Annotated in this window: 58 protein-coding genes, 1 other RNA gene and 2 pseudogenes (1 of these 61 only partly in view); 31 read left to right on the top strand and 30 right to left on the bottom strand. The window is 71.4% G+C overall.

Features of this window, described 5'->3' with window-relative positions; translation table 11 throughout:
- Positions 1–17, top strand: the 3' portion of a protein-coding gene (locus ACH45E_RS13515) for a prenyltransferase/squalene oxidase repeat-containing protein (protein WP_361437864.1). 1,054 nt of this gene lie to the left of the window's left edge; the window shows 17 of its 1,071 coding nt (coding positions 1,055–1,071); the start codon falls outside the window, past its left edge; it ends in the stop codon at positions 15–17.
- A gap of 281 nt (positions 18–298) precedes the next feature.
- Here ACH45E_RS13515 and ACH45E_RS13510 read toward each other — a convergent pair whose 3' ends face one another.
- The 8 genes from ACH45E_RS13510 to ACH45E_RS13475 form a co-directional block, all read right to left on the bottom strand.
- Positions 299–589, bottom strand: a complete 291-nt coding sequence (locus ACH45E_RS13510) for a hypothetical protein (protein ID WP_361437862.1) — start codon at positions 587–589, stop codon at positions 299–301.
- Between the two features lie 37 nt (positions 590–626).
- Positions 627–1,637 carry an LLM class F420-dependent oxidoreductase gene (locus ACH45E_RS13505; protein ID WP_361437860.1) on the bottom strand — a complete coding sequence of 337 codons (1,011 nt, stop codon included), beginning with the start codon at positions 1,635–1,637 and terminating at the stop codon, positions 627–629.
- A gap of 99 nt (positions 1,638–1,736) precedes the next feature.
- Positions 1,737–2,561: a hypothetical protein gene (locus ACH45E_RS13500; RefSeq protein ID WP_361437858.1), complete on the bottom strand. Its 825-nt coding sequence runs from the start codon at positions 2,559–2,561 to the stop codon at positions 1,737–1,739.
- 118 nt (positions 2,562–2,679) lie between these two features.
- A complete protein-coding gene (locus ACH45E_RS13495) occupies positions 2,680–3,663 on the bottom strand; it encodes an N-acetylmuramoyl-L-alanine amidase (protein ID WP_361437856.1) in 984 nt (327 codons plus the stop codon).
- 102 nt (positions 3,664–3,765) lie between these two features.
- Positions 3,766–3,936 (bottom strand): hypothetical protein, encoded by a 171-nt coding sequence (locus ACH45E_RS13490; RefSeq protein ID WP_361437854.1) that lies wholly within the window; start codon positions 3,934–3,936, stop codon positions 3,766–3,768.
- On the bottom strand, positions 3,933–4,589 hold the full coding sequence (locus tag ACH45E_RS13485; protein WP_361437852.1) for a class I SAM-dependent methyltransferase: 657 nt from the start codon (positions 4,587–4,589) through the stop codon (positions 3,933–3,935). The genes ACH45E_RS13490 and ACH45E_RS13485 overlap by 4 nt, the downstream gene beginning before the upstream one ends.
- 113 nt (positions 4,590–4,702) lie before the next feature.
- Positions 4,703–6,445, bottom strand: coding sequence for an MFS transporter (locus ACH45E_RS13480; protein ID WP_361437850.1), 1,743 nt, complete (start codon positions 6,443–6,445; stop codon positions 4,703–4,705).
- Positions 6,446–6,723: 278 nt separating this feature from the next.
- On the bottom strand, positions 6,724–7,335 hold the full coding sequence (locus ACH45E_RS13475; RefSeq protein WP_361437848.1) for a response regulator transcription factor: 612 nt from the start codon (positions 7,333–7,335) through the stop codon (positions 6,724–6,726).
- A gap of 222 nt (positions 7,336–7,557) precedes the next feature.
- Here ACH45E_RS13475 and ACH45E_RS13470 point away from each other — a divergent pair, with 222 nt between their 5' ends.
- Complete coding sequence (locus ACH45E_RS13470; protein ID WP_361437846.1) at positions 7,558–9,126, top strand: alpha-L-arabinofuranosidase B; 1,569 nt, start codon at positions 7,558–7,560, stop codon at positions 9,124–9,126.
- On the opposite strand, the gene ACH45E_RS13465 is transcribed toward ACH45E_RS13470, so the two are convergent.
- A complete protein-coding gene (locus ACH45E_RS13465; protein ID WP_361438226.1) occupies positions 9,104–10,372 on the bottom strand; it encodes a sensor histidine kinase in 1,269 nt (422 codons plus the stop codon). The two genes, ACH45E_RS13470 and ACH45E_RS13465, sit on opposite strands and share 23 nt — an antisense overlap.
- Before the next feature lie 310 nt (positions 10,373–10,682).
- Here ACH45E_RS13465 and ACH45E_RS13460 point away from each other — a divergent pair, with 310 nt between their 5' ends.
- Genes ACH45E_RS13460 through ACH45E_RS13450 form a run of 3 tightly spaced genes read left to right on the top strand, consistent with a single transcriptional unit; the run spans position 10,683 to position 13,602 of the window.
- Positions 10,683–11,540: a MaoC/PaaZ C-terminal domain-containing protein gene (locus ACH45E_RS13460; RefSeq protein WP_361437844.1), complete on the top strand. Its 858-nt coding sequence runs from the start codon at positions 10,683–10,685 to the stop codon at positions 11,538–11,540.
- A gap of 34 nt (positions 11,541–11,574) precedes the next feature.
- Positions 11,575–12,651, top strand: coding sequence for a Zn-dependent alcohol dehydrogenase (locus ACH45E_RS13455; RefSeq protein ID WP_361437842.1), 1,077 nt, complete (start codon positions 11,575–11,577; stop codon positions 12,649–12,651).
- Positions 12,652–12,663: 12 nt separating this feature from the next.
- Positions 12,664–13,602, top strand: a complete 939-nt coding sequence (locus ACH45E_RS13450; RefSeq protein WP_361437840.1) for a 3-oxoacyl-ACP reductase — start codon at positions 12,664–12,666, stop codon at positions 13,600–13,602.
- A 103-nt stretch (positions 13,603–13,705) separates the two neighbouring features.
- On the opposite strand, the gene ACH45E_RS13445 is transcribed toward ACH45E_RS13450, so the two are convergent.
- Positions 13,706–13,861 (bottom strand): hypothetical protein, encoded by a 156-nt coding sequence (locus ACH45E_RS13445; RefSeq protein WP_361437838.1) that lies wholly within the window; start codon positions 13,859–13,861, stop codon positions 13,706–13,708.
- Between the two features lie 96 nt (positions 13,862–13,957).
- Entirely contained in the window at positions 13,958–15,145 is a 1,188-nt protein-coding gene (locus tag ACH45E_RS13440) for a hypothetical protein (RefSeq protein ID WP_361437836.1), read from the bottom strand.
- Between the two features lie 187 nt (positions 15,146–15,332).
- Here ACH45E_RS13440 and ACH45E_RS13435 point away from each other — a divergent pair, with 187 nt between their 5' ends.
- Genes ACH45E_RS13435 through ACH45E_RS13425 form a run of 3 tightly spaced genes read left to right on the top strand, consistent with a single transcriptional unit; the run spans position 15,333 to position 18,273 of the window.
- On the top strand, positions 15,333–16,190 hold the full coding sequence (locus ACH45E_RS13435) for a Nif3-like dinuclear metal center hexameric protein (protein WP_361437834.1): 858 nt from the start codon (positions 15,333–15,335) through the stop codon (positions 16,188–16,190).
- Positions 16,187–16,930 (top strand): C4-type zinc ribbon domain-containing protein, encoded by a 744-nt coding sequence (locus ACH45E_RS13430; RefSeq protein ID WP_361438224.1) that lies wholly within the window; start codon positions 16,187–16,189, stop codon positions 16,928–16,930. Before ACH45E_RS13435 ends, ACH45E_RS13430 begins: the two co-directional genes overlap by 4 nt.
- 11 nt (positions 16,931–16,941) lie before the next feature.
- Entirely contained in the window at positions 16,942–18,273 is a 1,332-nt protein-coding gene (locus ACH45E_RS13425; RefSeq protein ID WP_361437832.1) for a bifunctional RNase H/acid phosphatase, read from the top strand.
- On the opposite strand, the gene eda is transcribed toward ACH45E_RS13425, so the two are convergent.
- Together eda and yaaA are read right to left on the bottom strand one after the other, a co-directional pair.
- Positions 18,245–18,919 (bottom strand): bifunctional 4-hydroxy-2-oxoglutarate aldolase/2-dehydro-3-deoxy-phosphogluconate aldolase, encoded by a 675-nt coding sequence (eda, locus tag ACH45E_RS13420; RefSeq protein WP_361437830.1) that lies wholly within the window; start codon positions 18,917–18,919, stop codon positions 18,245–18,247. The genes ACH45E_RS13425 and eda overlap by 29 nt on opposite strands.
- 74 nt (positions 18,920–18,993) lie before the next feature.
- Positions 18,994–19,776: a peroxide stress protein YaaA gene (gene yaaA / locus ACH45E_RS13415; protein ID WP_361437828.1), complete on the bottom strand. Its 783-nt coding sequence runs from the start codon at positions 19,774–19,776 to the stop codon at positions 18,994–18,996.
- A gap of 143 nt (positions 19,777–19,919) precedes the next feature.
- Here yaaA and ACH45E_RS13410 point away from each other — a divergent pair, with 143 nt between their 5' ends.
- The 8 genes from ACH45E_RS13410 to ACH45E_RS13375 all read left to right on the top strand — a co-directional run bounded on the left by ACH45E_RS13410 (position 19,920) and on the right by ACH45E_RS13375 (position 25,180).
- Positions 19,920–20,345 (top strand): DUF4260 family protein, encoded by a 426-nt coding sequence (locus tag ACH45E_RS13410; protein ID WP_361437826.1) that lies wholly within the window; start codon positions 19,920–19,922, stop codon positions 20,343–20,345.
- Positions 20,346–20,349: 4 nt separating this feature from the next.
- Entirely contained in the window at positions 20,350–20,859 is a 510-nt protein-coding gene (locus tag ACH45E_RS13405; protein WP_361438222.1) for a TetR/AcrR family transcriptional regulator, read from the top strand.
- A 34-nt stretch (positions 20,860–20,893) separates the two neighbouring features.
- Complete coding sequence (locus ACH45E_RS13400) at positions 20,894–21,724, top strand: AraC family transcriptional regulator (protein WP_361437824.1); 831 nt, start codon at positions 20,894–20,896, stop codon at positions 21,722–21,724.
- A 20-nt stretch (positions 21,725–21,744) separates the two neighbouring features.
- A complete protein-coding gene (locus ACH45E_RS13395) occupies positions 21,745–22,674 on the top strand; it encodes a DMT family transporter (RefSeq protein ID WP_361437822.1) in 930 nt (309 codons plus the stop codon).
- 106 nt (positions 22,675–22,780) lie between these two features.
- Positions 22,781–23,356, top strand: coding sequence for a Uma2 family endonuclease (locus ACH45E_RS13390; RefSeq protein WP_361437820.1), 576 nt, complete (start codon positions 22,781–22,783; stop codon positions 23,354–23,356).
- Between the two features lie 53 nt (positions 23,357–23,409).
- Positions 23,410–23,833, top strand: an RNA gene (rnpB, locus tag ACH45E_RS13385) — RNase P RNA component class A.
- Positions 23,834–24,251: 418 nt separating this feature from the next.
- On the top strand, positions 24,252–24,662 hold the full coding sequence (locus tag ACH45E_RS13380) for a prevent-host-death protein (RefSeq protein WP_361437818.1): 411 nt from the start codon (positions 24,252–24,254) through the stop codon (positions 24,660–24,662).
- A gap of 182 nt (positions 24,663–24,844) precedes the next feature.
- On the top strand, positions 24,845–25,180 hold the full coding sequence (locus ACH45E_RS13375; protein ID WP_361437816.1) for a cytotoxic translational repressor of toxin-antitoxin stability system: 336 nt from the start codon (positions 24,845–24,847) through the stop codon (positions 25,178–25,180).
- Between the two features lie 15 nt (positions 25,181–25,195).
- On the opposite strand, the gene ACH45E_RS13370 is transcribed toward ACH45E_RS13375, so the two are convergent.
- Positions 25,196–25,534 carry a MazG-like family protein gene (locus ACH45E_RS13370; RefSeq protein ID WP_361437814.1) on the bottom strand — a complete coding sequence of 113 codons (339 nt, stop codon included), beginning with the start codon at positions 25,532–25,534 and terminating at the stop codon, positions 25,196–25,198.
- Positions 25,535–25,577: 43 nt separating this feature from the next.
- Complete coding sequence (locus ACH45E_RS13365; protein WP_361438220.1) at positions 25,578–26,123, bottom strand: DoxX family membrane protein; 546 nt, start codon at positions 26,121–26,123, stop codon at positions 25,578–25,580.
- Between the two features lie 143 nt (positions 26,124–26,266).
- Here ACH45E_RS13365 and ACH45E_RS13360 point away from each other — a divergent pair, with 143 nt between their 5' ends.
- Entirely contained in the window at positions 26,267–26,593 is a 327-nt protein-coding gene (locus tag ACH45E_RS13360) for a nuclear transport factor 2 family protein (RefSeq protein ID WP_361437812.1), read from the top strand.
- A 63-nt stretch (positions 26,594–26,656) separates the two neighbouring features.
- The gene (locus tag ACH45E_RS13355; protein ID WP_361437810.1) at positions 26,657–27,679 is read left to right on the top strand and encodes an aldo/keto reductase; all 1,023 of its coding nucleotides are present in this window, start codon (positions 26,657–26,659) and stop codon (positions 27,677–27,679) included.
- Between the two features lie 28 nt (positions 27,680–27,707).
- On the opposite strand, the gene ACH45E_RS13350 is transcribed toward ACH45E_RS13355, so the two are convergent.
- On the bottom strand, positions 27,708–28,430 hold the full coding sequence (locus ACH45E_RS13350) for an ABC transporter ATP-binding protein (protein WP_361437808.1): 723 nt from the start codon (positions 28,428–28,430) through the stop codon (positions 27,708–27,710).
- A gap of 35 nt (positions 28,431–28,465) precedes the next feature.
- On the bottom strand, positions 28,466–29,965 hold the full coding sequence (locus tag ACH45E_RS13345; protein ID WP_361437806.1) for an ABC transporter permease: 1,500 nt from the start codon (positions 29,963–29,965) through the stop codon (positions 28,466–28,468).
- A gap of 155 nt (positions 29,966–30,120) precedes the next feature.
- On the opposite strand from ACH45E_RS13345, the gene ACH45E_RS13340 reads away from it, so the two are divergent.
- Positions 30,121–31,341, top strand: a complete 1,221-nt coding sequence (locus ACH45E_RS13340) for a serine hydrolase (RefSeq protein WP_361437804.1) — start codon at positions 30,121–30,123, stop codon at positions 31,339–31,341.
- A gap of 265 nt (positions 31,342–31,606) precedes the next feature.
- Here ACH45E_RS13340 and ACH45E_RS13335 read toward each other — a convergent pair whose 3' ends face one another.
- From ACH45E_RS13335 to ACH45E_RS13325, 3 genes and pseudogenes are all read right to left on the bottom strand, one after another.
- The gene (locus ACH45E_RS13335; protein WP_361437802.1) at positions 31,607–31,792 is read right to left on the bottom strand and encodes a hypothetical protein; all 186 of its coding nucleotides are present in this window, start codon (positions 31,790–31,792) and stop codon (positions 31,607–31,609) included.
- Positions 31,793–32,053: 261 nt separating this feature from the next.
- A pseudogene (locus tag ACH45E_RS13330) lies at positions 32,054–32,718 on the bottom strand (SDR family oxidoreductase).
- Positions 32,715–33,743 (bottom strand): Gfo/Idh/MocA family oxidoreductase, encoded by a 1,029-nt coding sequence (locus ACH45E_RS13325; RefSeq protein WP_361438218.1) that lies wholly within the window; start codon positions 33,741–33,743, stop codon positions 32,715–32,717. Before ACH45E_RS13325 ends, ACH45E_RS13330 begins: the two are co-directional and overlap by 4 nt.
- Positions 33,744–33,837: 94 nt before the next feature.
- Between ACH45E_RS13325 and ACH45E_RS13320 the strand changes: the two genes are divergently transcribed.
- The 3 genes from ACH45E_RS13320 to ACH45E_RS13310 are packed head-to-tail and all read left to right on the top strand — an operon-like array spanning position 33,838 to position 37,364.
- Positions 33,838–35,235 (top strand): multidrug effflux MFS transporter, encoded by a 1,398-nt coding sequence (locus ACH45E_RS13320; RefSeq protein WP_361437800.1) that lies wholly within the window; start codon positions 33,838–33,840, stop codon positions 35,233–35,235.
- Positions 35,232–36,362, top strand: coding sequence for a serine hydrolase domain-containing protein (locus ACH45E_RS13315; RefSeq protein ID WP_361438216.1), 1,131 nt, complete (start codon positions 35,232–35,234; stop codon positions 36,360–36,362). Before ACH45E_RS13320 ends, ACH45E_RS13315 begins: the two co-directional genes overlap by 4 nt.
- 12 nt (positions 36,363–36,374) lie before the next feature.
- Entirely contained in the window at positions 36,375–37,364 is a 990-nt protein-coding gene (locus ACH45E_RS13310; protein ID WP_361437798.1) for a small ribosomal subunit Rsm22 family protein, read from the top strand.
- 15 nt (positions 37,365–37,379) lie between these two features.
- Here ACH45E_RS13310 and ACH45E_RS13305 read toward each other — a convergent pair whose 3' ends face one another.
- Positions 37,380–37,532, bottom strand: coding sequence for a DUF6243 family protein (locus ACH45E_RS13305; protein ID WP_399040689.1), 153 nt, complete (start codon positions 37,530–37,532; stop codon positions 37,380–37,382).
- A 143-nt stretch (positions 37,533–37,675) separates the two neighbouring features.
- On the opposite strand from ACH45E_RS13305, the gene ACH45E_RS13300 reads away from it, so the two are divergent.
- Positions 37,676–38,320 carry a TetR/AcrR family transcriptional regulator gene (locus tag ACH45E_RS13300; protein ID WP_361437794.1) on the top strand — a complete coding sequence of 215 codons (645 nt, stop codon included), beginning with the start codon at positions 37,676–37,678 and terminating at the stop codon, positions 38,318–38,320.
- A 122-nt stretch (positions 38,321–38,442) separates the two neighbouring features.
- Positions 38,443–39,177, top strand: coding sequence for a bifunctional DNA primase/polymerase (locus ACH45E_RS13295; protein WP_361437792.1), 735 nt, complete (start codon positions 38,443–38,445; stop codon positions 39,175–39,177).
- A 58-nt stretch (positions 39,178–39,235) separates the two neighbouring features.
- Here ACH45E_RS13295 and ACH45E_RS13290 read toward each other — a convergent pair whose 3' ends face one another.
- From ACH45E_RS13290 to efeO, 4 genes are read right to left on the bottom strand one after another with little or no spacing between them, the layout of a single operon-like run.
- On the bottom strand, positions 39,236–40,228 hold the full coding sequence (locus ACH45E_RS13290) for a hypothetical protein (RefSeq protein ID WP_361437790.1): 993 nt from the start codon (positions 40,226–40,228) through the stop codon (positions 39,236–39,238).
- Positions 40,188–41,060 (bottom strand): iron uptake transporter permease EfeU, encoded by an 873-nt coding sequence (efeU, locus tag ACH45E_RS13285; protein ID WP_361437788.1) that lies wholly within the window; start codon positions 41,058–41,060, stop codon positions 40,188–40,190. Before efeU ends, ACH45E_RS13290 begins: the two co-directional genes overlap by 41 nt.
- Before the next feature lie 3 nt (positions 41,061–41,063).
- Positions 41,064–42,326, bottom strand: coding sequence for an iron uptake transporter deferrochelatase/peroxidase subunit (gene efeB / locus ACH45E_RS13280; RefSeq protein WP_361437786.1), 1,263 nt, complete (start codon positions 42,324–42,326; stop codon positions 41,064–41,066).
- 13 nt (positions 42,327–42,339) lie between these two features.
- Positions 42,340–43,473, bottom strand: a complete 1,134-nt coding sequence (gene efeO / locus ACH45E_RS13275) for an iron uptake system protein EfeO (RefSeq protein WP_361437784.1) — start codon at positions 43,471–43,473, stop codon at positions 42,340–42,342.
- Between the two features lie 201 nt (positions 43,474–43,674).
- Here efeO and ACH45E_RS13270 point away from each other — a divergent pair, with 201 nt between their 5' ends.
- The 3 genes from ACH45E_RS13270 (at position 43,675) to ACH45E_RS13260 (ending at position 49,463) form a co-directional block, all read left to right on the top strand.
- On the top strand, positions 43,675–44,418 hold the full coding sequence (locus ACH45E_RS13270) for a hypothetical protein (protein WP_361437782.1): 744 nt from the start codon (positions 43,675–43,677) through the stop codon (positions 44,416–44,418).
- Complete coding sequence (locus ACH45E_RS13265; RefSeq protein ID WP_361437780.1) at positions 44,411–45,100, top strand: PhzF family phenazine biosynthesis protein; 690 nt, start codon at positions 44,411–44,413, stop codon at positions 45,098–45,100. Before ACH45E_RS13270 ends, ACH45E_RS13265 begins: the two co-directional genes overlap by 8 nt.
- 304 nt (positions 45,101–45,404) lie before the next feature.
- Entirely contained in the window at positions 45,405–49,463 is a 4,059-nt protein-coding gene (locus tag ACH45E_RS13260) for a GDSL-type esterase/lipase family protein (protein ID WP_361437778.1), read from the top strand.
- A gap of 51 nt (positions 49,464–49,514) precedes the next feature.
- On the opposite strand, the gene ACH45E_RS13255 is transcribed toward ACH45E_RS13260, so the two are convergent.
- Positions 49,515–49,673, bottom strand: a complete 159-nt coding sequence (locus tag ACH45E_RS13255) for a hypothetical protein (protein WP_361437776.1) — start codon at positions 49,671–49,673, stop codon at positions 49,515–49,517.
- A gap of 71 nt (positions 49,674–49,744) precedes the next feature.
- Positions 49,745–50,602 carry a type I methionyl aminopeptidase gene (map, locus tag ACH45E_RS13250; RefSeq protein WP_361437774.1) on the bottom strand — a complete coding sequence of 286 codons (858 nt, stop codon included), beginning with the start codon at positions 50,600–50,602 and terminating at the stop codon, positions 49,745–49,747.
- Between the two features lie 58 nt (positions 50,603–50,660).
- On the opposite strand from map, the gene ACH45E_RS13245 reads away from it, so the two are divergent.
- Positions 50,661–50,894, top strand: coding sequence for a hypothetical protein (locus ACH45E_RS13245; protein WP_361437772.1), 234 nt, complete (start codon positions 50,661–50,663; stop codon positions 50,892–50,894).
- A 119-nt stretch (positions 50,895–51,013) separates the two neighbouring features.
- On the opposite strand, the pseudogene ACH45E_RS13240 reads toward ACH45E_RS13245, so the two are convergent.
- Both ACH45E_RS13240 and ACH45E_RS13235 read right to left on the bottom strand, forming a co-directional pair.
- Positions 51,014–51,151 (bottom strand): annotated as a pseudogene (locus tag ACH45E_RS13240) (MFS transporter); the annotation flags it as partial.
- A gap of 56 nt (positions 51,152–51,207) precedes the next feature.
- Positions 51,208–51,804, bottom strand: coding sequence for a hypothetical protein (locus tag ACH45E_RS13235; RefSeq protein ID WP_361437770.1), 597 nt, complete (start codon positions 51,802–51,804; stop codon positions 51,208–51,210).
- A 172-nt stretch (positions 51,805–51,976) separates the two neighbouring features.
- Between ACH45E_RS13235 and npdG the strand changes: the two genes are divergently transcribed.
- Together npdG and ACH45E_RS13225 are read left to right on the top strand one after the other, a co-directional pair.
- The gene (npdG, locus tag ACH45E_RS13230) at positions 51,977–52,702 is read left to right on the top strand and encodes an NADPH-dependent F420 reductase (RefSeq protein ID WP_361437768.1); all 726 of its coding nucleotides are present in this window, start codon (positions 51,977–51,979) and stop codon (positions 52,700–52,702) included.
- 56 nt (positions 52,703–52,758) lie between these two features.
- On the top strand, positions 52,759–52,926 hold the full coding sequence (locus ACH45E_RS13225; protein ID WP_361437766.1) for a hypothetical protein: 168 nt from the start codon (positions 52,759–52,761) through the stop codon (positions 52,924–52,926).
- A gap of 172 nt (positions 52,927–53,098) precedes the next feature.
- Here ACH45E_RS13225 and ACH45E_RS13220 read toward each other — a convergent pair whose 3' ends face one another.
- Entirely contained in the window at positions 53,099–53,869 is a 771-nt protein-coding gene (locus ACH45E_RS13220) for a site-2 protease family protein (RefSeq protein ID WP_361437764.1), read from the bottom strand.
- Between the two features lie 124 nt (positions 53,870–53,993).
- Here ACH45E_RS13220 and ACH45E_RS13215 point away from each other — a divergent pair, with 124 nt between their 5' ends.
- Positions 53,994–54,455, top strand: coding sequence for a DUF6578 domain-containing protein (locus tag ACH45E_RS13215; RefSeq protein ID WP_361437762.1), 462 nt, complete (start codon positions 53,994–53,996; stop codon positions 54,453–54,455).
- Positions 54,456–54,599: the final 144 nt, after the last annotated feature.

Genomic DNA, 54,599 nt, shown 5'->3' with positions numbered 1-54,599 from the left:
CGGACTGCTGCGCGTAGCCGTCCGGCGGTTCGACGGGGACGCGGGGCCAGGCCCCGGAGCGTGCGGCCGACGTGCCCGCGATCAGTCGTAGCCGACGATGATGCGGGCGCATGCCTCGCCGAGGGTGCTTCGTCCTCCGGGGTTCCCCCGGGCTCCGGGTCACGCGACCAGGGAATCCGGGGACGTGTGGCCGGACCGTAGCCGGTCGGGCCGTGGCCCGTGCCGCGGCGGGGCACGGAGGCTGCGGGGCGCCCTTCAGCCGCCCCGCAACCGTGTCATCCGCGTACCCCCGGAGGGCTCAGTGGCGGTGGATGCGGTTGGCCAGGGCGTGGCCGATGAAGAGGTAGACCACGGCGGCCAGACCGTAGCCGAAGACGACCCGGGCCCAGGCCCTGTCGAAGGTGAACAGGTCGCGCGACCAGCCGGCCAGCCAGTTGGCCGCGTTGTGGATGAACTGGACCAGGTCATTGGCCCGGTTCGCGTCCAGCAGGTACATCAGGATCCACAGTCCGAGGATCACGGCCATGATGTCCGCGACCACCGCGACGACAGTCCCAGCGGAGTTGGAGCCACTGCGATATCGAGACATACTCTCCGTCTGGCCCCGTAAGCCCGGTTGAAACCGCTCAGGAGTTCAACTCGGCCAGCACCCGCAGCGAGTGCGCGTCCGGCGACAGCGCCAGCAGGTCCGTCACCGGGCCCTTGCGCCACGACTGAAGCCGCTCGGCGATGCGTTCGCGCGGGCCGACCAGGGAGATCTCGTCGGCGAAGGCGTCCGGGACGGCGTGCACGGCCTCCTCGCGGCGGCCGGAGAGGAACAGCTCCTGGATGCGGCGGGCCTCCTCCTCGTACCCCATGCGCGCCATCAGATCGGCGTGGAAGTTGCGGGCCGCGTGGCCCATGCCGCCGATGTAGAAGCCGAGCATGACCTTCACCGGGAGCAGGCCCTCGGCCACGTCGTCGCAGACCCGCACCTGGGCCATGGGGGCGACGAGGAAGCCCTCCGGGAGGTCGGTGAGGGAGGGCCCGTAGACCTCGGGGCGGGTGGGGGACCAGTACAGGGGGAGCCAGCCGTCCGCGATGCGGGTCGTCTGGGCGACGTTCTTCGGGCCCTCCGCGCCCAGCAGGATCGGCAGATCGGGGCGCAGGGGGTGGGTGATGGGCTTGAGGGCCTTGCCGAGGCCCGTGCCGTCCGCGCCCCGGTACGGATGGGAGTGGAACCGCCCGGCCACCTCCACCGGCGCCGCCCGCCGCAGCACCTGCCGTACGACGTCCACGTACTCCCGGGTCGCGGTCAGCGGCGAGGCCGGGAACGGACGCCCGTACCAGCCCTCCACCACCTGCGGTCCCGACAGCCCGAGCCCCAGCATGACGCGCCCGCCGGAGAGGTGGTCGAGCGTCAGCGCGTGCATCGCGGTCGTGGTCGGCGAACGGGCCGCCATCTGGGCAACCGCCGTGCCCAGCATGATCCTTGAGGTCTGCGCGGCGATCCAGGTCAGCGGTGTGAAGGCGTCCGAGCCCCAGGATTCGGCCGTCCACACGGAGTGGTAGCCGAGCCGCTCGGCCTCCCGCGCCAGCGCCACATGGTCGGGGGAGGGGCCGCGGCCCCAGTACCCGAGTGCGAGACCGAGCCGCATCCCTGCCTCCTGACGGTACGTCAGATCCGGTGGGTGACTGTACGGCAACGGCCCCCCGCCCGGAAGAGCGAGGGGCCGTACGCGACGGTGGCGGCGGACTCAGCCGCGCTGGATCCCGGAGGTGTCCTGGAGCACACCGCGGCGGCCGTCCTGGGTCTGCGCGACCAGGTTGGCACCGCGCTGCTCGACCGCCAGGTACCAGGTGCCCGGCGCCAGTTCGGCGATCGGCGCCTGCGAGCCGTCCTCCGCGAACAGCGGACGCGGCACCGGCACGGCGAACCAGAACGGCGAGAAGTCGGCCGGCTGCGACTGGGCCGGGGGCTGCGCACCCGGCTGCGGGCCCGGCTGTGCGCCCGGCTGGGGCTGCGCACCCGGCTGCTGCCCGAAGGGCTGACCCGGCTGCGGCTGAGCACCGTACGGCTGCTGCGGCGCGCCCGGGTAGCCGTAACCACCGGGAGGCTGGGCACCGTAGGGCTGCGGGGCGGCGGGCTTGGGGGCCGGGATCAGAGCGGCCTGGAGGGCGGGGACGAGGGGGGTGGCGACGGCGGCGCCGGCCAGGGCGAGGGCGGCGATGAAACCGAGGATGAGACCGATGCCGGCATCGACGCCGTCGGGCACGCCCACCAGCGACCAGAAGAAGACCCAGGCGGACAGGATCGAGAAGCCCGTGCCGACCATACCGAGGTCCAGACCGGCCACCTTGCGCTGCTGCGGCAGGCAGCGGTTGAGGACGATCAGGGCGGCACCGATGACGGCCCCCATGTAGGTGCCGAGGCCCGTTCCGAGCTCGACCCCCCACGCGTTCTCGGTCTTCGTGTAGCCCGCGTAGGAGTAGGAGTAATAGGCAAGGAACGACGCGATGAAGAGCAACACCGCTGCTCCGATCACCACGCCGTCGCCTCGAGTGAGGGAGCGGATATTCACTTCGATTCCTTTGCAGGTCGTCTCGTCGTCGGCAGAGGCGTCGCGGGGGGTGGCCCCTGATCGGACGAACACTATCGTTCGAATCAGCAGGCCGCGCGGCCGGACCGACCGCCGATCACTACCCGCGCAGGAAACTCACGATTCCCTCAGAGATTCCCTGCGCCGCCTTCTGCCGCCAAGCGCCGCTGGTGAGCAGTGCCGCGTCCTTGCTATCGCGCATGTTGCCGCACTCGATGAACACCTTGGGAACCGTTGACAGATTGAGACCGCCCAGGTCCTTACGCGTGACGAGACCGGTGCCGTCGCCGATGTAGTTGGAGGGCGGCTCACCCGTGACCCGCAGGAAGCTGCCCGCGATCCGCTCGCCCAGGGACTTGGAGGGGCCGGCGATGGGGCGGGTGTCGGCGGCGCCCGAGTGGACGGACGCCGGAAGGATGACGTGGAAGCCGCGGTTGCCCTCGGCGGAGCCGTCGGCGTGGATGGAGATGGCCGCGTCCGCGTGGGCGTTGTTCCCGATCCGGGCGCGCTCGTCCACGCACGGCCCCCAGGGCGGGGAGTCGCCGTCGTGGGTGAACTTCACCGTGGCGCCCTGCTGTTCCAGGATGGTGCGCAGCCGGTGGGCGACGTCGAGCGTGAAACGGGCCTCGGTGTAGCCGGAGTTGGTGGACGTGCCCGTGGTGTCGCACTCCTTGGAGTTCGTACCGATGTCCACCTGGCGGTTGATCTCGGCCGTGTGCCGGAAGTTGCCCGGGTTGTGGCCCGGGTCGATGACGACGACCTTGCCCTTGAGCGGGCCGGTGGCGGCGGGCGCGGAGGCCGAGGGCGTCCCGGACTTCTTGGCCGGGGCCGTGGGGCTCACCTTGCCGTCGTCCGTGGGGGAGCCCGTGAGGGAGCCCGGCGGCGAGGCGGAGAGCGGGCGTGAGACGGACGCCGAGCTGGAGGCGGGGGCGGCCTTGCCGGAGCCGCCCGGGGCGCCCACCGCCTCGTACACCAGCCAGCCCAGCAGGGCGCCGGGCACCAGCGCGGCGAGCGCGACGGTCAGCGGGCCGCGCCGGGACCGGCGGGGCTGCGGGGGATCGAAGTCCGGGCCTACGTACGACACGTCTGCCACCCTAGCGGCCGTTCCCGGTGCCCACATGCCGCAACTGGGCCGGGCGGGTGGCGCCTGGGGGCGCCAAGGGGCGCCGTGACGGCGGAGGCGCGGTCAGAGGTCGCTGACGACGAGCCACACGGCGACCGCCAGCACCACCAGGTACACACCGATGCCGACGACCCTGCCGAGCCGCTCCCGTCCCGAGCCTTCGAGCACCCGGCCGATGATGCCGACGAGCGGCGCCCCGAAGACGATCAGGGCGAGGCCGATCAGGTACCTCACCGGGCGGCCCCCGCCCGCGTCCGCCGCAGCACGCGCAGCGAACCCGTCACCGAGACCTCCGTGAACTCACCCGACTCCAGGGCCCGGAGGTAGACGCGATAGGGGGCCTGCCCGGTGAACTCGTCCGCCGGGTCCGGGAAGACGTCGTGGATGACGAGGAGGCCGCCCTCGGCCACGTGGGGGGCCCAGCCCTCGTAGTCGGCGCCCGCGTGCTCGTCGGTGTGGCCGCCGTCGACGAAGACCAGGCCGAGCGGGGAGTTCCAGAACGCGGCGATCTGCGGGGAGCGGCCGACCAGCGCCACCACGTGCTCCTCCAGGCCCGCCCTGTGCAGCGTCCTGCGGAACGTGGGCAGCGTGTCCATCAGGCCGATCTCGGGGTCGACCGTCTCCGGGTCGTGGTACTCCCAGCCCGGCTGCTGCTCCTCGCTGCCCCGGTGGTGGTCGACGGTGAGCGCGGTGACCCCGGCCTGCCGGGCCGCGTCCGCGAGCAGGACCGTCGAGCGTCCGCAGTACGTCCCGACCTCCAGGAGCGGCAGCCCCAGCCGGCCCGCCTCGACGGCAGCCGCGTACAGCGCAAGCCCCTCGTCCACGGGCATGAACCCCTTCGCCGCCTCGAACGCGGCCAGGATCTCGGGCTTGGGTGCCGCGGGCATGGGGGGCATGGGGTCCCTCTCGGTCGTACGTGCGTTTGGGCGCCCATGGTGCCGCACCCCCCGTCGGCGGGGCGACAGGGGGTGCGGAAGGGAAGCGCGCGAGGCAGGGCTGCTTACGCGTTGACCGTCTCGCCGGGCAGCGCCAGATCCAGCTCCACCGGCCGCTCGTCGCCCGTATGGGTCGCGGACGAGGCGTGCGGGCCGTGGCCGGTGGCCGTCGCGGCCAGGACGTAGGCGCCCTGGGCGGGGACCGCGAGGGCGTAGCTGCCGTCCTCGCGGGAGAGGGTGGCGCCCGCCTGGCGGCCCCGCTGGTCGATCAGGGTGACCTTGGCGCGGGCGACCGGGTCGCCGCCGGCGTCCAGGACCCGGCCGCGGAAGCCCCGCAGTACCTCCAGGACCTCCTCGGCGCGCTCCAGGTTGGCCTCCTCCTCGCTGCTGGCGCGCAGCTGGGGCGCGCGGTCCGGCTTGGGCAGGAACAGGGCCATCAGCAGGCCGATGGCCACCGCGCCGGTCGCGATCAGGAAGGAGACGCGGAAGCCGTGCATGGTCGGGATCGCGACGCCGCCGACGTTGTTCGCGGTGTTGGCCAGCACCATGCCGATGACTGCGCTGGAGACGGACGTGCCGATGGAGCGCATCAGCGTGTTGAGGCCGTTGGCCGCGCCGGTCTCCGATGCGGGGACCGCGCCGACGATCAGTGCGGGCAGGGAGGAGTAGGCCAGGCCGATGCCGGCGCCCAGGATCACCGCGATGACCAGGCTCTGCCAGGGGGCGCTCATCAGGCCGAGCCCGGCGCCGTAGCCGATCGCGATGATCAGCATGCCGAGGATCAGGGTGACCTTGGGGCCGTACTTCGCGGACAGCCGGGCGTAGACGGGCGCGGTGAACATCATCGTCAGGCCGAGCGGCGCGACGAGCAGACCCGCGACCACCATCGACTGGCCGAGGCCGTAGCCGGTGGCCTTGGGCAGCTGAAGCAGCTGGGGCAGGACCAGGGAGACGACGTAGAACGAGACGCCGACCATGATCGAGGCGAGGTTGGTGAAGAGCACGGCGGGCCGGGCCGTGGTGCGCAGGTCCACCAGCGGGGCCTTGACCCGCAGCTCCATCACGCCCCACAGGACGAGCACGACCGCGGCGGCGGCGAACAGGCCGAGCGTGGTGCCGGAGGTCCAGCCCCAGTCGCTGCCCTTGGTGATCGGCAGCAGGAAGAGGACGAGACCGGTGGACAGGCCGAGCGCGCCCAGCAGGTCGAAGGAGCCCTCGGCGCGCATCGGGGACTCCGGTACGACGAGGAGGGTGAGGGCGATGGAGAGCACGCCGAGGCCGGCGGCGCCGTAGAACAGGGCGTGCCAGTTCGTGTGCTGGGCGACGAGGGCCGCGGCGGGCAGCGCGAGGCCGCCGCCGACGCCGATCGAGGAGCTCATCAGCGCCATCGCCGAGCCGAGCTTCTCGCGGGGCAGCATGTCGCGCATCAGGCCGATGCCGAGCGGTATCGCGCCCATCGCGAAGCCCTGGAGCGTACGGCCGACGATCATCGTGAGCAGCTGGCTGGTGAGCGCGCTGACCAGGGCGCCGACCACCATGACGGCGAGGCTGAGGATCAGCATGCGCCGCTTGCCGTACAGGTCGCCGAGCCGGCCCATGATCGGGGTGGCCACGGCGCCCGACAGGAGAGTAGAGGTCAGGACCCAGGTGGCGTTGCTGGGCGCGGTGTCCAGCAGCTGCGGCAGGTCCTTGATGACCGGGACGAGCAGGGTCTGCATCACCGCGACCACGATGCCCGCGAAGGCGAGCACCGGGACCACTGCGCCGCTCGCTCTCCGGGTGGGCCGGTCGGTCGTCGTGTGCGTCATGGGGTGAGGCCTCCAGTGAGATGAGTGCTGGGAGAACCCCGTATGCATAGGCAACTATTCCGTTGCTTCGAGCCTCTAATGATTTCTTGACCTTCTCATGGGTATCTGACGCACTGTCGGATCAGGATCAGGATCAGGACCAGGATCAGGATCAGGATCAGGATCCGGGAGCCCGCCACGGATTCATCCGTGACCCGAGGCAACGGTCCGGGGGGCTCATGGACTCCTTTTTGGTATCCAGGAGGTGCCCATGGGGGTCGGAAGAGGGCTCGTGCGCCTCACAGCCAGCCCTGCTGCCGGGCCTCCCGCACCGCCTCCGCCCGATTGCGTGTGCTCGTCTTGCCGATCGCCGAGGACAGATAGTTGCGCACCGTGGACTCGGACAGGTGCAGCTTCGCGGAGATGTCGGCGACGGTCGCCCCGTCCACCGACGCCTTCAGCACGTCGCATTCGCGGGCCGTCAGCGGATTCGGGCCGGCGCTGAGCGCCGCCGCGGCCAGCACCGGGTCGACCACGGTCTCCCCGGTGAGGACGCGCCGGATCGCCGCGGCCAGCTCCTCCACCGGCCCGTCCTTGACCAGGAAACCGGACGCCCCCGCCTCCATGGCCCGGCGCAGATAGCCGGGCCGGCCGAAGGTCGTCAGTATCAGCACCCGGCAGTCGGGCACCTGCTCGCGCAGCTCCGCCGCCGCGTCCAGGCCGCTGCGCACCGGCAGTTCGATGTCCAGCAGGGCCACGTCCGGCCGGTGACGCAGCGCCGCTTCCACGATGGCGTCGCCCGTCGCGACCTGCGCGACGACCTCCATGTCCGCCTCCATGCCGAGCAGTAAGGCGAGTGCGCCGCGCATCATGCCCTGGTCCTCGGCGAGCAGGACCCTGATGTTCTTCACGGGCCAAGCGTAGCCAACACACGGCCAATTAAAGACTCTTCCTTGTTCGGTCAGCAGGGTTGACGGCCCACGGCCACACGCAAACAATCACCTCTGCATTTCCGGTAATTGCTCGGCATTACGGCGCTGAATAGGTTCGGTATTTCGATCGAACGGCGTCCGATATCTCGACCCCCCACCAATCCCCCCGCACTGCTCTACGAGGAACCGAAGAGGTGCACCGTGGATCCAAGACTCCCGAGCCGCAGTCCCCGGCGGCTCAGAAGCGCCGTGCTCTCCCTGCTCGCGGCGTTCGCCACCATCGCCGCGCTGCTGCTCGGCGTCGGCGCCCCACAGGCCGCCGCCGCGAGTTCGCTGCCCTGTGACGTCTACGCCGCCGCCGGCACCCCGTGTGTCGCCGCGCACAGCCTCGTCCGGGCGCTGTACTCGTCGTACAGCGGCTCGCTCTACCAGGTGCAGCGCGCCTCGGACTCAGCGACGTCGAACATCGGCCTGCTGACGGCCGGCGGGTACGCCAACGCGGCCGCGCAGGACAGCTTCTGCTCCGGCACGACCTGCATCATCACCAAGATCTACGACCAGTCCTCGCGCCACAACGACCTCACCGTCGAGGGCGCCGGCGGGGCGGGTGCGGCCGATGTCGGGGCGCCCGCGGACGCGCTGCCGGTGACCGTCGGCGGCCACCAGGTCTACGGCCTGGAGATATCAGCCGGCATGGGCTACCGGGACAACTCCACCTCCGGCGTCGCCGTGAACGGGCAGGCCGAGGGGATGTACATGGTGACCTCCGGCACCCACGTCAACGGGGCCTGCTGCTTCGACTACGGCAACGCCGAGACGAACAACAAGGACACCGGGAACGGCCACATGGACGCGATCAACTTCGGCACCGAGTGCTGGTTCTCGCCGTGCTACGGCCAGGGCCCGTGGGTGCAGGCCGACCTGGAGAACGGGCTGTTCCAGTCGGACGCCGGGTACAGCAAGAACACCTCCAACACCGGCACCGGACCACTGCCGTTCGTGACCGCGCTGCTGAAGAACAACGGCCAGAACCATTTCGCGCTGAAATATGGCAATGCGCAATCAGGCGGACTCACCACCACGTATTCCGGGGGCGAGCCGACCACGAGCGGCTACTCGCCCATGCACCAGGAGGGCGCGATCGTCCTGGGCACCGGCGGTGACAACAGCAACGGCTCCATCGGCTCCTTCTTCGAAGGTGTGATGACCTCCGGCATCCCGACGGACGCCGCCGACGACGCCGTGCAGGCCGACATCGTCTCCGTCGGCTACGGCGGCGCGACCGGCAGCACCGGGTCCCTGACGCCCGGCTCGGAGATATCGCTGCGCGCGACGACCGCCTGCTGCACGACCGACTACATCCGCCACCAGAACAACGCGGCGGTCGTCTCCCCGGTGACGTCGAGCAGTTCCTCCCTCGACAAGAGCGACGCGACCTGGATCGTGCGCCGCGGGCTCGCCAGCAGCTCCTGCGTGTCCTTCGAGTCGCGCAACTACCCGGGCGACTTCCTGAGGCACTACAACTACAAGCTGTACCGGCAGCCCATGGACGGCACCGCCCAGTTCAGATCCGACGCCACGTTCTGTCCGCAGACGGGCAAGAGCGGTACGGGCACCTCGTTCGCCTCGTACAACTACCCGACCAGGTACCTGCGGCACTACAACCTCAACGTGTACATAGCGAGCAACGGCGGCTCCAACGCCTGGGACACCAGCACGTCCTGGACCGACGATGTGAGCTGGGCGGTCAGCTCGCCCTGGGCGCCGTAGCCGCCCCGACCACAGCCAGTCCCCCCGGCTCCACCGGGAGTTCGGCGGTGACCGTGAACCCGCCTCGTGGCGACGGACCGGCCCTGAGGGAGCCGCCCGCCGCCGCGAGGCGCTCGGTCAGGCCCTTCAGGCCGGTGCCGCCGATGCCCTCCGCGGGGCGCGTGACGGGCTTGCCGGTGCCGTTGTCGGTGACGGTGAGCCTGGCCTGCTCGGTGCCGCTGACCACGGCGATCTCGCAGCGGGTGGCGTCGCTGTGCCGGACGACGTTGGTGATCGCCTCACGGACCACCCAGCCGAGCAGCGCCTCGGTCTGCGGGGCGAGCGGGGTGCCGGACTGGCGGACGACCGGCTCGATGCACGCGGCGGACAGCGCCGAGCGGGCCCGGGTCAGCTCGGTGGCGAGGCTGCCCTCGCGGTAGCCGGTCACGGCCTCGCGGATCTCGGTCAGCGCCTGCCGGCCCACGGACTCGATGTCGCCGATCTGCGCCAGCGCGGCCGTCATGTCGCGCGAGGCCAGCCGGCGAGCGGCCTCCGACTTCACCACGATCACGGACAGGGTGTGGCCGAGCAGGTCGTGCAGGTCGCGGGAGAAGCGCAGCCGCTCCTGCTCCACCGCCTGCCGGGCCAGTTCCCCACGGGCGGCGCGCAGATCCCGTACGGCCTCGGAGAGGGAGAGGATCGCGGCGGTCACCATCGTGGACAGGAACGTGCCGTAGGCGATGGTCACCGCGTCCGAGCCGAACCGGAGGCCGGAGACGGTACCCGCGAACGCGGCCAGCAGCAGGCCGGTCTTCCCCAGCCACGGGCCGCGCACGGTCGCGCCGGTCGCCAGGCCCAGCAGTGGGAAGAACAGCAGCCAGTTGCCGCCGTAGCCGACGGCCAGAGCGGTGGTCACCAGCCCCATCAGCACCAGCGCCACCCGGGTGGAGGTCGCCTCGCGGGCCTCCTTGTGGAAGGCGCGGAAGGCCACGTAGATGTACAGCGAGTTGAAGACCAGCAGCCCCAGGCCGCCGATCCACGGGTTGGGGGTCTTGCCCTGGAAGAGGTTGGAGAGGGAGCCCATGCCCATCAGCAGCCAGGGCATCAGGGCGAAAGCGGTGGGCGGCGGACCCGGGTTCTCGGGAACCTGCCCGTTCTTACGGGCGGTCCGCTGCTGCGCCTTGAAGCGCTCCATGTCCTGCTTCCACTGCGCCCGCGCCGCCTGCCAGCCCTCCGCCTGACGGAAAGCGTTCCGCCACCACGACATGATTCCGCTCATCCGAGATCCCCCGATCAGATGTTCCCCACAGTCCGTACGACAGCACACACTACGAGCCGGTCCGGGTGTGTCGGCAGGTGCACATGTACGCACCCGGGCAGTACAAATGTCACCGCACACCCTGAGCTGACGACACGTCAGGAGCCTTCACAACTCCGGAGCCCTGGGCTATACAGAGGGCGCCGGACTGGAACGCGTTCTAGATCGGCCCGTGACGACCTCGGTGCGGCCGACGGTGCGGACGGCCGTGCCGGGGTCTTGAAGCCGCCAGTGTGAAGCCGCCAGTGTCAGGAGCCGTATGCCCATCGACGCAGCCAAGGCCCTCGCCGCCGAGCCCCGGTCCGGTGAGATCACGTGGGACCGCAGGGACGTCCAGCTCTACCACCTGGGCCTCGGCGCCGGAATCCCCGCCACCGACCCCGACGAACTGCGCTACACGCTGGAGTCCCGGCTGCACGTCCTGCCCAGTTTCGCCACCGTCGCGGGCAACGGATCACCCGGCGTGATCAGCGGCCTGTCCATGCCCGGCGTCGACGTCGACCTCGCCCGCGTCCTGCACGGCGGCCAGTCGCTCACCCTGCACCGCCCCATCCCGGTCGAGGGCAGCGCCACGGCCACCGGCCGCATCGCCGCCGTGTACGACAAGGGCAAGGCGGCCGTCCTCGTCATGCGCACCGAGGTCGAGGACGCCGACGGCCCGCTGTGGACCAACGACGCCCAGATCTTCGTACGCGGGGAAGGCGGCTGGGGCGGCGACCGCGGACCTTCCGCACGTCTCGAACCGCCGGCCGGCGAGCCCACGAGGACCGTCGAGAAGCCCGTCCGCGAGGACCAGGCCCTGCTCTACCGCCTCTCCGGCGACTGGAACCCGCTGCACGCCGATCCCGAGTTCGCGAAGCTCGCCGGGTTCGACCGGCCCATCCTGCACGGGCTGTGCACGTACGGCATGACGCTGAAGGCCGTCGTCGACACCCTGCTCGGCGGTGACGTCACCCGGGTCCGCGCCTACACCACCCGCTTCGCCGGAGTCGTGTACCCGGGCGAGACCCTGCGCATCCGCATGTGGCGGCAGAAGGGGGCCGTGCGGGTCGCTGTGAGCGCGGTAGAGCGGGACGACGCATCCGTCCTCGCGGACACCGTCGTCGAACACTCCTGAGCCACCCAGCAGCCTTCACGAGGGGAGCCGCACCATGCGCGCAGCCGTACTGCACGAGATCGGCCAGGACAAGCTCGAGATCCTCGACGACGTCGAGGCGGTGGGCTTCGGCCCCGGACGGGTGAGGATACGGGTGCGCGCCACCGGGCTGTGCCACTCGGACCTGTCCGCGATGAGCGGGGTGCTGCCGCAGCCGGCGCCCTTCGTGCCCGGCCACGAGGGCGCGGGCGAGATCCTCGAAGTGGGGGAGGGCGTGCGCGGCCTGAAGCCCGGGGACCGGGTCGTGGTCTGCTGGCTGCCCGCCTGCGGCGCGTGTCCCGCCTGCAAGCGCGGCCAGACCGAGCTGTGCCTGGCCGGGTTCATGAACGCGGGCACCCCCAACTTCAAGCGGCCCGGCGGGGACGTCTTCGGCTTCGCGGGCACCGGCACCTTCGCCGAGGAGGTCGTCGTCGACGCGGGCTGCGCCGTGCCCATCCCGGACGACGTGCCCTTCGACATCGCCGCCCTCATCGGCTGCGGGGTGACGACCGGACTGGGCGCCGCGCTCAACACCGCCGACGTGGGGGCCGGTTCGTCGGTCGCCGTCATCGGCTGCGGAGGCGTCGGCATCTCCGCGATCCAGGGGGCCCGGCTGAAGGGCGCCGCCGAGATCGTCGCCGTCGACCCGGTGGCCTCACGCCGCGAGTCGGCGCTGAAATTCGGCGCGACGCGGGCCGTCTCCCCGGAAGAACTGCCCGACGCCAAGCAGCGGGTGACCGGCGGCGAGGGCTTCGACTACGTCTTCGAGGTCGTCGGCAGATCCGCCACCGCCCGCACCGCCTACGAGAACACCCGGCGCGGCGGCACCCTCGTCATCGTCGGCGCGGGCGCCATGGACGACTACCTCCAGCTCAACATGTTCGAGCTGTTCTTCGACGAGAAGCGGATCCTGCCGTCGATGTACGGCGGCGGCGACGTGCTGACCTCCTACGAGCGGACCATCGCCCTGTGGCGGGCGGGCCGTATCGACCTGGCGGGGCTGATCACCCACCGGGTGCCGCTCGCCGACATCAACGAGGCTCTGGACCAGATGCGCACCGGTACCGCGCTGCGCACGTGCATAGAGATCTGAGGACTGACGCAGATGTCACTGCCACTTGAGGGGCTGTCCGCCGTCGTCACGGGCGCCGGCCGGGGACTCGGCCGGACCGAGGCGCTGGAACTCGCCCGGCTCGGCGCGGCCGTCGTCGTCAACGACTACGGCCGGCCCGGCCGGGACGGCTCCGGCGAGGCATCGGCCGGCCCCGCCGAGGAGGTCGCCGCCGAGATCCGCGCGGCGGGCGGCCGGGCCCTGGCCCACACCGGTGACGTCGCCGACCTCCAGCAGGCCCGGGCCCTGGTCGACCTGGCCGTCGAGGAGTTCGGCAAGCTCGACATCCTGGTCAACAACGCGGGCATCCTGCGCGACCGCATGGTCTTCTCCATGACGGAGGACGAGTGGGACTCGGTCATCCGGGTCCATCTCAAAGGCCACTTCAACACCACCCACCTCGCCGCCGCGCACTGGCGGGAGCGGTCCAAGGCGACCGGGGGAGCGGTGTACGGGCGGATCGTGAACACCTCCTCGGAGGCGTTCCTGGCCGGTTCTGCGGGGCAGCCCAATTACGCGGCGGCGAAAGGCGGCATCGTGGGCCTCACCACGTCCACCGCCCTCGCCCTCGCCAAGTACGGCGTGACGGCCAACGCCATCTGCCCGCGCGCCCGGACCCGGATGACCGAGGACGTCTTCGCCGGGCTCGCCGCCCCCGAGGACGGCCTCGACCCGCTCGCCCCCGAGCACGTCGCACCGCTCGTCGGCTACCTGGCCTCGCCCGCCGCCGCCCGGGTCAACGGGCAGTTGCTCGTGGTGCACGGCGGCATGGTGGCGATCGTCGAACGGCCGCACGTGCAGGCGCAGTTCGACAGCAAGCAGGAGACCTTCAGCTACGACGAACTCGACGCGCTGCTCACCCCGCACTACGCGCGGCGCCCGGCGGGGGAGACGTTCGCGGCGGCGGAGGTGCTGGCACTCAAGCGGGGCTGAGCACGCCGAGCACGCCGAAGGGGGCCGCCCGTCGGTGACGGACGACCCCCTTGCGGCGTACCGCTTACGCGTACTGCTCGCGCGTGCCGCCTACGGTGTACTGTCAGGCAGCCGCCTCGGTCTCCTCGGCCGGCTTGCGGTGACGGCCGCTCGGGGCCGTCTCACTGTCCTGGCCCGAAACCGGCCCCCGGTGCTTGCCGTGGCCCGTGGTCTCTCGGGAGTCGGCGGACAGCGTCTGAGTGGTGCTGGCGTCGCTCATCGGAAGAATTCACCCCGTCAACATGATCTTTCGTACAGCCGGGCGAGTCTAACCGGCACACCTCGGGCCGAATCCAGGCGGGCACGCCAACCGGCACTAGTTCGTTACAACACGTCCCAACGGCGCTTGCTGGAGCGGCACCGGACGGGTCACAACCGGTTTCTCAGGCTCCGCTTCCACCCCTTCCGGCACCGTTCCCGGAGCAGGTCCGAGAGCCGGTGCCGGCTCCGGAACCGTGACCGCCACGGCTCTCGGCGGTGCCGCCAGCCCCGCCACCCCGCACGGCACGTCCCGGCTGACGTACGGCAGTCGCAGCACCCCGCCCGCCGTCCACAGCCCGGCCCCCGCCAGCCATCCCTCGGGCGCCGCGAGATGGTGCACCTGTCGTTCCGCGGGCCGCCACACGCCGACCCAGCTGCCCAGCGGCCCGTCGATCCGCAGCGCCACCGCGCAGGTCTCCGGCGTCAGCACCTGCCCCGGCTGGATCGAGAACGGCGTCACCGCGCAGCCGGGCACCCGCAGGCACTCCGGGAAGCGCACCGGCAGCGAGCTGCCGAGGACGCCCCAGCCCAACCGTTCCTGCCCGGGCGAGGGCGCGTCCGAGGAGATCAGCAGCAGCCCGCTGTCGGGATCGGCGAGCCGCAGCCGGTCGTCGCTGTCGGCGGCGATCTGGAGCAGCGGCGACACCTCGCCGGCCCGCTCCAGATCCACCACGACCGCCTTGGTCCGCCCGCCGATCTCCCGGTCCACGGCGAGCAGCCGCCCCGCGCGGTCCAGCCAGACGCCGCCCGAGCAGCGCCCCGGGATCTCGGCGAGCTGCTCGGGCCCGAAGGCGCCGCCCGTCACCAGCCACACGGCCGTCGTGTACCGGCCCACCGCGAGGGCGTAGGCCCGCTCGCCGCACGGTGCCGGGGGCAGCAGCCGCAGCCGGGTGCCCTCCTCCTGGCACTGCACCGCGCCGAGCGGGAGTTCGCCGGTGCCCGGACCGGTCGGGTACAGCAGCGAGAACGCGTGCCGCCGCTCCACCAGCCGGTGGATGAGGACCCGACCGTCGCCCATCGGCTGCACCTCGGTACCGGGCTCCTCCGGCTGGTTGCCGGGCAGCGGTACGGCGTACGGCTCGGGCCCGCCCAGGGTCCAGCGCTCCGGGAACCAGCAGCCCCCGGCCGACGCGAGACGGGCGGCGTAGACGCCGTCCACGGTGATGGCGCAGTCCGTCCTGGGCGCCCCGTCGCCTCCGGTCGCCGATCCGGTCCCCGACGATTCGATCGCACAGGCTGTCATCGTTCGGTCACCTCCAGTGATGAAGCTAGGTTTGGTACGCACAGACGGGGGAGCGCCGGGCGGTTGCTTCACACGTACGGGTGGCTGAGCGGTGGTTCCCCTGGGGAAACGGGGACGGCTGTGTTGTCCGGGGCCGGTGGGGCGGAGTCGGTACACCCGTGCGGAACAGGCAGGTAGCCTTTTCCCCGTGCCCCGTCTGTCTGAAGTCATCGCCGCGCTGGAGAACCTGTGGCCCGCCGAGCGGGCCGAGTCCTGGGACGCGGTCGGCACGGTCGCGGGCGACCCCGACCAGGAGGTCACCCGGGTCCTGTTCGCCGTCGACCCGGTCCAGGAGATCGTCGACGAGGCGGTGAAACTCGGCGCCGACCTGCTGGTCACCCACCACCCGCTCTACCTGCGCGGTACGACCACGGTCGCGGCCTCCACCTTCAAGGGGCGGGCCGTGCACACCCTCATCAAGAACGACATCGCGCTGCACGTCGCCCACACCAACGCCGACACGGCCGACCCGGGCGTCAGCGACGCGCTGGCCGGAGCGCTGGACCTGCGGGTCGTACGACCTCTCGTGCCGGACCCTGCCGACCCGGAGGGCCGCCGGGGCCTCGGACGGGTCTGCGAGTTCGACCACCCGGTGACCGTGCGCGAGTTCGCCGCCCGCGCCGCCGAACGGCTGCCCGCCACCGCGCAGGGCATCCGGGTGGCCGGCGACCCCGAGGCGGTTCTGCGTACGATCGCCGTCAGCGGCGGCTCCGGCGACAGCCTCTTCGACCAGGTCCGGGCGGCCGGCGTGGACGCCTTCCTCACCGCGGACCTGCGCCATCACCCGGCCTCCGAGGCGATCGCGCACGGTCCGCTCGCACTGTTCGACGCGGCGCACTGGGCCACCGAATGGCCCTGGTGCGAGCTGGCCGCCGCCCAGCTCGACGAAATCTCCGACCGTCACGGCTGGGACCTGCGCGTCCACGTCTCGAAGACGGTCACCGATCCCTGGACCGCCCACGCGGCGTCCATCACGACCTCTAGCACCATGGGAGCCCCCAACTGAACGCCGCGCCCGCCGACCAGATCCGTCTCCTCGACGTCCAGGACCTCGATGTCCGCCTGCAGCAGCTGGCGCACAAGCGGAAGTCGCTGCCCGAGCACGCCGAGATCGAGTCGCTGACCAAGGACCTCACGCAACTGCGCGACCTGCTCGTGGCCGCGCAGACCGAGGAGAGCGACACCGCCCGCGAGCAGACCAAGGCCGAGCAGGACGTGGACCAGGTGCGCCAGCGTGCCGCCCGGGACCAGCAGCGCCTGGACTCCGGGGCGGTCACCAGCCCCAAGGACCTGGAGAACCTCCAGCGGGAGATCGTCTCCCTCGCCAAGCGCCAGGGCGACCTCGAGGACGTCGTCCTGGAGGTCATGGAGCGCCGCGAGTCCGTGCAGGAGCGGGTGGGCGAGCTGACCGAGCGGGTCGCCTCCGTCCAGACGAAGATCGACGACGCGACCGGGCGCCGGGACACGGCCTTCGAGGGGATCGACGGCGAGGCGGCCACGGTCACCAAGGAGCGCGAGGTCATCGCGGGCACGGTCCCCGCGGACCTGCTCAAGCTGTACGACAAGCTGCGCGGGCAGCAGGGCGGGATCGGCGCGGCCAAGCTGTACCAGCGCACCTGCCAGGGCTGCCGCCAGGAGCTGGCGATCACGGACATCAACGAGATCCGCGCGGCGGCGCCCGACACGGTGGTGCGCTGCGAGAACTGCCGCCGCATCCTGGTGCGCACGTCCGAGTCCGGCCTCTAGGAGCCTGTGCGGTGCGGGAGTTCATCGTCGAGGCGGACGGCGGGTCGCGGGGCAACCCCGGCCCGGCCGGTTACGGCGCCGTGGTCCGCGACGCGGCGACGGGGGAGACCCTGGGCGAGGTGGCGGAGTACCTCGGCGTCGTCACCAACAACGTGGCCGAGTACCGGGGCCTCCTGGCAGGCCTGCGCGCCGCCCACGCCCTCGACCCGGCGGCCCGGGTCCACGCCCGCATGGACTCCAAGCTCGTCGTCGAGCAGATGTCGGGCCGCTGGAAGATCAAGCACCCCGACATGAAGCCCCTGGCGGCTGAGGCGGCCCGCGTCTTCCCGGCCGGCCAGGTCACCTACGAGTGGATCCCCCGCGAGCGGAACAAGCACGCGGACCGCCTGGCCAACGAGGCGATGGACGCGGGCGCCAAGGGCGAGCAGTGGTCCCCGTCCGCCTCTCGCGCGGCCCTCGACACCCCGCCCGCGCTGCCGGAACCGTCGGGTCCGCCCGGGGACGCGGCGGCGGGCGCGGCGAAGGCGCGGGCGGCTCTGGCGACGGGCCGGGGCACCGGCTCCACCTCGGCGGAGGGCGGTGCCGAAGCCGACGCCACCGAGGCTGCTGACGCCACCGAGGCCACCGACGCCACCGAGGCCGCCGACGTCCGAGCGGCCCGCACGGTGGCCACCCCCGCCCCCTCCACCCCCGGCTGGAGCGCGGGCCCCGATCTCGGCGCCCCCGCCACCTTCGTACTCCTGCGGCACGGCGAGACCCCGCTCACCCCGCAGAAGCGCTTCTCGGGCAGCGGCGGTACCGACCCGTCCCTGTCCGACGTCGGCCGGGAGCAGGCGCAGCGGGTCGCCGCCGCGCTGGCCAGGCGCGGCACGATCCAGGCCGTCGTGGCCTCCCCCCTCGCCCGTACCCGCGAGACCGCGGGCATCGTCGCCGACCGGCTCGGGCTGGACGTGACGGTCGACGACGGGCTGCGGGAGACGGACTTCGGCGCCTGGGAGGGCCTCACCTTCGGCGAGGTGCGGGAGCGCTACCCGGACGACCTGAACACCTGGCTCGCCGACCCGGCCGCCGAACCCACCGGCGGCGGCGAAAGCTTCGCGGCCACCGCCACCCGGATCGCGGCCACCCGCGACAAGCTGGTCGCGGCGTACGCGGGCCGCACGGTCCTGCTGGTCACGCACGTGACCCCGATCAAGACGTTCGTACGCCTGGCCCTCGGCGCCCCGCCCGAGTCCCTGTTCCGCATGGAACTGTCGGCGGCCTCGCTGTCGGCGGTGGCGTACTACGCGGACGGCAACGCGAGCGTACGGCTGTTCAACGACACGTCCCACCTGCGTTCCTGAGCCCGAGCCCGGCGGCGGCCCGCGCCAGCGCCTCGACCCGGGCCCAGTCCCGGGCGGCGACGGCATCCGCCGGGACCATCCAACTCCCGCCCACACAGGCGACGTTGGGTAGGGACAGATACTCGTGGGCGTTGTCCGGCCCGATGCCGCCGGTCGGGCAGAAGCGGGCCTGCGGCAACGGACCGGCCAGCGACCGCAGATACGCCGTACCGCCCGCCGCCTGCGCAGGGAAGAACTTCATCTCCCGCACCCCGCGCTCGAGCAGCGCCACCACCTCCGACGCGGTCGACACCCCCGGCAGGAACGGCACCCCGGACTCCCGCATCGCCGCCAGCAGTACGTCCGTCCAGCCGGGGCTGACCAGGAACCGCGCCCCGGCGGCCACGCACTCCGTCACCTGACCGGGCGTCAGCACCGTGCCCGCCCCGACCACCGCGTCCGGCACAGCCCCGGAGATCGCCCGGATCGCCGCCGGCGCGGCAGGCGTCCGCAGCGTCACCTCGATCGCGGACAGCCCCCCGGCCACCAGCGCCCGCGCCAGCGGTACGGCGTCGGCGGCATCGGAGAGGACCACCACGGGCACCACGGGCGCGGGCGCGAGATCCAGCACGGAGGCAGCCGGGGACGAGGGCAGCGGCGAGGTCATGCGCTCATCGTGCCCGTGGCATGCAGCATGCGCAAAGGTCATTGCGCATGCTGCAACGAAAGGGGGTGTGGTGGTCAGTGAACCTCCGCCACCAGCACATCCAGCGCCCACGGCCGCCCCGCCTTCGCAGGCGCCTCCGCCTCCACCTCGTACCCCAGGTCCCGCAGCGCCTCCACCAGCTCGGCGGGGCTCCCGGGCGCCGCCCCGGCCGACAGCAGGCTGCGCACGATCCGCCCCTTCGTCGCCTTGTTGAAGTGGCTGACCACCTTCCGGGTCGGCGCGTGCAGCACCCGTACGGTCGCGGTCCGCCCGGCGACCTCACCCGTCGGCTTCCAGGCGGCGGCGTAGGCGGCGGACCGCAGGTCCAGGACCAGCCCCGTCCCGGCCGCCTCGGGCAGCACCGCCGCCATCGGCGTACGCCAGTACGCCCCGAGCGCGCCAAGCCCGGGCAGCTTCACGCCCATCGAGCAGCGGTAGGAGGGGATCCGGTCCGTCACCCGGACCGCGCCCCACAGCCCCGAGAACACCAGCAGTGAGCGGGCGGCACGCCGCTTGGCGGCGGCGTCGAGGGAGGCCAGGCCGAGCGCGTCGTACAGCACCCCCGTGTAGATCTCGCCCGCCGGCCGGGCCCCGGCACCGCGCAGCCCGGCGTTCTTGCCCACTTCGCCCCGCAGCCCCTCGCTCAGCCCGAGCACCTCGCGCGCCTTCTCCTCATCACCCGAGCACAGCTCGACCAGCTCCCCGAGCACGGCCTCGCGAGCCGCGTTCAGTCCCGCCAGCGACAAGGACTCCAGCTTCAGCGGGGCACCGCGCCCGGAGGCGGCCTTGCCTTCGGAGGGCGGGAGCAGGACAAGCACGGGGACTCCTTCTGTTGAGCTCCGGGCCAGCGTACGGGGTGCCGCGGCGCGCGACTTGACGGCTAACGCCGTTAGCCATAACGTAGTGGCTAACGGCGTTAGCCACATTGGTCGACATCACCGCCCACCCGCTGGAGGCAGCCATGACCAGTACGACCACATCCGTACCGTCGCGCACGGCCCTCACCGGCCTGACTGTCCTGCGCCGCACCGCCTGGCTGGCCAACGCCGTCTTCTGGTCCGCCTTCGCCGTCCTCGAGGCGGTGAACCACGGCTGGCTCGCGGCTGTCCTGGCCCTGCTCTTCCTCGTCCTGCCCGACCTCGCCTTCCTGGTCGCCCTCGACGAGGCGCCCCGCATGGCGAAGGGACAGCTCCCGCCGCGCGCGGTGCCGTACTACAACGCGATGCACCGCGCGCTGGTCCCGTTCACCCTCCTGGTGCTGTACGCGGTCGGCCCCGTCGCCTGGGCCCCCGCGTTCGCGGCGCTGTGCGGCTGGCTCGCGCACATCTCGTACGATCGCGCCTTCGGATACGGACTGCGGACGAAGGAGGGCTTCCAGCGTGGCTGAGCGTCTGACCCCCAGGGCGCGGGAGATCGTCGCGGCCGCCCGTGGGCTCCTGGAGGAGTCCGGTCCCGCCCTGCTCACCATGCGGACCCTCGCCGACCGGCTCGGCATCAAGGCCCCCTCCCTCTACAAGCACTTCCCCGACAAGCACGCCGTAGAGGTCGAACTGGTCGCGCAGATGCTCACCGAGTCGGCCGAGGCCCTGGAGGCCACCGAGTCCCGTGCCCCCGGTTCGCTGGAGGCGCTGGCCGAGGCCTACCGCGGCTACGCCCTCGCCCACCCGCACCTCTACTGCCTGGCCACCGAACGCCCCCTCCCGCGCGCCGAACTCCCCGCCGGCCTGGAGGACCGCGCCGCGCTGCCGCTGCTGCGGGCCTGCGGCGGCGACCTGGACCTGGCCCGCGCCATCTGGGCCTTCGCGCACGGCATGGTGATCCTCGAGATCCACGGCCGGTTTCCCGACGACGCGGACCTGGCGGCGGCATGGAAACGGGGCCTGAAGGCGTTGCACCCTTAGGGCACGAGCAGGGGGCCGTGACAAGGGGGGCGCCGTGAACGAACGCGAGCAGGCCACGTGGACCAGAGCACGGCTCGGCCGCTGCGGCCCGCCCCTCGACCTGCTGACCGCCTGCTTCGACACCCACGTCTACGCCCCGCACGCGCACGACGAGTACACCATCGGCGTCACCACCGGCGGCTGCGAGGCCATCGACTACCGGGGCGGCCTGATCCGCTCGGGCCCGGGCTCCATCGTCGTCCTCGCCCCCGGCGAGATGCACACCGGCGGCCCCGCCGACACCTCCGCCGGCTACTCCTACCGGGCCCTGTACGCCCACAGCTCCCTCCTCGCCGACGGCACCCTCGGCGGCCTCCCGCACTTCCGCGAAGCCGTGCTCGACGACCCGGAACTGTCCGCCGCCCTGCACGTCACGCACACCGAACTCAGCGCCTGCCCCGACCCCTTGGAGACCGAGTCCCGTCTCCCCTGGCTGCTCACCGCACTGGCCCGCCGCCACTCCACGGCCCGCGCGGTGAACGACACCGTGCCCGGCGCCGACCACATCGCGCACGTCGTACGCGACCGCCTCGCCGACGAACTCCTCGCCCCGCCCTCCCTGGCCGACCTCGCCACCGAGCTGAACCTGTCCCGCTACCAGCTCCTGCGCGCCTTCCGCACCGCGATGGGCATACCCCCGTACGCCTGGCTCGCCCAGCACCGGGTCGCCCGGGCCCGCCGCCTGCTGGAGACGGGCCTGCGCCCCGCCGAGGTGGCATCGCTCGTAGGCTTCGCCGACCAGGCGCATCTCACCCGCTGGTTCCGCCGGGTACTGGGGGTGACCCCGGCGGCATACCGCAACAGCGTTCAAGACCGCGCCGGGTGAGGGAGCCGACACTCATCCACATGACTGCACGCGGCTGGTTCCTGTTCTCCCTCATGGGAGTGATCTGGGGCATCCCCTACCTGATGATCAAAGTGGCGGTGGACGCGGTGTCCCCGACCATGGTGGTGTTCACGCGCTGCGCGCTCGGCGCCGCTCTCCTGCTCCCCTTCGCCCTGCGCCAGAAGGGCCTGACCCGGAACGTACGGGACCACTGGCGCCCCATGCTGGCCTTCGCGTGCCTGGAGATCGTCGGCCCCTGGCTCACCCTCAGCGACGCCGAACGGCACCTGTCCAGCTCCACGGCCGGCCTGCTGATCGCGGGCGTCCCGATCGCCGGGGTGGTCGCGGCCCGCCTCTTCGGCGACACGGAACGGCTGAGCATGCGGCGCGTGACCGGACTGGGTGTCGGTCTCGCCGGGGTCGCCGTGCTCACGGTTCCCCACCTGACCGGCGGCGACGCCCGCTCCCTGGCCGAGGTGCTGGTCACGGTCCTCGGCTACGCGACGGCCCCCCTGATAGCGGCGCGCCGCATGAAAGACGTCCCCACCCTCCACCTGATCACCCCCTGCCTGGCCCTCACGGCCCTCCTCTACGCCCCCGCCGCCGCGGCCACCTGGCCCTCGGCCCTCCCCTCCGGCCACGTCCTGGCCGCCCTCGCCGGCCTCGGCGTCCTCTGCACGGCGGTCGCCTTCGTAGGCTTCCTCGAACTGATCAAGGAGATCGGCCCTACCCGCGCCTCGGTCATCACCTACGTGAACCCGGCGGTGGCGGTGGCGGCCGGGGCGGCGTTCCTCGGCGAGTCCCTCACCCCCGTCATCGGGTTGGCCTTCGCGCTGATCCTGGCGGGATCGGTACTGGCGACGGCCGTCGGCGCACGGCCGCGCAAGGCCCCGGCGGCAGGGTCGGCACCGCAGCCAAGCCAGGCGGACGGGTGGGTGGAGTCGGCCTGACGAAGACCGCGTCTGTGTGCCACGATCGAGGGAACGGTTCCCGATCTCATAGACAGGTGATCTTGGGATGGCCCAGTCTGGCGAGCGACGGAAGGAGGGGCGTGACGTGACTGCTGTGGCACATGAACCGATCACGCAGGAGCTCCTGGAGGAGTGGTTTCTCGCCCTGGACGCCCCTGAAGGCTTTCGGGCGGAACTGATCGAGGGAGAGATCGTTGTGACGCCGCCGCCGGACGGGGATCACGAGGACTACATCGGGTTGATCGTGAGCCAGGTGATCAGGCGCTCTCGCACCGACATGCAGTTCTCCGGGAACAAGGGGCTCAAGCTGAGGAAGGCGGAAGGGTGCCCGAAGGACCACGCGATTCCGGACGGCACATTCGCACCGGCGGAACTAAGGTTGTATCGCGGTGCGGAACCTTGGATGCCGTGTGACGGTGTCGCCATGGTGCTCGAGGTGACCTCCACCAAACCCAAGGTCGACCGGGAGGCCAAGCGACGCTGCTACGCCCGCGGCGGTATCCCCATTTACTTGCTCGTGGATCGTGACGCCACCGAGGTCACCTTGTTCAGCGCCCCGGAGCACGACGACTACCGCGAGCGCTGTGCCCTGGCGTTCGGCAGGCCCGTCCCTCTCCCCGAGCCCTTCGCCTTCGAACTGCACACCACGGACTTCCTGTGACCGGCAGGGATGGAACCGCTCCTCCCGCCCGGTAACATGGTCGCTACGGCAGACGAGCCGGGCGGGCGGCCGCGTGGAGTCCCCTAGGGGGCTTCCCGAGGAACGTCCGGGCTCCACAGGGCAGGGTGATGGCTAACGGCCACCCGGGGTGACCCGCGGGACAGTGCCACAGAAAACAAACCGCCGGGACTGCGCTTTTTTCGAAGAGGGCGGTCCTCGGTAAGGGTGAAACGGTGGTGTAAGAGACCACCAGTGCCCAGGGCGACCTGGGCAGCTAGGTAAACCCCACCCGGAGCAAGGTCAAAAGGAGCCGCTGTAAAAGGCGCGCTCTGCGCGGACGTTCGAGGGCTGCCCGCCCGAGTCCGCGGGTAGACCGCACGAGACCGGCGGCAACGCCGGCCCTAGATGGATGGCCGTCGCCCCAGGATCCGCGAGGACCCCGGGGAACAGAACCCGGCGTACAGCCCGACTCGTCTGCCGCCGACTGCGGCTTTGTTTTTGGAAAGGGCCTCCGACCTGTGTCGGAGGCCCTTTCTTGTCTGGGCCGCCATGAGTACGTGACGTACTTGACGTACTCGCTCGTCGGTGCAATGCTGGATCGCAGCCAGTCGACGAGGGAAGGAGGGTCGCCATGCGTGTCTTCGCCGTGATCGTCATGTTGCTCGGGGCGTTGTGTTGCGCATTGATCCCCGCCATGGGGTCTTCGCTCGCCTCTCGGCCCTTGTCGCGGCGTGCGTCCGGGCTTCAGGGGTGGGGTCCACACTGGCAGCCTTGAGCGGGCCGTGGCCTGCGGTGACGGGGTCCCGGGGTCGGGGCCGGCGCGGGCATGTCGTTGGGGGGAGTCGGCGGTATTCCTTGCCGTTGCGTTCGGCTGCGAGGAGTGAAGGAGCGCACCATGCCAGCAGTGCACTACAACAGCTACACCGATGCTCGTGCGCACTTCAAGGATCTGCTGGACGCGGCTGAGCAGGGCATGGTCGCCACGGTACGGCGGGACACCGGCAGGGCGGCGGTGGTGGATGCCGAGCGGTTGCGCGTGTACCTCGCTCGTCTCTGTCCGCAGGCCGAGGCGGTCGCGGAGGACGGCGGGTGGTCGCTGTTCCTGCCCGGACTGCCCGTGGCGGCAGACGGGGAGACGCTTGACGCGGCCGTCGATGACATGATCATGGCTCTGCGTGAGTACGCGGACGACTGGCACCATCATCTGTCCACGGCACCCAATCACCGCGACAACTGGGGGCTCGTCCAGTTCGTGGGAATCAGCGATGACGCCCAGTTGCGCGCTTGGGTGGTCGGGGATGAGTAGTTTCAAACGTTAGTGCGAGTACGTCACGTACTTGACGTACTTCAGTCCCCTCGTGGAAGCTGACGCTGGGTTACATCCGCAGCTACACGAGGGGGTTGATCCGAATGGTGACCTGGCCTGCGCCTGACCGAGACCGTCACCGCGCTTTCTGTGAGATCGACCAGTGGAAACTCCTCCGCGACGTGGATCACCACGTGACGTACGAGTTGCCGCTCTTCGATGGGCGCATCCTGCGTACACGTGTCTCTCATCCGGTCAACCGCACCACCTACGGCCGCCGCATGTGGCAGCACATCCTGCGCGACCAATTGGACGTCACCGAGGAGGAGTTCTGGGCCTGCGTCAATGATCGCGTGCGCCCGGACCGGGGAGAACCCGAGGTGCCAGTGGAGTCCGTTCCCGCATCCCTCGCGTACCAGCTGATCCACAAGGCCGGAGTGCCGGAGGCGGACGTGAAGCGCATGTCCAAGGCCGAAGCCGTGGCCAGGATGGACGAGTACCGCAACGGTGGGCGGTAGCCTTCGGCTGCCTCGCTAGCGAGCTTCCCCCGGGCCGAGCGAACGCTCCGCCACCCTCGCCAGATGCCCCGCGAACACCTCCCGCGCGTCCGGCGTGAGCGTGCGCAACGCCACCAGCGCCGTGATGACGACGTCGCAGAGTTCGGCCTCCACGTCCTGCCAGGTGTGGGTGACGCCCTTGCGGGGATTGCGGCCGGTGGTGCCGATCACCGCCTGGGCGACCTCGCCGACCTCCTCGGACAGCTTCAGGATGCGCAAGAGGAGGGAGTCCGCCGCGTCGGGCGGGCGGTTGGCGTCCAGCCAGGTCCGCAGGGCGTCGACGGTGGGCCAGAGGTCCGGGGCCTGATCGGTCATGGGACGCAGACTGTCACGCCTCGGCCGGGCTGCGAATGGGGCGTCAGTCTTCGAACAGGGGTTGCTGCTCGCCCTCCTTGGACCTCTGCAGCCTCTTGTTCCGCGCCCCGATCACCACCGCCGTCGCCGCCGCCGTCACACCCAGGGCCGTGGGGACCATCCAGCCGCGGTCGAAGAGGTGGCCGAGGGCGTGGTCGAGGGAAAGGCGGCCGGGGCCCGTGATGGCGAGGCCGGTGGCGGCCAGGGCCAGGGTGGCCGCGTACTCGTAGCCGCCCTCCTGGGCGAAGAAGCCGTTGGGCATGTGGACCGCCGCCGCGCCCGCCATAGCGCCGGCCGCCGCCGCACCCGCCGCCGGGGTCGCGAGGCCCAGCGCCAGCAGTGTGCCGCCGCCCGTCTCCGCCAGGCCCGCGGCCGTCGCGCTCTCCTTGCCGGGGGCGTAGCCGACGGACTCCATGAACTTGCCGGTCCCTTCCAGGCCATGCCCGCCGAACCAGCCGAACAGCTTCTGCGCGCCGTGGGCCGCCAGTACTCCGCCGGTACCCAGACGGAGCAGCAGCAGGCCCAGATCGCGTCGGTCGTAGCAGTTCACCGTCACGGTTGCTCCCCAGTCATACGGTCGGCGGAAACAGTCACCCCCTCGCGTTTCCACCGTCGCATCGTCCACACCTCACCTGCCTGCCCGGCGTGCCGTTCGGGTGGCGGGTGCGGAAACGCGGTGTGAGTCTGGCTGCCATGACGATTCAGACAGCCAAGCTCAGCGATCCGGCCGTCCGGGCCTTCGTCAACGCCGTCAACGCCCATGACCGCGAGGGCTTCATGGCGCTCCTCGCGCCCGGCGCCACCATGTCCGACGACGGCTCCGACCGGGACCTCGCCGAGTGGACCGACCAGGAGATCTTCTCCTCCCACGGGCACATGGAGGTCGACAACGAGTCCCGGAGCGGCCGTGCGCTGGTCGCCCGGTACCGCAACGACACCTGGGGCGAGATGCGGACCCGGTGGAGCTTCGTCGTGGAGGACGACGGGCGGATCTCGCGGTTCGAGACCGGGCAGGCGTGACTGCTCCGCACTTCGCGGTAAGGGCTTGCCTTCGTGTGCGCTTCAACTTCTAGCGTCCTTGCCATGGAGACCACGGACAGCACGGACAGCACGGTGAGTTTCGGCGGCACCAGGACACTGGGGCGCAGCGGCATACAGATCAGCGCGCTCGGCTTCGGCTGCTGGGCCATAGGCGGTGAGTGGCAGGACGCCGACGGGCAGCCCCTCGGGTGGGGCAAGGTCGACGACGAGGAGTCCGTACGGGCCGTACACCGCGCCCTCGACCTCGGCGTCACCTTCTTCGACACCGCCGACACCTACGGCGCCGGGCACAGCGAACGCGTCCTCGGGCGGGCGCTCGGCAAGCGGCGGGACGATGTCGTCGTCGCCACCAAGTGGGGCAATGTCTTCGACGAGGACACCCGGACGCTCACGGGCAGCGACGACTCCCCGGAGTACGCCCGCCGCGCACTCACCGCCTCCCTGCGCCGCCTCGGCACCGACCACGTCGATCTCTATCAGCTGCATCTGTCGGACCTCGATACCGGCCGGGCGGCCGAACTACGGGATTTGTGCGAGGAGTTCGTCGAGGAGGGGCTCATCCGCGCCTACGCCTGGAGCACCGACGACCCGGCCCGCGCCGCCGTCTTCGCCGAAGGGGAGCACTGCACGGCCGTACAGCACGCGCTCAACGTCCTTCAGGACGCGCCCGAACTGCTGGCGCTGTGTGAGCGGTCGGGGCTCGCGAGCATCAACCGCAGCCCGCTCGCCATGGGGCTGCTCACCGGCAAGCATGCGCAGGGGGCCGCCCTGGAGTCCGGGGACATCCGCAGCCGGCCGCCGGCCTGGCTGCCGGGCTTCGGGGACGGGTCGGGGGCGGACCCGCAATGGCTCGCCCGCGTGGACGCCCTGAAGGAGGTTCTGACCAGCGACGGCCGCACCCCCGCCCAGGGTGCCCTCGCCTGGCTGTGGGCGCGCAGCCCGCGCACCGTCCCGATCCCCGGCTTCCGTTCCGTCGCCCAGGCCGAGCAGAACGCGGGCGCCATGGAGAAGGGGCCGCTCACCCCGGAGCAGCTGGCCGACATCGACCGGATACTCGGGAGGTGAGCGGCCCCGACGGGCCGGGCGGGAGGGCTCAGTGGCCCTGGGTGTCGTAACCCCGCGCGCCGTGCTGAACGTACGGCTGCTGCTCGGTCAGTGTGATCTGGCCCGCCTTGATGGTGGCCAGGCGCGGTGCGCGGCGGGCGATCGACGAGTCGTGGGTGACCATGATGAAGGTGAGGCCGTACTCGTGCCACAGGCCCTCCAGCAGGGCCATGATGTCGTCGCGGGTGCCCTCGTCGAGGTTGCCGGTGGGCTCGTCGGCGAGCAGCACCTTCGGCTTCTTGACCAGCGCGCGGGCGATCGCCACGCGCTGCTGCTGGCCGCCGGACATCTCGGAGGGGACGTGCGACAGGCGCTCGCCGAGGCCGACCGAGCGCAGCGCCTCGGCCGCGCGCTCGCGGCGCTCGGCGGGCTTGACGCCGAGGGGGACCAGCGCGGTCTCGACGTTCTCCTGCGCGGTGAGCGTCGGGATGAGGTTGAACGCCTGGAAGATGATGCCGATCTTCTCGGCGCGCAGCCGGGTCAGCTTGGTCTCGCTGATGCGGGCGAGGTCCACGCCGTCCAGTTCGACGCTGCCCTCGGTCGGGCGGTCCAGGCCGCCGATCATCTGCAGGAGGGTGGACTTGCCGCCACCCGTGGGGCCCTGGATGACGAGCTGGTCGCCGTCGGCGATGGTGAGGTCGACGCCGCGCAGCGCCTCCACCGTCTCCTTGCCGCGCGTGTAGCGCTTGGTGACGCCGGTGAGTCTGTACATGGGAACTCCGTAAGGGGAAGCAGGGAGACGGCGGGTCAGGAAACGCTGCGCAGGGCGTCGGCCGGGCGCATCCGGGAGGCGCGCCAGCCGCCCATGGCGCCGGCGATCAGACCGCCGGTGACCGCCAGGCCCACCGCGAGCGCGATGGTGGTCAGGGAGACGGGGGCCGACAGGGCGATCTCCAGGGTGTTGGAGGCGGACTGCCGGCCGGGGCCGCCGCCGCCCGGGCCACCGCCGGGGCCGCCGCCCATGCCTCCGCCGCCGCTGTTGCCGAGCTGCGCGGTCAGCTTCGGGCTGATCGCGGTGACCGTGTAGGCGGCCGCGAGGCCCAGGGCGATGCCGAGGCCGCCGCCGATCAGGCCGTTGACCATGGACTCGCCGACGACCTGGCGGGTGACCTTGCGGCTCGGCCAGCCCAGTGCCTTGAGGGTGCCGAACTCACGCACGCGCCTGGAGACGGCGGAGGAGGTGAGCAGCGCGGCCACCAGGAAGGCGGCGGCCAGCACGGCGATGGACAGCCACTTGCCGACGCTGGAGGCGAGGCTGGAGGCGGTGGAGAGGGAGCCGGAGACCGTGGAGGCCAGGTCGGAGGAGGTGGTGACCGTGGTGCCGGAGATGTTGGACTGGATCTCCTTCTTCACGGTGGAGATCTGCTTGGAGTCGGTCGCCTTGACGTAGATCGTGGTGACCTTGTCCTTGGCGTCGCCCAGCGTCTGCGCCTGCTTCAGGGGCAGGTAGACGTCGGTGGTGGACTCGCTGCTGTCGGGGGTGGCGATGCCGATGACGGTGTACTTGGTGCCGGAGACCTTGAAGGTCGAGCCGACCTTGTACTTCTTCTCCTTGGCGTAGGACTTGCTGACCACCGCGACCTTGGCGTTGGTCTGCGCCGAGGTGAAGGTCTTGCCGGAGGTGATCTTCATCGCGGCGAGCGGGCCGAGGTCCTGGTCGGTGACGTCGACGCCGGCCACGGAGTAGCTGTTGACGTTGAAGTTGGCGCCGCCGCCCTGCACCTGCGGCTGGCCGCCGCCTCCGCCGTTGTTGCCGCCGCCCGGGGCGCCCTGCTGCTGGGAACCGGAGGAGCCGGAGGAGCCGGACGAACTGGAGGTGGAGGACTTCGCCTTGCCCTGGGTGAAGGAGCCGTCGACCTTGGTGATGTTCAGGGACAGGGCGCCGACCGCGCTGTCCACGCCCTGCTGCGCGGAGACCTTCTCCACCAGGGAGGACTTCAGGGACTGGCCGCCCTGCGTCATCACCCGGTCGGAGCTCTGCGAGGACTTGCTGCTCGACTTGGCGTCGAACTTGAAGTTCGGGCCCTGCGAGCTGCCGGCCTTGGGTGCCGTCTGGGCCTTGGTGACGGTCATGTCCGTCCCCAGGCCGTACAGCGATTTCAGGACTTTGTCCTGCGCCTGCTGCATGCCGGCCGACACCGAGTTGACGGTGATGACCAGCGCGATTCCGAGCGCCAGACCCATCGCGATGACCAGAGCGGCCTTCTTGCGCCGGCTCAGCTCGCGCTTGAGATAGATGCCAAACATCCCGTTCCTCGTGGTTCTTGGCGCCCGCTGTGGGCGCGGCGACGCCAAATTAGGGAGGAACCTTTGAGTGGACCTGGGTAAAACATGTGTCAGGGCTGAGAAAGCGGGTAGGGGGATGAGATTTTCGTATGACGGACTCGGTGTACGGTCCCGGGATGCGCGATTGTTCTCGGCTCAGTCGGCGTGCCGCCCTAGGTCTGACGGCCGCCGCCCTTCCTTTGTCGGCTGCCACACCCGCGTCCGCCGCGTCCGCGACGGTGATCGGCGGAACGCGGCTGGCCCGCACCGGAATCCAGGTACGCGGTGCCACCGGGCTGCCCAAGAGGCTCACCGCCCGCTCATGGCTCGTCGCGGACCACGACACGGGTGAGGTGCTCGCCTCGTTCGACGCGCACCGGCGGCTGGCGCCGGCGTCCACGCTGAAGATGCTGTTCGCGGACACCGTGCTGCGCAAGCTGGACCGCGGGATGAAGTACAAGGTCACCGATGCCGATCTGGCCGACGTCCCGGCCGGTTCGAGCCTGGTCGGCGTCAAGCCCGGCATCACCTACAGCGTCCACCAGCTGTGGCAGGGGGTGTTCCTGCGCTCGGGCAACGACGCGGTGCACGTCCTCTCCCACCTCAACGGCGGGCTGGCCAAGACGGTCGCCGACATGCAGGCCAGGGCCGACGATCTGCAGGCCCTGGACACCCATGTGGTCAGCCCGGACGGCTTCGACCACAAGGGCCAGCTGTCCTCGGCGTACGACCTGACCCTCTTCGCCCGGCAGGGGCTGAAGGACGGCGACTTCCGGGGCTACTGCGGCACGCGGACCGCCGACTTCCCGGCGGGCGGCAAGAAGACCTTCCAGATCCAGAACACCGACCGGCTGCTGACGGGGGCGTGGGGTCTCCGCACGTACGAGGGCCTGATCGGGGTGAAGAACGGCTACACCAGCCATGCCGGCAACACCTTCACGGGCGCGGCCGTGCGCGGCGGGCGCACCCTGCTCGTCACGGTGATGCACCCCAAGAGCGGTGGCAACGCCGTCTACGAGGAGACCGCCGCGCTGCTCGACTGGGGCTTCGGCAAGGGCGGTTCCGCGAGGGCGGTCGGCACGCTGGTCGAGCCGCTCAGCGAGGGTGGCGCGAAGGCGGGCGCCAGCCCGACGCCGACCCGCAAGACCGCCCAGGCCGCCGCCGGGGCACCGGGCTCGGCCTCGGGCGGCTCATCGAGCTGGAGGCTGCTGGAAGGCGCCGCCGGGACCGTCGCCCTGCTGGGCGCGGGCGCGTGGGCACTCCGGCGGCGCAGGGCGCGCGCGGTCGCTGCGGGGGCGCCGGACGCCGCCGGTACGCCGCTCGCGGAGGGCAAGCCGGACGTGGAGCAGCGGGGCTAGGCCCGGTTGCGAAGGCCGTCCCCCGAAGGCGGGGCTGTGGCGGCCTGGGAGCGGCTCTGGTGGTCGCTGTCGCTGCGTGCTCTGGGAGCGTCCCCCGGACGAAGGCTCGGGGAGTGCCGGGTGCAGGCCCTCATGTTGGACGTGGGTCTGCACCCGGCGCGGCAAGTGGGGGCACCTCCCGCGCCCTTGAGGCAGTGGGGCGAGGTGCCAGGCGCCGCCCGGAAGCCGTGCCGCGCCGAGATCAACGGCGGCCCGAGGCTGCTGTTCACGGCCCCGGCCGGGTCATCGGCGCCGTCACCTTCGACGTCGGCGCCGACGGCCGCATCACCGCCGAGGCGGCGACGGGAGTGCCCGGGCAAGCGAAGCCGTCGAGCGCGCGGGCGGAGCCCTGTCGGCGGTTCGGCAACGCCGCGAGCGCACGCGTGCCGGCCGCCGCACGCAAGCCGGACATGGCGGCCGGCCCCGGCTTGCTTAAGCGGCAGCCGTTCCACTCACCGGTGCGTACCCCGCGCTCGGGCGCGAAAGGTCCACCCCCACTCCGGTGCCGTGGAACGGCTGCCGCTACCCCCCCTCGGTGTGGCCACGGAACACCAGTGCTCCAACTGTGAAGCTCTGGTGAAGAAATTTGAGCATAGGTCCGCTATCGGCCGCAATACCGCGGACGTTGGAATTCCGCTTGTGCGGGTTGGGGAGTTGACGGAGCGTGGGGAGCTCAGCCCCGCCCCACGTACGGCATCGTCGTCGCCAGGACCGTCGCGAACTGCACGTTCGCCTCCAGCGGCAGCTCGGCCATGTGCCGCACGGTGCGCGCCACGTCGGCGACGTCCATCACCGGTTCCGGGGTTACCTCCCCGTTGGCCTGGAGCGCGCCCGTCGACATCCGGGCGGTCATGTCGGTGGCCGCGTTGCCGATGTCGATCTGCCCGACGGCGATCCGGTACGGCCGCCCGTCCAGAGCGAGCCGGCCGCCGTGGGGGAGGGTCCTGCTCCTTCATCTGCCGGTAGGCAGCCTGCGCGCACAGGAACGCCCCGTTGAGGTTGATGTCCACCACCTGCCGCCAGGCGTCGAACGGCAGCTCCTCCACGGGCACCCCGCGGGGCCCGGAGACGCCCGGTGTTGAACAGCAGGTCCACGCGCCCGAACCGGTCCACGGTGGCGGCGAAGAGCGCGGCCACCTCCTCGGGCCGCGCCACATCGGTGCGTACGGCCAGTCCGGCGCCCTCGGGCACCAGCGCCGCCGTCTCCTCCAAGGGCTCCGTACGCCGCCCCGCCAGCGCCACCGACCATCCGGCCCGCAGCAGCTCCACGGCGACCGCCCGGCCGATGCCGGAACCGGCGCCGGTCACCACCGCGATCCTCGTCCGCGTGTCAGTCATGACACGGGAGCGTACGAAACTCCCTCCCCGAGCTCCCCGGGATACCGCACACCGATCCGCTCCCGTATCGCGTCCAGGGTCCGCATCACCGCGAGCGTGCCCTCCAGCGGCACCAGCGGGGACTCCGTCTCGCCCGCCCGCAGCGCCCGCATGACCTCCTTGGCCTCGTGCCGCAGGCTGCTGCGCGGCCCGTCGGCCGGGTCGGCGGCGAACTCCTCGGGGTCGCGGCCGTCGCGGTGCAGCACGAAACGGTCGGGGTGGAAGAAGCCGGACGGGATGTCGATCCGGCCCCGCGAGCCGGTCACCGACGCCGAGACGGACGTACCGCCGACGATCGAGCAGTGCACCGAGGCGAGCGCGCCGCCGCCGAAGGACAGCAGGGCGCCCGTCTGGAGGTCCACGCCCTCCGGGGACAGCGTCGCCCGCGCGACCACGTCGGACGGCTCGCCGAGCAGCAGCTGCGCGAACGACACCGGGTACACGCCCAGGTCGAGCAGCGCGCCGCCGCCGAGCGCCGGGTTCCGCAGCCGGTGCGCGGGCGGGAAGGGGCCGGCGAGGCCGAAGTCGGCCTGCACGGTGCGCACTTCACCGATCGCGCCGTCGTCGATGAGCGCCTTCAGACGCCGGATGAGCGGGTTGCAGTACATCCACATCGCCTCCATCAGGAAGCGCCCGCGCCCGCGCGCCAGTTCGACCAGCTCCTCGGCCTCGCGCAGGTTCAGCGTGAACGCCTTCTCGCACAGCACGTTCCGCCCGGCCTCCAGGCACAGACCGGCCGCCGCCCGGTGCGCCGAGTGCGGGGTGGCGACGTACACGACATCGATGTCCTCGTCCTTCGCCAGCGACTCCCAGTCGCCGTACGCCCGCGGGATCCCGAACCGCTCCGCGAACGCCCGCGCCGACTCACCGCTGCGCGAGGCCACCGCCACCAGCTCCGCGTCCGGCAGGTCCACCAGGTCCGCCGTGAACGCGGCGGCGATCCCGCCCGTCGCCAGGATTCCCCACCGCACGCTCTGCTCCGCCATCCCACCCTCGCTCATGTGATCCCCGGCACTGTGTACGACCGGCGTGTACGAGCTGAGAGCATAGGTGCCGGTCGGGTCTGAGAGGGAGGGGCACATGGGCGAGCACGCGTCGGCGTCGGCACCGGAGCGGAAGCAGGGGGCCGCACCGAGGGAGCCGTCTCTCCCGGGGACCGCGACGCGGGGGCCGGCCGTCCCGGGGACCGCAGCGCGGCAGCCGTCCCTCCCGGCCGTGCGCCGCACCGGACTTCTGCTCGTCCTCCTCCTCGGCGGCCTCACCGCGACACCCCCGCTGGCGATGGACATGTACCTCCCGTCCCTCCCCGCGGTCACCCGCTCCCTGCACGCCCCCGCGGCGACCGTCCAGCTCACCCTCACCGCCTGCCTGGCCGGGATGGCGCTCGGGCAGCTGGTGGTCGGCCCGATGAGCGACCGGTGGGGCCGCAGACGCCCGCTGCTCGCCGGCCTCGCCGTGTACGTCGTGGCGACCGCCCTGTGCGCCGTCGCGCCCACCGTGGAGACCCTGGTCGCCTTCCGGCTGGCGCAGGGCCTCGCGGGCGCGGCCGGGATCGTCATCGCCCGTGCGGTCGTCCGGGACCTGTACGACGGCATCGCCATGGCCCGTTTCTTCTCCACCCTCATGCTGGTCTCGGGGGTCGCGCCCATCGTCGCGCCGCTGATCGGCGGTCAGATCCTGCGGGTGACGGACTGGCGGGGCGTGTTCGTGGTCCTGACGGTGGTCGGGGCCCTGCTGGCCTGCGTCGTCTGGCTCAGGCTGCCCGAGACCCTGCCGCCCGCCGAACGCCACGGCGGCGGCGTCGGCGAGGCGCTGCGCGCGATGCGCGGTCTGCTCGCCGACCTGCCCTTCACCGGCTACATGCTCGCGGGCGGCTTCGCCTTCGCCGCGCTGTTCGCCTACATCAGTGCCTCGCCCTTCGTGATCCAGGAGATCTACGGCGCCTCCCCGCAGACCTTCAGCCTGCTGTTCGGCCTGAACTCCGTCGGCCTGGTGATCGCCGGGCAGATCAACGGCAAGGTGCTGGTCGGCCGGGTCCGCCTGGACAAGGTGCTCGCCGTCGGCCTGACCGTCGTCGTCCTCGCCGCCACCGCGCTGCTGCTGATGTCCGCCGGCGCCTTCGGGGACGTCGGCCTCGCCCCCGTCGCCGCCGCCCTCTTCGTACTGATGTCCGCGATGGGCATCACCCTGCCCAACACCCAGTCCCTCGCCCTGCTGCGCACCCGGCACGCGGCCGGCTCCGCCTCCGCGCTGCTCGGTACCTCCTCCTTCCTCGTCGGAGCCATCGCCTCGCCGCTCGTCGGCGTCGCCGGGGAGCACAGCGCCGTGCCCATGGCCGTCGTCCAGTTGGCGGGATCGGTGGTCGCGCTGGGCTGCTTCGTGGGAATGTGCCGTCCCTGGAACGCGGGTACGCGTACGGGGACGGAGGATGGGGGTCCCCCGGGTCGAGCGAAGTCGAGAGCGGGGGAGGAGAGCTGAGCGCGCCAAGACTGCGCGTCGACACCCCGGAACGGGCCGGGCTCGACCGCACCGAACTCGGCCGGCTGGTCCGCGGGGTCCGCGGCCTCACCACCGGGGAGCGGCCCTGGGCGGCGGGCGCCGTCGTGGTGGCCGGGCGCGGGCCGGTGATCGCCGGGCGGGAGGCGGCGGGCTGGGCGGTGCGGTACGGCTCCTACGACCCTCAGACCGACGCGGGCGTCGAACTGCCGCCGGCCGCCCGGGTGCCGATGACCGTCGACACCCCCTTCGACCTGGCCTCGCTCACCAAGCTGTTCACCTCGGTCGCCGCCGTTCAGCAGATCGAGCGGGGCACCCTCGGCATGGACGCCCGGGTGGGCGCGTACCTCCCGGAGTTCCGGGGCGCCGCCGAGCACGGCGTCACCGTACGGCAGCTGCTCACCCACACCTCCGGGCTGCGCCCCGAACTGCCGCTGTACGACTGCGCCGACGACACCGAGCGGCTGGCGATGCTGCGGGCCGAGGAGCCGAGCGGTGAACCGGGCACGTTCCGGTACTCGGACCTGAACATGCTGCTGCTCCAGTTCGTGCTGGAGCGCGTCACCGGCCGCACCCTCGACGCCCTGGTGCGCGAGGGGATCACCCGGCCGCTGGGGATGACCGCGACCGGCTTCGGGCCCTGCCCGGGCGCCGCGGCCACCGAGGACCAGCGGCGGCCGTGGGCCAAGGCGGACCGGGGGATGCTCCGGGGCGTGGTCCACGACGAGAACGCCTGGGCGCTGGGCGGGGTGGCCGGCCACGCGGGCCTGTTCGGCACGGCCCCGGACCTCGCGGTCTTCTGCCGCACCCTCCTCGCGGGCGGCCAGTACGGTCCCGCGCGCATCCTCGGCCCCGACTTCGTGGAACTGCTGCTGACCCCGCCCGGCCTCGGCTTCGCCGTGGACCAGCCGTGGTTCATGGGCGAGCTGGCGGGCAGGGGAGCGGCGGGCCACACGGGCTTCACGGGGACGTCCCTGGTACTGGACCCGGCCACGGACACGTTCCTGGTACTCCTTGCCAACACCGTGCATCCCCGCCGGCGGCCACCGGACAGCGGGCCCAGGGCGGCGGCGGCCACCCGTCTGGCGAGGGCGGTCCGGGGCGCCTGAGAGAATCGGGGGGTGAACGCCCCCGCCTCCGCAGCCGACACCCTCCGCGCGACCCTCACCGGACTGCTCGACGGGCTACCACCCTCACAGGCCGCCGGGGCCGTGGAGCGGCTGATCGCCAGCTACCGGGGGGACACCCCGACCCACGCGCCGATCCTCCGGGACCGCGCGGACGTCGCCGCGTACGCCGCCTACCGGATGCCCGCCACCTTCGAGGCGGTCCGCTCGGCGCTGGCGGCGTTCGCGGACGCCGTGCCCGGGTGGGTGCCGGGCAGCCATGCCGATGTCGGCGGCGGGACCGGCGCGGCGACCTGGGCGGTCAGCGCCACCTGGGACGGGACGCGGCCGGTGACCGTACTGGACTGGGCCGAGCCCGCGCTCGCCCTCGGCAAGGAGATCGCCGCCGCCCACCCGGCGCTCCGGGACGCCCGCTGGCAGCGCGCCCGGATCGGCACGGCCCTCGCCCTCGACCCGGTCGACCTCGTCACCGTCTCCTACGTCCTCAACGAACTGACCGAGGCCGACCGCGCGGCCCTCGTCGACACCGCCGCCCGGGCCGCCGGGGCCGTCGTGATCGTCGAGGCCGGCACCCCCGCCGGCTACGCCCGCGTCATCGAGGCCCGCGACCGCCTCGTCGAGGCCGGCTTCCACGTCGCCGCGCCCTGCCCGCACAGCGCCGCCTGCCCCATCGCCCCCGGCACCGACTGGTGCCACTTCTCGGCGCGGGTCAGCCGCTCCTCCCTGCACCGCCAGGTCAAGGGCGGCTCCCTGGCGTACGAGGACGAGAAGTTCAGCTACGTCGCCGCCACCCGCCTGCCCGTCACCCCCGCGCCCTCCCGGGTCGTCCGGCGCCCGCAGATCCGCAAGGGCCAGGTCCTCCTCGACCTGTGCGAGACGGACGAGCGACTGCGCCGGACGACGGTCACCAAACGCCACGGCGACCTGTACAAGGCGGCCCGGGACGCGAGCTGGGGCGATCCCTGGCCCCCCGCGGAGGACTGACCCCCGCGCCCGGCGTCACCGCCGGGTGTCCCGTCCTTCCTGGAGCCTGCGCAACAGCTCCCGTTTCTGGGCCTGGCGGTCGGAGCCTCCGCCCACGCGGCCGTCCTGGCCGCCGCCCCGCAGCGCCTCGCGGCCGAGGTTCCGGCGGGTGCCGCCGACGCCCAGCATGTTTCCGCTTCCACCTCGCGACATCAGGGTCTCCCTCCGCATACGGTCGATTCGATCGAGAATTCGAGACGGTACGTCTCGTCTCTTGCATGAGTCAGTCTCGGCGAGACGATCCGTCTTGTCAACCTGATAGGTTCGAACCCATGGCCGCCCAGAAGCCCACCCCGCCCGCCCAGCCCGCCCCCGACACCACCCGCCGCAGCGAGAAGTCCCGCCGCGCCATCTACGCCGCCGCCCTCGAACTCGTCGCGGAGGCCGGCTACCCGAAGACCACGATCGAGGGAATCGCCGCCCGCGCCGGCGTCGGCAAGCAGACCATCTACCGGTGGTGGTCCTCGAAGGCGGAGGTCCTGCTGGAGGCCTTCCTGGACCTCAGCGAACAGGCGGCGCGGGACGCGGGGGCCTCGGAGCGGGAGCCCTACGCCATCCCGGACACCGGTGACATCGCCGCCGACATCAAGGCCGTACTGCGGGCGACCGTCGACCAGTTGACGGACCCCCGGTTCGAGGCGCCCTCCCGGGCCCTGGCCGCCGAGGGCGTGGTCAACGAACAGGCCGGCCGCGCATTCACGGCCAAGCTCCTGGAACCGTCCCTCCAGTTGTACGTCGACCGTCTGCGCGCCGCCCAGGACGCCGGCCAGGTCCGCCCCGGGATCGACCCGCGTATCGCCCTCGAGTTCTTCGTCTCCCCTCTCGCCCAGCGCTGGCTCCAGTACACGGGCCCGATCACCTACGAGTACACCGACACCCTCGTCGACTACGCGCTGTACGGCCTCGCCCCGCGCTGAGCCGGGGCCGTTGCGGTATGTCTTGTCTCACTCACCCCGGATGTCGGCTACGGCCCCCCGGAGCGTGGGACGGTGGGACCATAGGGCATGCTGACCGCACGAGAGGCGAGGCGAGGCGATAGATGAGCGCGGAGTACGACGGCCGGTCCGGCCGGCAGGGCAAGATCTCCCAGTGGCTGCGCGGACGCCGCCCGAAGCAGGCCGCCGACGACGGCGGCCGTGAGGCCCTGCTGCTGGCCGCCGCCGGAGCGGGACTGCCGCTCGCGCCCGCCGCGCACCCCGCACCCGGCTACCGCTGCTCCTGCGACCGCGTCGGCTGCCCCACCCCAGCCCGGCACCCGGTGTCGTTCGCCTGGCAGACGCAGTCCACCACCGACCGCGCCCAGATCGAGCGCTGGGCCCGGCACCAGCCGCAAGCCAACTTCGTCACCGCCACCGGCATGGTGCACGACGTCCTCGACGTGCCCCTGGAGGCCGGCCGGGAGGCGCTTCAGAGGCTGCTCGGCTCCGGTGTCGAGGTCGGCCCGGTCGCCGAGAGCGACGACGGCCGCATGCTGTTCTTCACCCTCACCCGGGGGACACCCGAGGACGAGGACGAGTGGTGGCCCTGCGAGCTGGACTGCCACCCCGAGACCATGGACGAGCACCCGGGCCTGCGCTGGCACTGCCGGGGCTCGTACGTGCTGGTCCCGCCGGCCCGGCTGCCGGGCGACGAGAAGGCCGTGCGCTGGGTACGGGGCCCGGAGCATCCGCTGCCGGACCCACTGAGCCTGCTGGAGACCCTCACCGACGCCTGCGCCCGCCACGCCGGTGCGGAACCCGGCCACACACCGGCGGCCTGGCCCCTGCGGCACTGAAGCCCCGGCCGGGCGGGCCCGGATGTACCGAGGATCTCTAGGCCTGTTGCAACAGGCTCTAGCCGCCCTCGGCCCCCGTCAGTCCCTGGATCCGGCCCAGTACCGACACCTTGCCGCCCGCCTTCGGGTCCAGGGCGACCTCGTTGGACATGAGCTCCAGCGTCAGCGACTGCTTGATCTCGCCCTTCGTCAGGGCTTTCACGTCGTCGCCCGGGGTGGGCACGGAGGTGCCCGCGGCGGCGGTCTGCTTCTCGTAGTGGTGCGTGGTGAAGAACACCAGCGCCCCGCCGTCCGCGGTGCGCAGCGCCAGCGGCGCGTAGTCGCCGCTCGTCAGCGGTTCGTCGATGAACTGCCTGACCAGCCCCGGCTTCTTGGCCTCCTTCGCGCGGTCCTTGCGCCACCCGCTGGTGTGCGCGCCGTCCGCGAAGACGCTCCCGCCGCTCTGCAGATACGTCGCGTACTGCCGGCTGAGCTGCTGCGGCTCGACGGCCAGGGAGGCGGAGGCCGCGGGGACGGCCTCGCCCCAGCCGTCCTTGTCCTTCTTGAACTCGGGCACGTTGCCGGGGGCCACCAGCGTCACATACGCAGCCTGCCACGGCTCGGCGAGATCGTGCCGGGTGAAGACGAACAGCCAGCGCGCGGCACCGCCCTTGTTGGCGGCGGCGTCCACCACGAACCAGCGCGGCCAGCCCGCCTTCTTGACGATGGTGTACTTCGCGTCCGACAGCTTCAGCGGGGTGTGCCCCGTGTTGCCGCCGGGGCTGTTCACATGCCCGGCCTGCAGCCGGGCCCCGTCGATGTCCCCGAAGGCGCCGGTGACGTGATCCGCGTCCAGCGAACGGTCGTACGCCTTGTCGGCTTTGTTGTACGCGTCCGTGAACTGCTGCAACGCTTTCGCGGCCTCGGCGCGGGTGGTCGCCGGGAGCACCTCGCGCTCCCCGTGCACCACCACGCATCCGCTCGCCGTCAGCGACAAAGCGGTCAGCGAGGTGGCTATGAGTGCGTTCCGGTCACGCCTGCGGAGCCTGCGAGGGCTGCGATCCCTGGTCATCCGGTGCGGTCACCTTCCCCTTCCCGGAGGCGAACCCTACCGGGGAGAGGAACAGCGCGAGCGTCGGGATCAGGTACAGCAGCCACACCGTGACCTGGATCACGGTGGGGTCGGGCTGGAAGTTCAACACGCCCTTCAGCAGCGTGCCGTACCAGCTGTCCGGCGGGATCGTGCCGCTGATGTCGAAGGCCAGGTTCGTCAGTCCCGGGACGATGTCGGCCTCCTGCAGATCGTGGAAGCCGTACGCCAGCACGCCGGCCGCGACCACGACCAGCATCCCGCCGGTCCAGGTGAAGAACTTGGCGAGGTTGATCTTCAGGGCGCCGCGGTAGAACAGCCAGCCGAGGAGGACCGCCGTCGCCAGGCCCAGCGCCACGCCGACCAGCGGGCGCGGAGTGCCGTCGGACGCCGCGTGCACCGACGCCCACACGAACAGGGCGGTCTCCAGGCCCTCCCGGCCCACGGCCAGGAACGCCGTCGCGACCAGCGCGCCCGTGCCCATCGCCAGGGCCGCGTCCAGCTTGCCGTGCAGCTCCGACTTCAGATGGCGGGCGGTGCGCCGCATCCAGAACACCATCCACGTCACCAGGCCCACCGCGACGATCGACAGCGAACCGCCGAGCGCCTCCTGCGCCTTGAACGTCAGCTCCTGGGAGCCGAATTCGAGGACGCAGCCGAAGCCCATCGCGATGGCGACGGCGATGCCGATGCCGATCCAGATCGGCTTCAGGGCGTCCCTGCGGCCGGTCTTGACCAGGTAGGCGATCAGGATGCAGACGACGAGGCTGGCTTCCAGGCCCTCGCGCAGACCGATCAGGTAGTTGGAGAACACGGGTTACGCCTCCTTCGAGAACAGCGTCCGCCCCCACCAGTCGCCGGAGTCCCGGACGCCCGGCGGGACGGCGAAGACCGCCGAACCCACGTGCTGGATGTACTCGTTGAGCGCGTCCTTCGCCGACAGCCGACGCTGCAGCGGGATGAACCCCTTGCGCACGTCACGCTGGTAGGCCAGGAAGAACAGGCCCGCGTCCAGGCGGCCGAGGCCGTCGGTGCCGTCGGTGAAGGAGTAGCCCCGGCGCAGGATGGTGATCCCGTCGTTGGAGTCGGGGTGCGCCAGGCGGACGTGTGCGTCCGGCTTCATCGCCTTCAGGAACGGCTTGTCGTGCTCCTTGGCCTTGCCGACCGGGGCGCCCTCGCCCTTGTCGCGGCCGAAGACGTCTTCCTGCTCCTGGAGCGAGGTGCGGTCCCAGGTCTCGATGTTCATCCGGATCCGCCGGGCGACGAGATACGACCCCCCGGTCATCCAGGCCGAGCCGGCGTCGCCGTCCCCGCCCTCCCCTACCCACACGAACTTCTTCAGCCGGTCCGTCTCCGTACCGGCGATGTTGCGGGTGCCGTCCTTGAACCCCATGAGGTTGCGGGGCGTCTGGGCGTCCGGCGTGGTCGAGGAGGTCTTGCCGAAGCCGAGCTGCGACCAGCGGATGGCGACCTTCCCGAAGCCGATCCGGGCCAGGTTGCGGATCGCGTGCACGGCGACCTGCGGGTCGTCCGCGCAGGCCTGGACGCACAGGTCGCCGCCGGTGCGGGACTTGTCGAGGTTGTCACCCGGGAAGGCGGGCAGGTCGACCAGCGCGGCCGGCCGCTTGTCCGCCAGCCCGAACTTCTCGAAGAAGGACGGCCCGAACCCGATCGTCAGCGTCAGCCGCGAGGGCTTCAGCCCCAGCGCCTCACCCGTGTCGTCCGGCGGAGCCTCGGCGAGCCCGCCGTGCGCGCCCTCGCCCACCGCCTTCCCGGCCGTCATCCGGTGCGCGGCGGCCGTCCAGTCCTTCAGCATCTGTATGAACTCGGCGCGGTCGTCGGTCTTCACGTCGAACGCGGCGAAGTGCAGCCGGTCCTGCACCGGCGTCGCGATGCCCGCCTGGTGGGCGCCGTGGAACTCCACCGCAGCGCCCGCCTCGGCCGCGGTCGGTTCCACGTCGTCGCCGGTCTTCGCCATCGCCACCGCACCGCCGGCCGCGGCGGCCCCGAGCGCGAGGCCGGCACCGCCCCAGCCGATCAGGGAGCGGCGGGAGGGGCTGGTTCCCTGGTTGTCCGTCATCGTCCTCGTCCCCCTACTTCACAACAGCCGCGGCGAGCTTGGACAGCGGCTCCGCGAGGGCGTTGACCGCGTCCGACAGTTCCTTCTGCTGGTCGTCGGTGACCTTGTCGTAGGAGACGAAGTCGTACGAGTTCTTGTCCGACCGGTACTTGTCGAGCAGCGTGTTCAGCGAGGTGAACTGCTTGTCCAGCTCCTTGGCGAGCGCCGGGTCGTTCTTCTGCGCGACCGGCTTGAGCAGCTCGTACGACTTCTGCGCGCCCTCGACGTTGCCCTTGAAGTCGACCAGGTCGGTGTGCGAGTAGCGCTCCTCCTCGCCGGTGACCTTGCCGGTGGCGACCTCGTCGAGCAGCTCCTTGGCACCGTTGGCCATGGAGGTCGGGCTGATCTCGGCCTTGCCGACCCGCTTCTGCCAGTCCTTCAGGTCGGTCACCAGCTGGTCGGCGAGGGTCTTCTCCGCGGCGCCGATCTTCTTGTCCTGCCAGAGCGCCTTCTCCAGGCGGTGCCAGCCGGTCCACTTCTGGCCGTCCTCCAGGCCGTCCGCCCGGACGTCGACCTTGGGGTCGATGTCGCCGAAGGACTCGGCGACCGGCTCGGTGCGCTCCCAGCCGAGGCGGGAGGGGGCGTAGGCCTTCTTGGCGGCTTCGAGGTCGCCGTCCTTGACCGCCTTCACGAAGGTCTCGGCGAGCGGCAGCGTCTCGTCGGCCTGGTCCTGGGCGTAGTCGCGGTAGTCGGCGACCGCCTTGTCCAGCTGCGGGTTCCGCTTGGCGGTGGAGCCGCCGGTGACGGTGAGCTTCTGCCGGACGCCGTGGCCCTTCATGCCCGGGCGGCAGGCGATCTCGTACGAACCGGCCTTCACCTCGGCGGTCAGCGTGTACTTGGTGCCGGGGCCGACGTTCTCCTTCTCGGAGATGATCCGGCCGTCCGGGAGGACGATCTCGACCTCGGTGGCCTTGCTGCCCTTGTTCTCGATCCGCAGCGTGACCTGGCCGGCCGGAACGGACTTGGCGGAGGTGTCGCACGTGGAGTCGGCGGCGGTCACCTGGATGGCGTCGGCACCCTTTGCGTCGCTCTTCGCCGTGCAGGCCGAGAGGGCGGTCAGAGCGGCCGCGGTCGCGGCGGCGGTGACGGTGAGTCGGACGGCTCGCATGCAGGCTCCAGGGCTCCAAGCGGAATGGTGTGGTGAGGCTGGCCTAACTTACCTGAGGCTTACCTCAGTCATACCCACCCGGCCCCCGATTCAGCTCCCACAGAAAGATCACAGACACGGCTTGATATCGACGGCGAAAAGTCGACCCCAAGGGACGGTAAAGGAGAGGTCAAGTGATCGCGTGTCCCGGACACTGGCCGCATGAAGAGGGCGCGCAGGGAGGACTCCACGTACGGGCCACTGGTCCTGGACGTCCGCGAGCGACCGGGCCCCGCGCCGTTGCGCTTCGAAGCGGCGGACGGCGGCCGGATGCTCCTGAGGCAGAGCGGACGGCCGGTGTTCCTGGGGCGGGTGGACGGCCCGAACGAGGGCGTCTTCCTCCGTCACCTCGACGGTTACCGCTCGCCGCTGCCGCCCGTCCGCTCGGCGCTGATGCGGTCGGACGTCAACTGGCCCCACCAGTACGCCCGGTGGCTGGAGGGGGCACCGGACGGCCCGCTGCACGACGCGCGCTGGCAGCTGGCCGAACGGCAGGTCTTCCCTCCGTACGTGTGGACCGGCGACTTCATGCGCGCATGGCCGGACTGCTACCTCGACTGGTGTGCGGGCGGCTGGGAGGGCGTCGTACCGCTGCGGCCGCTCTCCCCGCCGGACGCGCCCCGGGTGAAGGCCCAGCGGAAGCACGCGCGCGAGGGAACCCTGGCACCCGTCCTCCTGTGGTGGGTCACGGCACTGGCCGGCTGGCTGCTGCTGGACGGCCACGACCGGGCGGTGGCGGCACTGGCCGAGGGGGCGGACCCGGGGTGCGTGGTCCAGGGGCTCCATGACACTCTCGCGGGCCTGCCGTACGAGCGTGCCCGCACGCGCTCCTGGCCGCTCCCTGGCGGCGCCCCCGCCTGGGACGCCCTGGCCGCCGCCGTGATGTTTCAATGCCCTGGTGACTGACTACGACGTGCTGCGCGTCTTCTGCGCGGCCAACGGCGGATACGGCAACGAGCTCGGCGTCGTCCGCAACGGCTCACGGGTCCCCGACCCGGACGACCGGCAGGCGTTCGCCGCGAAGCTCGGCTTCAGCGAGACGGTGTTCGTGGACGACCCGGAGCGCGGGGTCATCGACATCTACACGCCCACCCTCCGCCTGCCGTTCGCCGGTCACCCCTGCGTCGGCGTGGGCTGGCTGCTGGACGTACCCGAACTGGTCACCCCGGCCGGAGTCGTCGGCGTCCGCCTGGACGGCGAGTTCAGCTGGATCGAGGCCCGCGCCGAGTGGGCGCCGCCGAGCACCCTGCGCCAGTACGCCACCGCCGCCGAGGTCGACGCGCTGCCCGTGCCGTCACCCGGCATGGGGGCACCTCCCACGCCTTTCGGGCAGTGGGGGAGGATCTACGCCTGGGCGTGGGAGGACGAGGCCGCCGGCCGGATCCGCGCCCGCGCCTTCCCCGGCCGGGACGACGGCATCGACGAGGACGAGGCGACCGGCGCGGCGGCCCTGCTGCTCACGGAGCGACTGGGCCGCGCCCTCAACATCACCCAGGGCTCCGGCTCCCAGCTCCTCACGGCCCCGCAGCCGCACGGCTGGGTGGAGGTCGGCGGACGCGTGATCCTGGAGCGCCAGCCCGAGCGTTGACGCTTGGGTGCCCGGCAACAGGCCTGTGAGCACGCGGAGTTGGCCGCGATGCAAGGAATCGCAAAAACGATCGATCATTGCTGGGGCGCAGTGCTAGCGTCCGGGCGACCCGCGATCTTCTCACAGACTTCTCAGAATCCGGCCGTCACGGGGGCGGCCTCGCGGGCCCGGCAACTCTGCTGTCCGGATGGAAAAGTCCCGCGTTTCCCGCCCTCCTTGCAGGCCCCTCCGCCTGGGATGGGTGGGCAGAGCCGTGCCGTGACAGGCACGGGAACCCACTCAACGAGATACGGAGAACACCCTTTTGAGACCCAGAAGCCGGACGTCCATACCCCTGGCCGCTGTGGCGGCCTGTGCCGCACTGGCCGGCGGGCTGTTACAGGCGGTGCCCGCCGTCGCGGCGCCGACGTCGACTCCCGGCAGCAGTCAGGCCGCACCGCCGGCACCCTCCAGCCGTGTCGCCGATCCAGGCGGCAAACTGGGCAAGGGCTGGAACACCTCCCGGGACCGGGCGGTCACCGCGGCCGCGGACGCCGACGGCCTGCATGTCCTGGTCGCCGACAGCGCGAAGGCGTACGAGTGGAAGACCGCCGCCGTGCTGGCCGAGCCGGGCATGCCCGCGGACTCGTGGATCGGTAACCAGTGCGTCATCGACCACGCGCACGCCGCCGTCGTCTACGCGCCGCGGGCGTTCACCAACAAGCCTGACCTGATGCAGGGCGGCGCGTTCGCCGCGATCGTCGACCTGGACACCGGGCAGGTCACCAAGCTGCCGTTCACGGTGTCGCTGGCCTACTTCGACCCGACCTGCAACCCGGACACCCGTACCGCCGCGTTCACCGCCTACCGGGACATGAACGACCCGGAGCGCACCAAGACGCGTGTGATGACGGTCAACACGGCAGGGAAGACAACCGGCGCGACGGTGGTGAGCGGCGAGGTCACCAGCGCCGTGCCGGTACAGGACGGCACGGTCGCCGCACGCGGTCGCCACCTGGTCCGCATCGACCGCTCGGGCACGGTGAAGAACCTGACCACCGCGGACACCGTACCGTTCGACATCCGCCCGGCCGCACACGGGCGGATCGCCTTCGTCGACCGCAGCAACGACACCACCGCGCACGCGAAGGTGGTCGCCGGACACGGCCGGCCGTCCCTGATCGCCTCGGGCAAGCTCGGCGACCTGGACCTCGCCCAGGGGGTGGCGGGCCGGGTGTTCCTGACAGGCCACCCCGCCGGCACCCCGCGCACACAGGGCACCGGCGTGGTCCGCCTCAACGCCCCCTCACAGGCGGACATCTCCACGCTGGGGCGTCTTGCCGTCCAGCCGGTGCTCACCCCCGGTGTCCACGCGGGCCTGCAGCGGATCAAGAGCGCGGGCAAGGGCTTCACCAGGGCCGTACCGTCCGAGGAGCGGTCGGCGCAGGCCCCGGCGACCGTGGCGTCGGCCGCCGTGACCACGGTGACCTCCACCGCCACCACGACCGGTGAGAAGATCACCCAGTCCGTCCAGAGCGCGCTTCGGACGACGAACGCGACGCCGGGCGCGCGGTCCGCTGCGGGGAAGTCCACCTTCTCGCCGGCGCTCACCGCCGCGGGCCGGGGCGGTGGGCACAAGCACCTGGCGCGGACCGCGATCGCGGTGTCGAACGACCCCCGGGACACCGACCGCTGGTGCGGGGTCTCCCGCAACGACCTGAACGCACAGGCGCTGCAGCCGACCCCGAACCAGGTCGAGTGGGCCGCGGACATGGCGGTACGCGACAAGCTGCACGCGGATGTCATCCGGCAGGGCGGTTACCGCAGTCAGACCACCTTGAGCACCATCGACCCGCAGGGCCTGTTCCCGTTGCCGGCGTTGAAGGGCGGTGACGGCAAGGGGCGCATCCCGGTCAACGTCCTGCTGGGGATCATGGCTCAGGAGTCGAACCTGTGGGAGGCCGAGAGCGGTTCGATCCCCGGCCAGATGGGCAACCCGCTGGCTGCCGTGGACGGCTACTACGGTCACAAGCAAGTGGACGGTGACCCGGATTCCAGCTGGCGGATCCACTGGGACAAGTCCGACTGCGGCTACGGCGTCGGGCAGGTCACCGACGGCATGCGCCTGGCCGGGCACGAGAAGCCGGGGGAGACGAGCCTGTCGCCGTCCCTGCAGAGGGCCGTGGCGGTCGACTACGCGACCAACATCGCCGCCTCCATGAAGATCCTCGCCGACAAGTGGAACGAGGTCCACACGGCCGGCCAGACGATCACCGTCAACAACGACGACCCGTCCATGGTGGAGAACTGGTTCACCGCCGCCTGGAACTACAACCTCGGCTTCAACCCGCCCTCCCAGGCGTCGCAGCACAACGGGCACTGGGGACTGGGCTGGTACAACAACCCGGCCAACCCGCTCTACGCGAAGAGCTGGGGACACCCGTTCATGGACACCTCCGCGGACGGCACGGACGCCAACCACGACGCAGCACACCCCCAGGACTGGCCGTACGAGGAGAAGGTGATGGGCTGGGCCGCCTTCTCCATCGACACCGGCTTCTCCTACAGCACCTCCGGCCGTCAGGACTGGCCCGGTGAATCCGGGTTCTCCTCCGCCGGCTTCAGGCCCGCCTGGTGGACCACCCCCGAGCTGCGCAGCAAGGTCTCACCGCCGCTGAGCACCTTCTGCAACGGCAACAACAACTGCGACCCGAACTCGCCACCGGACTGCCCGGACGAAGCGTGCTACGCGAAGTACTGGTGGAACCAGCCCCACGCCACCTGGAAGACCGACTGCCCCAACGACTGCGGGCACGAGAACATCAAGTACCAGACGGTGATCTCGGAGCCGGGACGTGGCACCCGCCTTCAGCATGGTGCACCGGACTGCTCGGCAGCACCCGCCGGCGCGAGTGTCGTCGCCTCCGTCGCCCAAGGGACCGAGTCCTGGAGCGACTGCAGTCCCAGTCAGGTGTCCTCCGCCGGCAGCTTCCAGTTCACGTTCTACCCGGACCAGACCGCGACCGGTCCCGGCCTCGGCCCCTATCAGGCGAAGGCAGATCTGCACCAGGTCGGCGGCGGCTACGGCGGGCACTACTGGTACACCCACACCCGCGACAAGGACCATCTCGGCGGCGACAGCGGGTTGATGACCATCAAGGGCACCTGGACGCTGAATCAGACTCTGAACGGCTGGGCCCGTGTTCTCGTCCACCTGCCCGACACCGGCGCCCAGACTCAACAGGCCCATTACGTGATCAAGGGCGTGGCGGGCGGCGACCGGCAGCGCTACATCAACACCCGCTACGGCAAGAACACGTGGGTTGCTCTCGGCGTTTACCACTTCACCGGGACTCCCAAGGTGGAGCTGTCCAACGACACCGGTGACGGGACCGCCGACGACGACATCGCCTGGGGAGCCGTGGCGTTCGCCCCGCTTTCCGCGAAGCCGAAGGACTTCGTCGTCGCGATGGGGGACTCGTTCTCGTCCGGCGAGGGAGCCGGCAACTTCGCCACGGAGACGGACCGGGACTATGGGAAGCCCACCTGGAACGCCTGCCACCGCAGTGCCAACGCCTGGAGCCGCAAGGCCGTTCTGCCGGGGCGTTCGTCCTCCGTCGGAGCCCTGGCCGATGCGAACGATCCCACCCTGGACTATCAGTTCGTCGCCTGTTCCGGCGCGTACACCGACAACGTCCTGGGCAAGGACCTGGGAGGCGCGCGCGACAGCCGGACCGCGCCATGGGGATGGGGCTGGGACGGAGAGTTCCGCGAGGTTCCCCAGATCGGCTCCGGTGTACTGAGCGCAGACACCACTCTCGTCACGCTTTCCATCGGCGGTAACGATGCGCGCTTCTCGCCACTCGCGGCCGCCTGCGCGACCACGGACTGCTCCGACAGCGGCTACACCTACAAGGGCGATCCCAAACCTCTGGCCGATTACGAGCCGGAGTTCATAGCCGACGTCGTCGGCCCCGCGGTCACCGACACGCTCGACCAGATCCGGCAACAGGCCCCGAACGCGAAGATCGTGCTGATGGGGTACCCGCGACTGTTCAGCCCCACGGCCTGCGCCGTCGAGTACAACGATCGTGAAGTCGCCATGTTCAACAGCTGGGCCGACGCCCTGGCCAAGGCGATGAAGCAGGCTGTCGCGGACACAGGGGACGGCAACGCCGTTTTCGCCAACCCCGAGTACAAGTTCAACGGCCATGCCTTCTGCGACGGAGACCACTACATCAACCCGGTCCAGTTCAGCCCGAACGGGCCGGGGGACTTCCAGGAGAAGACCATGCCCAGTCGCGGCTCGGTACATCCCAATGACCTCGGCACCACCGCGTACGCCGGGGTACTGCAGGACGCGCTGAACGGCATACTGCACTGACAGGGCGAGGGGGTGCCGCCGCGAAGGGCGGCGCCCCCTCGCTGTCGCGGTTCAGACCGCGAACCAGCCGCCTCCGAAGATCTCCTGCAGAAAGAAGGAGACCCCCGCCCAGACTCCCGCGAAGACGATCAGAACGATCAGTGCGACAAGGGCGAACTGGCCGCCGACGGTACTCGGGAACCGCTTCGCTCTCAGGAATCGATCTCTCATACCCGCACTCTCCCGCACCGCGTGACCTGTGTCCGCCTCGACCGCTCGACCTCGACCGCTCGACGCGGAGCCTAAGGCAGCGTCAGGATCTCCGCGCCCGTCCGCGTCACCACCAGCGTGTGCTCGAACTGGGCGGTCCGCTTGCGGTCCTTGGTGACCACGGTCCAGCCGTCGTCCCACATGTCGTACTCGTGCGTGCCCAGGGTCAGCATCGGCTCGATCGTGAAGGTCATCCCCGGCTGCATGACCGTCGTGGCCTGCGGGCTGTCGTAGTGCGGGATGATCAGCCCGGAGTGGAACGACGAGTTGATGCCGTGCCCGGTGAAGTCCCGGACCACGCCGTATCCGAAGCGCTTGGCGTAGGACTCGATGACCCGGCCGATGATGTTGATCTGCCGGCCGGGCTTCACGGCCTTGATCGCGCGGTTGAGGGACTCCCGGGTCCGCTCGACCAGCAGCCGTGACTCCTCGTCGACGTCACCCACCAGGTAGGTGGCGTTGTTGTCGCCGTGTACCCCGCCGATGTACGCCGTCACGTCCAGGTTGACGATGTCGCCGTCCCTGAGCACCGTCGAGTCCGGGATGCCGTGGCAGATGATTTCGTTGACGCTGGTGCACAGCGACTTGGGGAAGCCGCGGTAGCCGAGCGTCGAAGGGTAGGCGCCGTAGTCGCACATGTACTCGTGGGCGACCTTGTCCAGCTGGTCCGTGGTGACGCCCGGCGCGATGAGCTTGGCGGCCTCCTCCATGGCCTGCGCGGCGATACGCCCGGCGCGCCGCATCGCCTCGATGGTCTCGGGCGTCTGCACCTCCGGCCCGGTGTACGGCGTCGGCGCGGGCTTGCCGACATACTCGGGGCGGCGGATGTTGCCGGGGACCGAACGGGTGGGGGACAGCTCCCCTGGGACGAGCAGCGACTGGCCAGACATGCCAGCGAGTCTAACCAGCGGGTGTGGGGGAACATGTCGGTGGCGAGAGGAGCTGGTCATGGCCCTGTTCAAGAAGCGGACCGTCGGGAAGCCCGGCGAGTGGTACTACTGCCTGCAGCACAAGAAGGTCGAGGAGGGCCCGGAGTGCCCGGCCAAGGACCGCTTCGGCCCGTACGCCACCCGCGCGGAGGCCGAACACGCGATGGAGAGCGCCCGCGAACGCAACCTCGAGTGGGAGAACGACCCACGCTGGCACGACGCGCCGGCCGGCGGGAAGACGGACGAGGACTGAACGAGGACTGACAGGACCCGCACCGGGCGCGTGGACTGATCAGTTCCGCATCGGTGCGGGTACCCCGGCGGCCCGCCGCTCGCGCATCCGCGCCGCGTGCTCGTTCGTCCGGGCGTTCTGCCGAAGTCGCTGATCAGCCCCGATATCCAGAGCTTGCGGAAGTCGGCGGAGGCCCGCCAGGGGGCGAGGTCCGGGAGGAGGGCGCGGATCCCCGCGGGGCCTTTGCCGGTGGGGGGTGCGTCGGAGGCGCCGGTCACGAGGGGTCATCGTCGGACGGGGCAAGCGACGCGGCAACCGCTTTTCGCCGGGAGTGTCACCAGGGTGCGGGCGGGGGTGCGGTCAGGGCCTCCGCCAGTCTCGACAGACGGTCCCGGAAGCGGCGCCGGGCCCTCGGGGAGCCGGCGTTCTCCCCGGCCGCCGCGCTCACCAGGTGCTGGACGCTGTCCAGGTCCAGCTCGGCGCCTTCCGGTACGGCCAGGGTCTCGTGGGCCATGGATTCCAGCTCGCCCCCGCCGGCGCCGAGGGCCAGCACGGTCACTCCGGCCCGCCGGGCGTCATGCACCCGTTCGAGCAGGGGGGCGGGCTCGGCCGGGGCCACGACGAGCAGGGTCTCGCCCCGCCGGGCCGCCTCGAGCCGGCCGGGGCCGACGGCCAGGTGCGCCGGGTCCGAGGGGCGCGCGTCGTGCCGTACGAGGGTCGGGGCCAGCTCGGGCGTGCCCGACCAGGCGGCCTCGTCCACCAGGTGCGCCGCCAGATGCCAGGGCTCGTACCGAGGGGTGCCCACCAGCAGCAGCCCGCCGCCGTGCGTCACCACGGACCCGCGCAGTACGCCCGCGAACCGCCGGGTGGCGCCCAGCCACTCGGTTCCGGCGAGCACTTCCCGCAGCAGCGCGACCCGTACGGCGTCCATACGACCGCATGGTGCCGCAAACGGACACTCTTGACGTGGAGTTCACCCCGGATTCGCTCAATTCGGGGACAGCGTCCGCCCACCGCGGGCCCGCGCGCGCCCGAGGAGCCGCCCGTGCCCGCGGCGGGGCTCGGCTGAGCCGATGGGGTGGCGGCGGACGTAGAGTCGGCGCATGACCTCTAGCGACAGCGCACAGCAGCCCGCGAAGGCCCCCGAGAAGGCCCCCGCCAAGGACCCCTGGGACCTCCCCGACGTCTCCGGACTCGTCGTCGGCGTGCTCGGCGGCACCGGACCGCAGGGCAAGGGCCTCGCCTACCGGCTCGCCCGGGCCGGCCAGAAGGTGATCATCGGCTCGCGGGCCGCCGAGCGCGCGCAGGCCGCCGCCGAGGAGCTCGGGCACGGCGTCGAGGGCGCCGACAACGCCGAGACCGCGCGGCGCAGCGACATCGTGATCGTCGCGGTGCCCTGGGAGGGGCACGGCAAGACCCTGGAGTCCCTGCGCGAGGAACTGGCCGGGAAGCTGGTCGTGGACTGCGTCAACCCGCTCGGCTTCGACAAGAAGGGTGCCTACGCGCTGAAGCCGGAGGAGGGCAGCGCCGCCGAGCAGGCCGCCGCGCTGCTGCCGGACTCCCGGGTGGCCGCCGCCTTCCACCACCTCTCGGCGGTCCTCCTCCAGGACCCGGAGATCGAGGAGATCGACACCGATGTGATGGTGCTGGGCGAGGAGCGGGCCGACGTGGAGACCGTCCAGGCGCTGGCCGGGCGCATCCCCGGTATGCGCGGGATCTTCGCCGGGCGGCTGCGCAACGCCCACCAGGTGGAGTCCCTGGTCGCGAACCTGATCTCCGTCAACCGCCGGTACAAGGCGCATGCGGGGCTCCGCATCACGGACGTCTGACCGGATGGGGGACACTGGTCGCCGAAGCAGTGTCCCCCGACAGGAGCCTGAACGAAATGCCCCGCCTCGCCCTCTACGCCCTCGTCGTGTGTCTCCTCGCCGTGGCCGCGGCCGTCGTCTCCTTCGTCCAGGGCAGCTGGCTGGTGGGGGTCGTCTGGGTGCTGCTCGCCGGTCTGTCGTCCAACATGACCTGGTACTACCTGCGGCGGGGCCGGGCCGGCTAGGGCCTGTCTGACAATTCCCGTCGTCCGCCCGAAGGGCGGGCCCCGCGGCGTCTGGTGCGTGCGATCGCAAGGCGCCGGAGCGCCCTCGTGGCGGAGCCACGTGGGTGGTTCGGCAACGCGGCGAGCGTGCGTGCCAGGCGTCGCGGGGCAGGCGGGAATTGTCAGACAGGCCCTAGTCCCAGAAGCGGTAGAGGCTCCAGCCGTACGAGGCGTCGAAGTCGCTCACGCCGAGCCCTCGCAGGATCGCGTCGACCAGGTCGAAGAATACGTGGTTGACCGACGGCAGCCACAGCAGCGCGAACACGAACAGCAGCCCGAACGGCGCGAACGGCTCCACCTGCCGCTTGACGCCGTCCGACAGCCAGGGCTCGATCACGCCGTAGCCGTCCAGGCCGGGGACCGGCAGGAAGTTCAGGACCGCGGCCGTCACCTGGAGCAGCCCGAGGAAGGCGAGGGCGAAGCGGAACTCGAGGGGCACCCCGTCCAGTGCGTCCAGCCAGAACGGGGCCGTGCACACCGCCGCGAACAGCACGTTCGTCAGCGGGCCGGCCGCCGATATCAGGCTGTGCCGCCAGCGGCCCCGGATCCGGCCGCGCTCGATGAACACCGCGCCGCCCGGGAGCCCGATCCCGCCCATCATCACGAACACCACCGGCAGCACGATGCTGAGCAGGGCGTGCGTGTACTTCAGCGGGTTCAGCGTCAGGTAGCCCTTCTCGCCGACCGAGATGTCACCGCTGTGCAGGGCCGTGCGCGCGTGCGCGTACTCGTGCAGGCACAGGGAGACGATCCAGGCGGCCGTGACGAACAGGAACACGGCGACGCCCGGCTGGTCGGCGAACCCCGTCCAGGTGGCCCATCCCGTGACCGCGGTGACGGCCAGGATCCCGAGGAACACGGGACTGATCCGCCGCTCGCTGTGGCGGGTGGTGGCGGTGGTCATACGGTGGACTCCTGTGGGTCGGGGCCGGCTGGGCCGGGAACGGGGCGGTCGGCGAGCCCGACCGTACCGGGCGTAAGGGGAAAACGTCTCGCGGACGGGTGCCGGTTCCTAGGAAGGTGGGGGAATGGTTCTGAGGCGAGCGTTGTACGAGAGCTGGCAGATGGAGTGCTGCGGCAGGACGTTCTCGGTCGGGGACGAGGTGACGTGGCCGTTGATGCCCATGGAATCCGACGACATGCGGACATGGGGCTGGGACGAGAAGGAGTACGAGGGGCTGCTGCGGGTCGAGCAGCACAGCGACGGGTGGCCCAGGGCCACGGGCCGCGTCCGCGCCATCCACCTCGTCCACCAGGAGTACAAGGAGACCGCCCCGGGCTCGCGCACCTTCACACCGGTGCCCGGCCGGAGGACCCTCGAACCGGTCGGCAGCTGCCCGAAGTGGTTCACCCGCAGCGGCGAACCCGCCGCGGGCCCGGGCCCCCGGCGCAGGCGGAACACGGACGGCGTCCTCGTCACCCTCGACGTGGCCGACCCCCCGGAAGCCGCCCGCGGGACGGGGCGCCGCCGACAGCCGTCCGGTATCTAGACAGCCGTCCGGTATCCAGACGGGCCATCCGGTATCCAGCGGTATGCCCGCCGCCCCGAACGCCCCGCGCGCCGGACGGGACGCCCCGCCGCGTGAACTCCGTGACCGGTGATGAGTCCAGCAGGGAGAATGGGGCCCGTGCGC

This window comes from Streptomyces sp. NPDC020299, from assembly GCF_044387825.1.
Classification (GTDB): domain Bacteria; phylum Actinomycetota; class Actinomycetes; order Streptomycetales; family Streptomycetaceae; genus Streptomyces.
This window is presented reverse-complemented; position numbering and strand designations above follow the sequence as displayed.

Excerpts from the sequence above, each read along its gene's own strand:
- ACH45E_RS13510 (WP_361437862.1), bottom strand. The coding sequence starts at position 589 with ATGTCTCGATATCGCAGTGGCTCCAACTCCGCTGGGACTGTCGTCGCG.
- ACH45E_RS13505 (WP_361437860.1), bottom strand. The coding sequence starts at position 1,637 with ATGCGGCTCGGTCTCGCACTCGGGTACTGGGGCCGCGGCCCCTCCCCC.
- ACH45E_RS13485 (WP_361437852.1), bottom strand. The coding sequence starts at position 4,589 with ATGCCCGCGGCACCCAAGCCCGAGATCCTGGCCGCGTTCGAGGCGGCG.
- ACH45E_RS13480 (WP_361437850.1), bottom strand. The coding sequence starts at position 6,445 with ATGACGCACACGACGACCGACCGGCCCACCCGGAGAGCGAGCGGCGCA.
- ACH45E_RS13465 (WP_361438226.1), bottom strand. The coding sequence starts at position 10,372 with ATGTCGTGGTGGCGGAACGCTTTCCGTCAGGCGGAGGGCTGGCAGGCG.
- ACH45E_RS13460 (WP_361437844.1), top strand. The coding sequence starts at position 10,683 with ATGCCCATCGACGCAGCCAAGGCCCTCGCCGCCGAGCCCCGGTCCGGT.
- ACH45E_RS13455 (WP_361437842.1), top strand. The coding sequence starts at position 11,575 with ATGCGCGCAGCCGTACTGCACGAGATCGGCCAGGACAAGCTCGAGATC.
- ACH45E_RS13450 (WP_361437840.1), top strand. The coding sequence starts at position 12,664 with ATGTCACTGCCACTTGAGGGGCTGTCCGCCGTCGTCACGGGCGCCGGC.
- ACH45E_RS13445 (WP_361437838.1), bottom strand. The coding sequence starts at position 13,861 with ATGAGCGACGCCAGCACCACTCAGACGCTGTCCGCCGACTCCCGAGAG.
- ACH45E_RS13440 (WP_361437836.1), bottom strand. The coding sequence starts at position 15,145 with ATGACAGCCTGTGCGATCGAATCGTCGGGGACCGGATCGGCGACCGGA.
- eda (WP_361437830.1), bottom strand. The coding sequence starts at position 18,919 with ATGACCTCGCCGCTGCCCTCGTCCCCGGCTGCCTCCGTGCTGGATCTC.
- ACH45E_RS13410 (WP_361437826.1), top strand. The coding sequence starts at position 19,920 with ATGACCAGTACGACCACATCCGTACCGTCGCGCACGGCCCTCACCGGC.
- ACH45E_RS13395 (WP_361437822.1), top strand. The coding sequence starts at position 21,745 with ATGACTGCACGCGGCTGGTTCCTGTTCTCCCTCATGGGAGTGATCTGG.
- ACH45E_RS13380 (WP_361437818.1), top strand. The coding sequence starts at position 24,252 with ATGCCAGCAGTGCACTACAACAGCTACACCGATGCTCGTGCGCACTTC.
- ACH45E_RS13370 (WP_361437814.1), bottom strand. The coding sequence starts at position 25,534 with ATGACCGATCAGGCCCCGGACCTCTGGCCCACCGTCGACGCCCTGCGG.
- ACH45E_RS13360 (WP_361437812.1), top strand. The coding sequence starts at position 26,267 with ATGACGATTCAGACAGCCAAGCTCAGCGATCCGGCCGTCCGGGCCTTC.
- ACH45E_RS13355 (WP_361437810.1), top strand. The coding sequence starts at position 26,657 with ATGGAGACCACGGACAGCACGGACAGCACGGTGAGTTTCGGCGGCACC.
- ACH45E_RS13350 (WP_361437808.1), bottom strand. The coding sequence starts at position 28,430 with ATGTACAGACTCACCGGCGTCACCAAGCGCTACACGCGCGGCAAGGAG.
- ACH45E_RS13345 (WP_361437806.1), bottom strand. The coding sequence starts at position 29,965 with ATGTTTGGCATCTATCTCAAGCGCGAGCTGAGCCGGCGCAAGAAGGCC.
- ACH45E_RS13340 (WP_361437804.1), top strand. The coding sequence starts at position 30,121 with ATGCGCGATTGTTCTCGGCTCAGTCGGCGTGCCGCCCTAGGTCTGACG.
- ACH45E_RS13335 (WP_361437802.1), bottom strand. The coding sequence starts at position 31,792 with ATGTCCGGCTTGCGTGCGGCGGCCGGCACGCGTGCGCTCGCGGCGTTG.
- ACH45E_RS13325 (WP_361438218.1), bottom strand. The coding sequence starts at position 33,743 with ATGGCGGAGCAGAGCGTGCGGTGGGGAATCCTGGCGACGGGCGGGATC.
- ACH45E_RS13320 (WP_361437800.1), top strand. The coding sequence starts at position 33,838 with ATGGGCGAGCACGCGTCGGCGTCGGCACCGGAGCGGAAGCAGGGGGCC.
- ACH45E_RS13305 (WP_399040689.1), bottom strand. The coding sequence starts at position 37,532 with ATGCTGGGCGTCGGCGGCACCCGCCGGAACCTCGGCCGCGAGGCGCTG.
- ACH45E_RS13300 (WP_361437794.1), top strand. The coding sequence starts at position 37,676 with ATGGCCGCCCAGAAGCCCACCCCGCCCGCCCAGCCCGCCCCCGACACC.
- ACH45E_RS13295 (WP_361437792.1), top strand. The coding sequence starts at position 38,443 with ATGAGCGCGGAGTACGACGGCCGGTCCGGCCGGCAGGGCAAGATCTCC.
- ACH45E_RS13290 (WP_361437790.1), bottom strand. The coding sequence starts at position 40,228 with ATGACCAGGGATCGCAGCCCTCGCAGGCTCCGCAGGCGTGACCGGAAC.
- efeB (WP_361437786.1), bottom strand. The coding sequence starts at position 42,326 with ATGACGGACAACCAGGGAACCAGCCCCTCCCGCCGCTCCCTGATCGGC.
- efeO (WP_361437784.1), bottom strand. The coding sequence starts at position 43,473 with ATGCGAGCCGTCCGACTCACCGTCACCGCCGCCGCGACCGCGGCCGCT.
- ACH45E_RS13270 (WP_361437782.1), top strand. The coding sequence starts at position 43,675 with ATGAAGAGGGCGCGCAGGGAGGACTCCACGTACGGGCCACTGGTCCTG.
- ACH45E_RS13255 (WP_361437776.1), bottom strand. The coding sequence starts at position 49,673 with ATGAGAGATCGATTCCTGAGAGCGAAGCGGTTCCCGAGTACCGTCGGC.
- map (WP_361437774.1), bottom strand. The coding sequence starts at position 50,602 with ATGTCTGGCCAGTCGCTGCTCGTCCCAGGGGAGCTGTCCCCCACCCGT.
- ACH45E_RS13245 (WP_361437772.1), top strand. The coding sequence starts at position 50,661 with ATGGCCCTGTTCAAGAAGCGGACCGTCGGGAAGCCCGGCGAGTGGTAC.
- ACH45E_RS13235 (WP_361437770.1), bottom strand. The coding sequence starts at position 51,804 with ATGGACGCCGTACGGGTCGCGCTGCTGCGGGAAGTGCTCGCCGGAACC.
- npdG (WP_361437768.1), top strand. The coding sequence starts at position 51,977 with ATGACCTCTAGCGACAGCGCACAGCAGCCCGCGAAGGCCCCCGAGAAG.
- ACH45E_RS13225 (WP_361437766.1), top strand. The coding sequence starts at position 52,759 with ATGCCCCGCCTCGCCCTCTACGCCCTCGTCGTGTGTCTCCTCGCCGTG.
- ACH45E_RS13220 (WP_361437764.1), bottom strand. The coding sequence starts at position 53,869 with ATGACCACCGCCACCACCCGCCACAGCGAGCGGCGGATCAGTCCCGTG.
- ACH45E_RS13215 (WP_361437762.1), top strand. The coding sequence starts at position 53,994 with ATGGTTCTGAGGCGAGCGTTGTACGAGAGCTGGCAGATGGAGTGCTGC.